Origin of the sequence: Mesorhizobium sp. M1066 (assembly GCF_040318635.1) — a bacterium.
Classification (GTDB): Bacteria; Pseudomonadota; Alphaproteobacteria; order Rhizobiales; family Rhizobiaceae; genus Mesorhizobium.
This window is the reverse complement of record NZ_JAMYMR010000025.1, coordinates 1-57,671: the sequence shown is the minus strand read 5'-3', so window position 1 is coordinate 57,671 and position 57,671 is coordinate 1. Positions and strand designations below refer to the sequence as shown.

The 57,671-nt window shown below is 62.5% G+C and carries 51 protein-coding genes and 1 pseudogene (1 of these 52 running past the window's edge); 22 read left to right on the top strand and 30 right to left on the bottom strand.

Annotation, left to right across the window (positions count from 1 at the left end; genetic code table 11):
• From asnB to NKH52_RS25015, 8 genes are all read right to left on the bottom strand, one after another.
• Positions 1–256, bottom strand: the beginning of a protein-coding gene (gene asnB / locus NKH52_RS25050) for an asparagine synthase (glutamine-hydrolyzing) (protein WP_352734709.1). 1,766 nt of this gene lie to the left of the window's left edge; 256 of the gene's 2,022 nt are visible here — the first part of the coding sequence; it begins with the start codon at positions 254–256; its stop codon lies off the left edge, out of view.
• Positions 257–259: 3 nt separating this feature from the next.
• Positions 260–1,243 (bottom strand): NAD(+) synthase, encoded by a 984-nt coding sequence (nadE, locus tag NKH52_RS25045; protein ID WP_352734772.1) that lies wholly within the window; start codon positions 1,241–1,243, stop codon positions 260–262.
• Positions 1,240–3,834 carry an AMP-binding protein gene (locus tag NKH52_RS25040; protein WP_502908107.1) on the bottom strand — a complete coding sequence of 865 codons (2,595 nt, stop codon included), beginning with the start codon at positions 3,832–3,834 and terminating at the stop codon, positions 1,240–1,242. The genes nadE and NKH52_RS25040 overlap by 4 nt, the downstream gene beginning before the upstream one ends.
• Positions 3,835–5,354: 1,520 nt before the next feature.
• Positions 5,355–5,948: a DJ-1/PfpI family protein gene (locus tag NKH52_RS25035; protein WP_013533129.1), complete on the bottom strand. Its 594-nt coding sequence runs from the start codon at positions 5,946–5,948 to the stop codon at positions 5,355–5,357.
• A 72-nt stretch (positions 5,949–6,020) separates the two neighbouring features.
• Positions 6,021–6,971: a substrate-binding domain-containing protein gene (locus NKH52_RS25030; protein WP_352734713.1), complete on the bottom strand. Its 951-nt coding sequence runs from the start codon at positions 6,969–6,971 to the stop codon at positions 6,021–6,023.
• A gap of 54 nt (positions 6,972–7,025) precedes the next feature.
• Positions 7,026–8,015, bottom strand: coding sequence for an ABC transporter permease (locus tag NKH52_RS25025; RefSeq protein ID WP_352734774.1), 990 nt, complete (start codon positions 8,013–8,015; stop codon positions 7,026–7,028).
• Entirely contained in the window at positions 8,012–9,604 is a 1,593-nt protein-coding gene (locus tag NKH52_RS25020) for a sugar ABC transporter ATP-binding protein (protein ID WP_352734715.1), read from the bottom strand. Before NKH52_RS25020 ends, NKH52_RS25025 begins: the two co-directional genes overlap by 4 nt.
• Positions 9,605–9,615: 11 nt before the next feature.
• A complete protein-coding gene (locus NKH52_RS25015; RefSeq protein ID WP_352734717.1) occupies positions 9,616–10,317 on the bottom strand; it encodes a GntR family transcriptional regulator in 702 nt (233 codons plus the stop codon).
• Positions 10,318–10,494: 177 nt separating this feature from the next.
• On the opposite strand from NKH52_RS25015, the gene NKH52_RS25010 reads away from it, so the two are divergent.
• From NKH52_RS25010 to NKH52_RS25000, 3 genes are read left to right on the top strand one after another with little or no spacing between them, the layout of a single operon-like run.
• Positions 10,495–11,721, top strand: coding sequence for an iron-containing alcohol dehydrogenase (locus NKH52_RS25010; RefSeq protein WP_352553534.1), 1,227 nt, complete (start codon positions 10,495–10,497; stop codon positions 11,719–11,721).
• A gap of 16 nt (positions 11,722–11,737) precedes the next feature.
• Complete coding sequence (locus NKH52_RS25005) at positions 11,738–13,219, top strand: NAD-dependent succinate-semialdehyde dehydrogenase (RefSeq protein ID WP_352734719.1); 1,482 nt, start codon at positions 11,738–11,740, stop codon at positions 13,217–13,219.
• Positions 13,220–13,229: 10 nt separating this feature from the next.
• Complete coding sequence (locus tag NKH52_RS25000; protein WP_352734776.1) at positions 13,230–14,054, top strand: alpha/beta hydrolase; 825 nt, start codon at positions 13,230–13,232, stop codon at positions 14,052–14,054.
• A gap of 405 nt (positions 14,055–14,459) precedes the next feature.
• Here NKH52_RS25000 and NKH52_RS24995 read toward each other — a convergent pair whose 3' ends face one another.
• Together NKH52_RS24995 and NKH52_RS24990 are read right to left on the bottom strand one after the other, a co-directional pair.
• Positions 14,460–15,956: an aldehyde dehydrogenase family protein gene (locus NKH52_RS24995; RefSeq protein WP_352734721.1), complete on the bottom strand. Its 1,497-nt coding sequence runs from the start codon at positions 15,954–15,956 to the stop codon at positions 14,460–14,462.
• A gap of 50 nt (positions 15,957–16,006) precedes the next feature.
• The gene (locus NKH52_RS24990; RefSeq protein ID WP_352610114.1) at positions 16,007–16,261 is read right to left on the bottom strand and encodes a hypothetical protein; all 255 of its coding nucleotides are present in this window, start codon (positions 16,259–16,261) and stop codon (positions 16,007–16,009) included.
• On the opposite strand from NKH52_RS24990, the gene NKH52_RS24985 reads away from it, so the two are divergent.
• Entirely contained in the window at positions 16,157–16,570 is a 414-nt protein-coding gene (locus NKH52_RS24985; protein WP_352610109.1) for a Rossmann-fold NAD(P)-binding domain-containing protein, read from the top strand. The genes NKH52_RS24990 and NKH52_RS24985 overlap by 105 nt on opposite strands.
• A gap of 10 nt (positions 16,571–16,580) precedes the next feature.
• Here the strand turns inward: NKH52_RS24985 and NKH52_RS24980 are convergent, their stop codons facing one another.
• Positions 16,581–17,486 (bottom strand): LysR family transcriptional regulator, encoded by a 906-nt coding sequence (locus tag NKH52_RS24980; RefSeq protein WP_127294331.1) that lies wholly within the window; start codon positions 17,484–17,486, stop codon positions 16,581–16,583.
• A 135-nt stretch (positions 17,487–17,621) separates the two neighbouring features.
• Between NKH52_RS24980 and NKH52_RS24975 the strand changes: the two genes are divergently transcribed.
• From NKH52_RS24975 to NKH52_RS24930, 10 genes are all read left to right on the top strand, one after another.
• Positions 17,622–18,344 (top strand): LamB/YcsF family protein, encoded by a 723-nt coding sequence (locus NKH52_RS24975; protein ID WP_352734723.1) that lies wholly within the window; start codon positions 17,622–17,624, stop codon positions 18,342–18,344.
• A gap of 66 nt (positions 18,345–18,410) precedes the next feature.
• Positions 18,411–18,644, top strand: coding sequence for an acetyl-CoA carboxylase (locus NKH52_RS24970; protein ID WP_013533152.1), 234 nt, complete (start codon positions 18,411–18,413; stop codon positions 18,642–18,644).
• Positions 18,644–20,008, top strand: a complete 1,365-nt coding sequence (locus NKH52_RS24965; protein ID WP_352734725.1) for an acetyl-CoA carboxylase biotin carboxylase subunit — start codon at positions 18,644–18,646, stop codon at positions 20,006–20,008. The genes NKH52_RS24970 and NKH52_RS24965 overlap by 1 nt, the downstream gene beginning before the upstream one ends.
• Positions 20,009–20,017: 9 nt before the next feature.
• Positions 20,018–20,893, top strand: coding sequence for a 5-oxoprolinase subunit B family protein (locus NKH52_RS24960; protein WP_126103558.1), 876 nt, complete (start codon positions 20,018–20,020; stop codon positions 20,891–20,893).
• Positions 20,883–21,854 (top strand): 5-oxoprolinase subunit C family protein, encoded by a 972-nt coding sequence (locus tag NKH52_RS24955; protein ID WP_127294326.1) that lies wholly within the window; start codon positions 20,883–20,885, stop codon positions 21,852–21,854. The genes NKH52_RS24960 and NKH52_RS24955 overlap by 11 nt, the downstream gene beginning before the upstream one ends.
• Before the next feature lie 249 nt (positions 21,855–22,103).
• Positions 22,104–22,856, top strand: a complete 753-nt coding sequence (locus tag NKH52_RS24950; protein WP_352734728.1) for an ABC transporter ATP-binding protein — start codon at positions 22,104–22,106, stop codon at positions 22,854–22,856.
• Positions 22,853–23,587 carry an ABC transporter ATP-binding protein gene (locus NKH52_RS24945; protein ID WP_352734730.1) on the top strand — a complete coding sequence of 245 codons (735 nt, stop codon included), beginning with the start codon at positions 22,853–22,855 and terminating at the stop codon, positions 23,585–23,587. The genes NKH52_RS24950 and NKH52_RS24945 overlap by 4 nt, the downstream gene beginning before the upstream one ends.
• 1 nt (position 23,588) lies before the next feature.
• A complete protein-coding gene (locus NKH52_RS24940) occupies positions 23,589–24,494 on the top strand; it encodes a branched-chain amino acid ABC transporter permease (protein ID WP_352734732.1) in 906 nt (301 codons plus the stop codon).
• A gap of 4 nt (positions 24,495–24,498) precedes the next feature.
• Entirely contained in the window at positions 24,499–25,578 is a 1,080-nt protein-coding gene (locus NKH52_RS24935; protein WP_352734734.1) for a branched-chain amino acid ABC transporter permease, read from the top strand.
• 43 nt (positions 25,579–25,621) lie between these two features.
• Positions 25,622–26,815 (top strand): ABC transporter substrate-binding protein, encoded by a 1,194-nt coding sequence (locus NKH52_RS24930; RefSeq protein WP_127255027.1) that lies wholly within the window; start codon positions 25,622–25,624, stop codon positions 26,813–26,815.
• Between the two features lie 115 nt (positions 26,816–26,930).
• Here the strand turns inward: NKH52_RS24930 and NKH52_RS24925 are convergent, their stop codons facing one another.
• The 17 genes from NKH52_RS24925 to NKH52_RS24845 form a co-directional block, all read right to left on the bottom strand.
• On the bottom strand, positions 26,931–27,350 hold the full coding sequence (locus NKH52_RS24925; protein ID WP_352734736.1) for a nuclear transport factor 2 family protein: 420 nt from the start codon (positions 27,348–27,350) through the stop codon (positions 26,931–26,933).
• 66 nt (positions 27,351–27,416) lie between these two features.
• Positions 27,417–28,799 (bottom strand): aspartate aminotransferase family protein, encoded by a 1,383-nt coding sequence (locus NKH52_RS24920; RefSeq protein ID WP_352734738.1) that lies wholly within the window; start codon positions 28,797–28,799, stop codon positions 27,417–27,419.
• Between the two features lie 96 nt (positions 28,800–28,895).
• Complete coding sequence (locus NKH52_RS24915) at positions 28,896–29,627, bottom strand: LamB/YcsF family protein (RefSeq protein ID WP_352734740.1); 732 nt, start codon at positions 29,625–29,627, stop codon at positions 28,896–28,898.
• A 12-nt stretch (positions 29,628–29,639) separates the two neighbouring features.
• Complete coding sequence (locus NKH52_RS24910; protein ID WP_352734742.1) at positions 29,640–31,988, bottom strand: xanthine dehydrogenase family protein molybdopterin-binding subunit; 2,349 nt, start codon at positions 31,986–31,988, stop codon at positions 29,640–29,642.
• Entirely contained in the window at positions 31,981–32,475 is a 495-nt protein-coding gene (locus tag NKH52_RS24905) for a (2Fe-2S)-binding protein (RefSeq protein WP_352734744.1), read from the bottom strand. Before NKH52_RS24905 ends, NKH52_RS24910 begins: the two co-directional genes overlap by 8 nt.
• Positions 32,472–33,323, bottom strand: a complete 852-nt coding sequence (locus tag NKH52_RS24900; RefSeq protein WP_352734746.1) for an FAD binding domain-containing protein — start codon at positions 33,321–33,323, stop codon at positions 32,472–32,474. Before NKH52_RS24900 ends, NKH52_RS24905 begins: the two co-directional genes overlap by 4 nt.
• A gap of 136 nt (positions 33,324–33,459) precedes the next feature.
• Entirely contained in the window at positions 33,460–35,427 is a 1,968-nt protein-coding gene (locus tag NKH52_RS24895) for a hydantoinase B/oxoprolinase family protein (protein ID WP_352734748.1), read from the bottom strand.
• A gap of 3 nt (positions 35,428–35,430) precedes the next feature.
• Complete coding sequence (locus tag NKH52_RS24890; RefSeq protein ID WP_352734750.1) at positions 35,431–37,458, bottom strand: hydantoinase/oxoprolinase family protein; 2,028 nt, start codon at positions 37,456–37,458, stop codon at positions 35,431–35,433.
• A gap of 103 nt (positions 37,459–37,561) precedes the next feature.
• Positions 37,562–38,542: an AraC-like ligand-binding domain-containing protein gene (locus tag NKH52_RS24885; RefSeq protein WP_023808993.1), complete on the bottom strand. Its 981-nt coding sequence runs from the start codon at positions 38,540–38,542 to the stop codon at positions 37,562–37,564.
• A 235-nt stretch (positions 38,543–38,777) separates the two neighbouring features.
• Positions 38,778–39,107: a hydroxymethylglutaryl-coenzyme A reductase family protein gene (locus NKH52_RS24880; RefSeq protein ID WP_352968019.1), complete on the bottom strand. Its 330-nt coding sequence runs from the start codon at positions 39,105–39,107 to the stop codon at positions 38,778–38,780.
• Positions 39,064–40,398, bottom strand: a complete 1,335-nt coding sequence (locus NKH52_RS24875; RefSeq protein WP_023808994.1) for a PQQ-dependent sugar dehydrogenase — start codon at positions 40,396–40,398, stop codon at positions 39,064–39,066. The genes NKH52_RS24880 and NKH52_RS24875 overlap by 44 nt, the downstream gene beginning before the upstream one ends.
• Positions 40,399–40,435: 37 nt before the next feature.
• The gene (locus NKH52_RS24870) at positions 40,436–41,476 is read right to left on the bottom strand and encodes a c-type cytochrome (protein ID WP_352734754.1); all 1,041 of its coding nucleotides are present in this window, start codon (positions 41,474–41,476) and stop codon (positions 40,436–40,438) included.
• A 41-nt stretch (positions 41,477–41,517) separates the two neighbouring features.
• Positions 41,518–42,138: a cytochrome c oxidase assembly protein gene (locus NKH52_RS24865; RefSeq protein ID WP_245486037.1), complete on the bottom strand. Its 621-nt coding sequence runs from the start codon at positions 42,136–42,138 to the stop codon at positions 41,518–41,520.
• On the bottom strand, positions 42,135–42,509 hold the full coding sequence (locus tag NKH52_RS24860; RefSeq protein ID WP_127294296.1) for a hypothetical protein: 375 nt from the start codon (positions 42,507–42,509) through the stop codon (positions 42,135–42,137). Before NKH52_RS24860 ends, NKH52_RS24865 begins: the two co-directional genes overlap by 4 nt.
• Before the next feature lie 7 nt (positions 42,510–42,516).
• Entirely contained in the window at positions 42,517–45,045 is a 2,529-nt protein-coding gene (ctaD, locus tag NKH52_RS24855) for a cytochrome c oxidase subunit I (RefSeq protein ID WP_352734756.1), read from the bottom strand.
• Complete coding sequence (gene coxB, locus NKH52_RS24850; RefSeq protein ID WP_352722992.1) at positions 45,042–46,019, bottom strand: cytochrome c oxidase subunit II; 978 nt, start codon at positions 46,017–46,019, stop codon at positions 45,042–45,044. The genes ctaD and coxB overlap by 4 nt, the downstream gene beginning before the upstream one ends.
• A gap of 282 nt (positions 46,020–46,301) precedes the next feature.
• Positions 46,302–47,270, bottom strand: a complete 969-nt coding sequence (locus tag NKH52_RS24845; protein ID WP_127411123.1) for a LysR family transcriptional regulator — start codon at positions 47,268–47,270, stop codon at positions 46,302–46,304.
• Between the two features lie 131 nt (positions 47,271–47,401).
• Here NKH52_RS24845 and NKH52_RS24840 point away from each other — a divergent pair, with 131 nt between their 5' ends.
• The 8 genes from NKH52_RS24840 (at position 47,402) to NKH52_RS24805 (ending at position 56,499) form a co-directional block, all read left to right on the top strand.
• A complete protein-coding gene (locus NKH52_RS24840; protein WP_352734758.1) occupies positions 47,402–48,835 on the top strand; it encodes an amidase in 1,434 nt (477 codons plus the stop codon).
• A gap of 54 nt (positions 48,836–48,889) precedes the next feature.
• Positions 48,890–50,188 (top strand): ABC transporter substrate-binding protein, encoded by a 1,299-nt coding sequence (locus NKH52_RS24835; RefSeq protein ID WP_352734760.1) that lies wholly within the window; start codon positions 48,890–48,892, stop codon positions 50,186–50,188.
• A gap of 70 nt (positions 50,189–50,258) precedes the next feature.
• Complete coding sequence (locus NKH52_RS24830; RefSeq protein WP_031212363.1) at positions 50,259–51,083, top strand: ABC transporter ATP-binding protein; 825 nt, start codon at positions 50,259–50,261, stop codon at positions 51,081–51,083.
• Complete coding sequence (locus tag NKH52_RS24825; RefSeq protein ID WP_352734762.1) at positions 51,080–51,808, top strand: ABC transporter ATP-binding protein; 729 nt, start codon at positions 51,080–51,082, stop codon at positions 51,806–51,808. The genes NKH52_RS24830 and NKH52_RS24825 overlap by 4 nt, the downstream gene beginning before the upstream one ends.
• A gap of 4 nt (positions 51,809–51,812) precedes the next feature.
• A complete protein-coding gene (locus tag NKH52_RS24820; RefSeq protein ID WP_352734764.1) occupies positions 51,813–52,700 on the top strand; it encodes a branched-chain amino acid ABC transporter permease in 888 nt (295 codons plus the stop codon).
• 26 nt (positions 52,701–52,726) lie between these two features.
• A complete protein-coding gene (locus tag NKH52_RS24815) occupies positions 52,727–53,794 on the top strand; it encodes a branched-chain amino acid ABC transporter permease (protein ID WP_352734765.1) in 1,068 nt (355 codons plus the stop codon).
• 10 nt (positions 53,795–53,804) lie between these two features.
• Positions 53,805–55,388, top strand: a complete 1,584-nt coding sequence (locus NKH52_RS24810) for a GMC family oxidoreductase (protein ID WP_352734767.1) — start codon at positions 53,805–53,807, stop codon at positions 55,386–55,388.
• A gap of 10 nt (positions 55,389–55,398) precedes the next feature.
• The gene (locus tag NKH52_RS24805; RefSeq protein WP_128302563.1) at positions 55,399–56,499 is read left to right on the top strand and encodes a histone deacetylase-like amidohydrolase; all 1,101 of its coding nucleotides are present in this window, start codon (positions 55,399–55,401) and stop codon (positions 56,497–56,499) included.
• Positions 56,500–56,935: 436 nt separating this feature from the next.
• On the opposite strand, the pseudogene NKH52_RS24800 reads toward NKH52_RS24805, so the two are convergent.
• Both NKH52_RS24800 and NKH52_RS24795 read right to left on the bottom strand, forming a co-directional pair.
• A pseudogene (locus tag NKH52_RS24800) lies at positions 56,936–57,052 on the bottom strand (S-formylglutathione hydrolase); the annotation flags it as partial.
• Between the two features lie 121 nt (positions 57,053–57,173).
• On the bottom strand, positions 57,174–57,671 hold a 498-nt coding region (locus tag NKH52_RS24795; RefSeq protein WP_352734769.1), incomplete at its 5' end, for a zinc-binding dehydrogenase.

Sequence of the window (57,671 nt, the reverse complement as noted above, 5' to 3'; positions counted from 1 at the left end):
GCAACTCGACGTAATTGAAGATCTCGCCGTTGAACACGATCCAGGTGGTATTGCCCGTGTCGGCGAGAGGCTGCTGTCCGGTCGAGAGATCGATGACCGACAGGCGGGTATGCGCCAGCCCCGCTCGCTTGTCGCGGTATAGGCCGCTTTCGTCCGGACCTCGATGGGAGAGCGCGGCCGCCATTCTCAGAAGCGCGGCTCGTGACGGAGGCTCCGCAGCCGCGTTCAGCGCCACAATTCCGGCGATGCCGCACATGGGTCAATCCCTGTCCATCGCAGCGGACAGCTGCGGCCGTGCGTGAAGGTAGCGTGCGGCGCGGCGTTTGCTGACGATATCCTTATAGACCTTCTCGACTTGTTCGGCCGTGAGGCTGGCGGCGGCGGCAACCACGCCGGCCGAAATTCCGTGATTCATGCCGTAGAGGCACAAATCCATCAGTTGATAGGGCAAGGCGAAGTAGAACTCCTCCTGGGTTTGCGCCATGGAAAACGTGTCCGTGGTCGGCGGCCTTGTTCGGACCTCCGTGTCAATCCCGAGATATTCCGCCAGCTGATAAACCTGGGTCTTGTAGAGATGGACGATAGGCATCACATCGGCGACGCCGTCGCCCTGCTTGACGAAGAAGCCCTGGTCGTATTCGAGCCGGTTTGGCGTGCCTGCCACTGCATAGTTGAGGCGGTCAGCGTGATAGTATTCAGTCATCTTGCGAACCCGCTGCTTGTAGTTGGTAGCAGCGACGATCTGCAGGTAAGCCGCCGGCGACAGACGCACGGTGTCGATCTTTCCGTCCGGATCCTCGACCGTAAGGCGCGTGATATTGAGGCCGCTGCTCTCCAGTACCGATGCCATGACCAGCTTGCATTTCCAGCCTTCGCCATATCCAGGGACGGCAGTTCGGATGGCCTCGATCTGTCGGGCGTAGGCGCCAATGCCTTCGAGCGCCGGCTCGATATCTTCAAGGATGGTCTCGATGCCAAGCTGCCCAGCGACGCTGCGGCCAAGCCTCAACGAGTCGCCTGACGAATCGCGCTCCGGCATGAACAGGCCCAGTACCTTGTCCTTTCCGAACGCCCGTGCGCACACCGTTGCGACGACCGAACTGTCGATGCCTCCGGAGAGCCCGACGACCACTCCGCGACGCCGTTGTGTGCCGAGAACCTGTTCGCGCAAAGTCTCGACGATGCGATCGATCTCCAGCCGGGCATCGAGCGCCAGCACATCGCTGCTGAATTCGCCTATCAGGTCGATGACACTGCCTCCTGTTTGCGTGACTCGATTGAAGAGTAGGTCTCGGTCACAGCGTTTTCGATGAGTGGGCGATTGACGGTCAGATGAGGCTCCACGACCATGTCGATGTGGGTGCCGGCGATCGGAATGACGTTCAGATGGACGAATGCCCGATCCCACCCGAGTGCAAGGGGCATTCCGGGCCGCGCGCAACGGAACAAGGTGCCGGTGATCGGCAGTATCGGCCTAGGTTCTGTCAGCCATTGGAAGAAGGCGCGCGCGCGCAGAACTTCCTGCAGTTCCAGTTTGGTTCTGAAGCTCGTCGGATTGAACTGACCCTCGGCATAGCGGTCGAGGAAGCCGGCAAGCCGGGATTCGCAGTGCATTTTGACCGCGACCTTGGCAAGCGCGCGGCACGCCACCCGACTAGCCGATATACGATTGGTTCGGATCCGGTGAAATGTCCGGGTAATGGTCTCCCAACGCTTGCTGCGCTCTCCAACCAGGCTGGTATCCAGAATGCCCGTGAACGCTACCGCTCGCCCTTGATCAAGCAGACGCGCGGCAACCTCAAAAGCGACCGCTCCTCCGAGCGAGTGGCCAAGCAGGCGAACACAGCCGGTCGGCTGCACGCGGTTGATATGATCAATTGCAGCTTCGACCATTGCGGCGACAGTGTTCTGACCTTGCAGGATCATGCCCAGGGCCGGATATCTGATGGGAGACACCCTGGCGACCTTGCTTATTGCTGATGCGAACGAAGCAAGGCTCGGACCATAGCCGACCGACCCGGGGAAAAGGAAAAGGAGCGGAGGCTCGTGTTTCCAGGCGGGCGCGTGCTCTCCGCCTCCTTGAGCGGAAATGACCGCTGCAACCATCTCATCGAAGCTCATTCCAACCGTGAAGGCTTCCAAACCGAGCTCTTGCCCGATCGCGCTTTCGATTTCCATCACGCAATGCAGCAGCTTCAGCGAATCTCCCCCCGCTTCATCCCAGCACCCCAGGGCGACCCGCGTTTTAAGGACCTTGGTCCAGGCACGCCGTACGATCTGATGAGCAGGAACTTCATTTCCCGCATGGGCGATTTGCGGTAGGGGCGTTGTTTCCCGCACCGAAAGGTCGATTGCAGCCAGCATTGCCATGTCGATCTTTCCGCTGGCCAGTCGCGGTATCTCGGCGCTTGCATGGAGCCGCAGCGGGCAAAGCGCCGGCGGCAATTTTGTCCTGGCAAGTTGGCGCAACTCGTCGCAAAAACTGGCTCCCGCCCCGCCGTGCGGGACGGCGAACGCAACCAGTTCATTCGCCGGGGTGACGATAACGAGGGCATCCTTCACCGACGGCGCGCCACGCAGAACCCGTTCGAGTTCGGCCGGCTCAACGCGCCGCCCATTGACCTTTATCTGGCGCCCTTTGCGACCGATGATCCGCAACAGGCCATCACTCCCAATTTGCACAAGATCGCCCGTTGCAAAGATACGAAGCGTCTGGTCGGCGGGATCTATTTCAAACGGAACAACTGCCCCGTTTTCCCAATATCCGAGTGCGACATACGGGCTTCTGATCAACAGTTCTCCGATCTTGCCGGGCTGAACCGCGTAACCCTCTTCATCGACAATTGCGAAGCTGATTCCCGGAAGCAGCCAACCGACGGGAGCTGAGGAATCGAATTCCGGCCAATCGTGCGGCAAGAACCACTGCGATCCAGTCGTTTCCGTCGATGAATAGCCGATCTGCACCAGGCAAGTTGGCGGGACAGCCTTGCGCACCAGGCGGATGTCGGCCGAGGACACCTTCTCGCCTCCAATTCGGGCAACCCTGAGTGAACCAAAGGCGTCCGCGGGCTCATCCGCCAGGAGAGCGCGAAGCAATGCCGGCACCAGATACGTGATCGTCACGCCTTCCGATTGCATGCGGCCGCGAACCGCGCGCAGGCCGACGGCTTCGACCTCCACAAGCTGCAACGTAGCACCCGTAAGAAGAGCAGCAAGGATTTCCCGGCAACCGGCGATGGTTGCCGGGCCGGTCAGGGGCAGGAAAACATCCTGCGCATTGATGTGGCAGGCGTCGACATATTGCTGCACTCGGCAAAGCAAGCTCCGCTGGCTGTTGACAATCCCCTTGGGGCGGCCCGTGCTGCCGGAGGTATAAAGCACGATTGCCGGTGCATCGACAGAAACGGTACGGTGTTCAGCTGGACGAAGCGTTGCCTGCAACGATTGCGCTATCTCGATCCGGGCAACGTGCTGGGGCAGATCAAGGCCGTGGATGCCTTTGTCGCCAATTATGGCGGAGAGCCTCGCGTCGGCGACGATTTCGTTGATGCGCGAGTCCGGATCTCGCACGTTAAGCGGTACTGACGGTCGACCGGATGCCATGCTGGCCAGCATCGCAACTGTGTACCAGACCGAGTTGGCCTGAAGTATTCCAACCGCATTTCCGTCGGGAACGACGGCTTCAATCCGGCTGGCCAAGGCCTCGACCGCCCGAAAAAGCTCGGAATAGGTCAGTCGGTTGGTGCCGTCGCTGGCGGCTAATTTTTCGGAATAATGCCCGGCGATTTCCCTCAGGTGATCAAAGACCGGAATGTCGACGAAGCCAGTTCCCATCCGTTGATGCAGACGTAGAACGGGCCCGCCCTCGTCAAGAGCATGATCGGGAACTTTTGACCATCGACAAGAGACCACCGCTTGGTAGTCAGTCTGCACCGTTCGAATCACCCTCGAAGATTCTAAATGCGCCAGAGACATAAGGGCCCCACGCTAGGATTGTTGCCGCTTATCGCCCCGCGGCATGATCTTTTCATCAATCATTCGGATGATGCGCCAGGCGGTCTTGATCGCTTGAATCGTTCGAAGTTGAGCATGCCAGCCTGCGCCCGCCCGGGCTGTGGGACTACCTTACCGAGATGTCGGGCTGTGCGCTGTTGTCCGCTTCGCCGGCGCCTGAAACGAAGCAATATGCGAATACTTCTCCTCCAAGCTCATCCGTGACACGAACCCAGTTGTTTTCCCATGTCCGCAGGGTTACCTGGCGTCCTGTCGATATAGTCGCCGCCGTGAACGGGCTGGACGCATTGACATTGCTCGCCGCAACTACGTCGTCCCCTTCCATTTGCTCTACCAGGTATGTTTGCATCACTGCTCCTGACTGCAGGGCATGGCCGGCTCAATTGCGTGTAGCTGGAGGCATGAACTCCCAACCGCAGGGAACGGATTTCGTTCCATGCAACAGGCAACACTACCGCCGGCAGTCAGCGTTCAGACTGCCCCTGGCAGGACCATGGCCTAGCCGCTGAATGACTTGGTCAGGACTGAGCTATGCTTTGGCGGAGGTAGACCCTCGCGCTGCGCCGCATACTTCTGGAACAGTGCAATCTTGTCGGGATAAGTAATCCGGATTTCGCTGTGACACCCCTCGCAGCGATATTTGGATGCAACCTGAAACCAGCGCCCGGGTTTCAGCAAAGCCAATCCGCAACGCGGGCATTTGAATGTCATTTCAAGAGGGCATAGATTCTGACACAGCGGCATTTCGCAGATTCCATAAGAGATATCTAATGTTAGGCAACGGCAGCCGGCCGGAATCGTTCCTAGACGCCGTTCTTTTCGTCAGGCCGATGACCAACCCGGACGCCAGGAGACCATTTCGTTATCCGCGATGCAGATTCACTGGCGCGGCCTGAACTCAAGCGCACCCCGATTTACTGGTGGCGTCGCGCCGTTGCAGCTGTTGACTTATGCCAGCAACTTGAAATCTGAACGAGCAAGCCCGGAGCGCCTCACTGCCTGGGCGCCGATCGAACGACCGTCAGAAAGGTTTTACGAGAACTTGTTCATCGCGTCCTCGTACCGAGCGTGATGGCCTCGGGGCGACGACGGGCCGCACGGTCGACGACACGACCTCTAATCAGGACGCTGAAACAACGCCGCGCGCCAGCATGTCGAACAGCACTGCCGCGATCAGTGAAACAAGAAGGACGAAAAGCGGCGTAACCAGGCGGCGATCCTTGAGCATCTCGCCTATATCGTTGTGCTCGGGAGCCGCGATCCAGACCGAATTTATGGATATGGAGGCGCTGTTGAAGCAACCGACGCATCCCTTGGCGAAATGCGTCGGTTCCAGAAGCTTATGCGTGGCGGATTTCCGTTCCCAGCACCTTCAGACATTCGCGGATGAACGCAGCAAGCGCCGTCCAACCTTTGGCCGAAACCATTGTCCCATCCACATAGGCCTCGGTCGGCGACAGGTCGATATAGGTGCCACCCGCCAGTGTCACCTCAGGCTCGCAGGCGCCGAGTGCTGCGACCTTCTTGCCACGCACCACGCCGTCGACAGCGATCAGGATCTGCACACCGTGGCAGATGGTAAAGATCGGCTTCTTGGCCTCGTGGAAATGGCGCACGATCGCCTGCACGCGCTTGTCGGTGCGGATGTATTCCGGGCCGCGGCCGCCCGCGCAGTAGACGGCATGATATTGATCGAGCTGCCTCTCGGCTTCCGAGAAAGTCTTGTTGATCAGCGCATAGTGGCCGAGCTTTTCGGTGTAGGTCTGGTCGCCCTCGAAGTCGTGCAGCGAGGTCTTGATCAGATCTCCGGCGTTCTTGTCTGGGCATACCACGTGGATGGTGTGACCGACGGCTTCCATCGCTTGCTGATAGACAAAGATTTCGTATTCTTCGGTGAACTCACCGGTCAGCATCAGTATCTTCTTGCCTGGCATGGCTCTTCCTCTCAGTGTTTGAGCTAGGCAGTGCGCGGACCGCGCCCTGCCTTTCGGTGAAATCGGATAGGGTTAGAATGGCGAGTCGGGGAAATAGTATTCCTTGGCGTTGGCCTGGGTGATCAACGGCGCGTCGAGCTTGACGGTGCCACGGACGGGTGCCTGGCCGATCAGGTTGGCGACGGTCATGTAGATCGCGGTCTTGATCATCGACGGCGGATATGGCGTCTCGACCGGCGTCATGGCGTCGCCGTCGATCACTTTCTTGACGATGTCCTTCATGCCGTTGCCACCGAGCGCCAGCTTGATATCGGTCCGGCCCGACTGCTTGACCGCCTCGAGCACGCCAAGCAGCATGTCGTCGTCATTGGCCCACACCGCATCGATATGCGGGTACTTGGCCAAATAGTCCTGCATCAGCTTGAAGGCTTCGTCGCTGTTCCAATGCGCGTACTGGACGTCGAGGACTTTCAGATCAGTGCCCTTGATCGTGTCCTGAAAACCCTTGATGCGCTCGTCGTCGATGACGGTCGGAATGCCGCGCAGCACAACGACGTCGCCCTTGCCGCCGAGCTTGTCGATCATGAACTTGGCTGTGTTGGTGCCAACCGCGATATTGTCGCCGGCGAGGTAAAGATCCTGGACGGAGGCGTCTGTCAGACCGCGATCGACGACGGTGATGAACGTGCCCATGTCCTTGATAGCCTTGACCGGCGGAGTCAGCTCTTCCGAGCTGTAAGGCAGGATCACCAAAGCGTCCAACTTGCGGCTGGCCGACAGGTCCTCAAGCGCGCTGACCTGCTCCGCCGCGGACGGCGACGTCTTCACGACCACTTCGACGTTCGGGAACGCGGCGTTGATTTCCTTGGCCGCCGCCTGTGCGTGATAGACGATGCCCGCCGTCCAACCGTGGTCGGCTGCCGGTATCGACACCGCGATGACCTTCTTGTCTTGCGCCATGGCCTGACCGGCCAGCAGCAGCGCGCCAAGTACCGCCGCCGCAATCCATTTTCTACTGAACATTGTCTTCTCCCTTGGACCTACAAGAACGTTGATCCGCGTGGTCCGGACGCGGCGCTATTTCGAATTCGAAAACCGCTGAATGAGCATGGCGATGATGATGATGACGCCCTGAACAGCGGCAACGAGGTATTCGGAGACGAAGTCCGACATCACCATGAGGTTGGCGATGAGCTCCAGGATGACGGCGCCGGCGACTGTTCCCCACACATGGCCCTTGCCGCCGCGCAGCGCGGTGCCGCCGATCACCACGGCTGTGATGACCTGCAGTTCCCAAAGCTGTCCGGTCGTCGGCGTTGCAGCGCCCAGGCGCGGCACGTAGCAGATCGCGGCAATGGCCACGCAGGCACCCTGGACGATATAGGCCACGGTCCGTGTCCTGATCACCGAGATGCCGGAATAACGGGCGACATCCTCATTGGCGCCGACCGCCGCGCATTTGCGGCCGTATTTCATCTTGTACAGGATGAAGGATGCGACCGCGGCGACGGCGACGGATATGAGGATAGGAACCGGGATGCCGGCAACCGTGCCGAAATAGACAGGCCGGTAGGCCTCGCGCAGCGATCGGTCGATCGGTATCGTGCCGCCGTCGGTCAGATAGGTTATCAGCGCCCGGAAAATCCCCATCGTGCCCAGCGTGGCGATAAACGGTTCGATCCTGCCGACCGTGACGATGAGGCCGTTGGCAAGCCCGCACAGCAGGCCGACCAGGATCGCCACCGCCATGCCGGCGGGAATAGCCCAGATACCGGCATGCGGCGCCGCCGTGTTCATGAACATGATGGTGATGCCGGTGATGAAGGCGGCCATCGAGCCGACGGAAAGATCGAGCCCGCCGGACGAGATCACAAATGTCGCGCCGACCGCGATAATGGCGATGAAGGCGCTGCGGGTGATGACGTTGGCGAGATTGGTGGCGGACAGGAAATCGGGGTTGATGAGGTAACCCACGACCAGGAGGACCGCCAGCGCAAGGAAGGGCCCGATGTCGGTCCAACTGACATTGAGATCCAGGGGGCGACGCCTGGGTGCGGATTCGGTCATGACAGCCATTCTGTGCCTCCCTTGGCTTTTGGCCCTGGCTTGGGGCCACTGGTCGCCAGTACCGCCACGTTGCTTTCGGTCATTTCGGCGCCGCTGACCTCGCCGGTGATGCGCCCTTCCCGCATCACCAGGATGCGGTCGCAGATGCCGATCAGTTCCTGCATCTCCGAAGAGATGACGATGCAGGCCTTGCCCTTGGCCACAAGCTCCTGGATGAAGGCATAGATCTGCGCCTTGTTGGCGATGTCGATGCCACGCGTGGGCTCGTCGATAATGACCACCGAAGGATCGGTCAGCAGCACCTTCGCCAGCAGCAGCTTCTGCTGATTGCCCCCGGAAAGCTGGCCCGCTTTGGCGCCGAGGCTCTTCAGCCTGATGTCATATGCCTCCACGGCCTGTTCCAAGGCCTCCGCTTCGCGGCGCCGACCCATCGAGAGGCCCCGATGGAACACACCGAGCGCCGACAGCGTCAGGTTAGGCGCCAGGCGCTCCTGCAGCAGCAGTCCCTTGCCCTTGCGATCCTCGGTCAGGTAACCGACGCCGGCGTCGATCGCCGCGCGCGGCGATTGGAAATGGATCGACTTGCCCTCAAGTTCGACCTTGGCGGCCGCCGGGCGCAGGCCGATAATGCCCTCGAAGAGTTCGGTTCGACCTGCGCCGACCATGCCGGCGAACCCGAGGATCTCGCCTTTGTGGACCGTGAACGACACGTCCTCCGCATAGCCGGGAACGGAGGCGTTCCTCACGCTCAGCATCGGTACATCCGAAGGCGCTGCGGTCCTTTCAGGATAGAGTGCGGCCAGTTCGCGACCGACCATCAACCGCGCCATATCCATCTGGCTCAGCGTCTTGCCGGGATAGGTGCCGACCATCTTGCCGTCGCGCAGAACGGTCACTTTGTCGGCGACCCGTTGCACCTCGTCCAACCGGTGGCTGATATACAGCACGGCGGTGCCGTGAGCCTTCAGTCGCAGGACGATCTCCAGAAGGCGCTCGACCTCGCCACCGGTCAGAACGGCGGTCGGCTCGTCGAAGATAACCAATTTATAGTCGTCAAGCAGAGCACGAGCGATCTGCACCATCTGCCGGTCTGCCAGCGAGACGTCTCGCACCAGTGCCCTTGGCGAGACCGCGCAGCTGATCTGCGCCAGTTTGTCGGCCGCCAGCCGGCGCATGGTGCGGTCATCCACGACAAGGCCACGCGAAAGCTCTCGCCCGAGAAACAAATTGTCGGTGACCGTGAGCCCCTCTGCGAGCAGGATCTCCTGATGGACCAAGGCGATACCGGCATCCTGTGCCTGGCTGGGCTTGGCAAATTTCACCGCGTGTCCGTTCATCGACAATGTGCCATGGCTTGGCTCGACATAGCCGGACAGCAGCCGCATCAACGTCGACTTGCCGGCACCGTTCTCGCCAATGATGGCGTGGACCTCACCGGGCAGGATGTCCAAAGTGACGTCCGACAACACCGTCACCGGGCCGTATTGCTTGGACAATTGCTGGGCGCGCAGCACCGGTTCGAGCGAACCATGCGCATTGCTGGACAACGTGCTCCCGCCCTCCCCGGCGATATTAGCGGCAATGGACATCCGTTCCGACCTCAATCGAATGCCGGGAGCAGGCGATCGCGCGAGTGCTCTATATGGATGCGCATCGCCTTTGCGGCGGCATCGGGATCGGCAGAGCCGAACGCGGCAAGAATCGCCTCATGTTCGTCAAGTGCCTCCTCGGTCACACGTGCATGAAACATAAGGCGGAAGATGTGGAAGTGCGTGTGCTGGTGGCCCAACGTCTCTCGGATGAGTTCGTTTTGAGAAAACTCCAAGATCTTGTCGTGGAAGATCGCATCCTGCCTGGCGAAGTTCGAATAGCGTACGCGATCATCCTTGCCTTCGCGGCGTGACATCACGCCGGCGGCTTCGAGCAACACATTGAACTTGGCCTCGTCCATCATAACGGCGGCCTTTGCGGCGCCATGCGGTTCGAGCAGCAGACGCATTTCGTACAATTCGTCGAAACGGCGCCGGGTGATCTGGGGCGCGGCACGATAGCCGATCAAATGCGTCTTGAGGACGAGGCCTTCGCCTTCGAGCCGGCCAAGGGCTTCGCGGATCGGCGTGTGCGAGACGTTGAATTCCTTGACCAGGCTGTCGACTGTAATACGTGAGCCTGGCGGGATTTTCAGCGCCATCAACTGCGCGAAGATGGCTTCATAGACATCTTCGACGAGACTGTTGGCGCGCTGGATGCGACCAGCTCCAATGGTGGCGTCGCTTGGGTCGGGTAAGTTTGCGGTCTGCATATTTTGCCTCTTGACAGTGAGGACTGCTAACACGATGGTTCCGTCGATGCAATCCTATATCCTATACGATTTCAAAGCGGATATGTTTTAGGGGCAAGAGACACGGTCTTAGACCGTCCGATCCCAAGCCCAGTTCAATGCCTCCGTTTACAGTCAGCCGCCGTCAAAGGACCGATCATGACCCTCTTCGCCGCCCTGCGGTTGCCGCGTGAAATCCTGTTCGGGAAAGGGCAGCGCCATGTGCTGCCGACGGTCGCCGCCCGGTTCGGCCAACGTGCGCTGGTCTGCACCGATGAGCGTTTCGCGGGCACAACGGTATTCGTCGACATCATCAAGTCCCTTCAATCAGCCTCGATCGAAGTCCTTGTGCATGACCGCGTTCTGCCCGACGTGCCACGCGACACGGTCGGCATCTGTGTCGAGGAAGCCAAGGGGTTCAGGCCGGACATGGTGATCGGCATCGGCGGCGGCAGCTGTCTCGATTTCGCCAAATGCGCCACGCTGCTTCTCAGCCATGGCGGCAAGCTCCAGGACTATTACGGGGAGTTCAAGGTGCCGGGTCCGACACTGCCGCTGATCGCCGTACCCACCACGGCCGGCACCGGCTCCGAGGTGACGCCGGTCGCGGTGATTTCCGACCCGGACCGGACGCTCAAGGTCGGCATATCGAGCCCTCACCTTATCGCTGCAGTCGCCCTGTGCGACCCCGAACTGACAATGACCTGCCCCCCTGGCCTGACCGCGATCGCCGGCGCTGACGCTTTGACCCATGCGATCGAGGCCTTCACCGCCATGCGGCGCGGTGAAGACCCCAATCTGCCGCAACAGCATGTCTTCATCGGCAAGACTGCCCTGACCGACCATTTCGCGTTGCTCGCGATAAAGCTGCTTGGCCGGAGTCTGGAGAAAGCCTGCAGCGACGGCACCGATGTCGACGCGCGTGCCGATGTCATGATGGGCGCTCTGGCAGCGGGCTGCGCATTCGGCACCGCCGGAACGGCGGCGGCGCATGCCGTGCAATATCCGGCAGGCGCCCTCACCCACACCGCCCATGGTTTGGGCGTGGCGACAATGATGCCTTACGTAATGACCTATAACAGCCGCGTCGCCGCTGACGAGATGGCAGAGATCGGCGCGGCACTTGGCTTGGAAACGAAGGCGAGAACCACCGCCCAGATGGCAGCCGCCACAATCGAGGAGATCAGGCGATTGTTCGCGGCGATCGGCATTACGCCAACACTGGCGGATCTAGGCCTCCCCGCCGACAAGCTTGACTGGACCGCCGAGCAAGCGCTCGGCATCGACCGCCTGATCAAGAACAATCCGCGTGCCTTCGATCTCGGCACGATGCGACGCCTCGTCCAGGCTGCCCATGACGGCGACATCGCCGCCTGTGTTATGTGAAGAACGGAACAAAGCGATGAATTTGAACGCTCAGCAGCTCGACCAGGATGGCTATGACGTGCGCGGTTTTTCGCACGGACTCTACATCGACGGCACTTGGCGACCGTCCTCCGACGGTCGGCTCATCGATGTCGTCGATCCCTCCTCCGGGGCGGTGATCGCGGCGGTTCCCGATGCGACAGTCGAGGACGCCACCGCCGCCGTCGAAGCCGCGGCCAAGGCGGCCAAAGGATGGCGGGAGACGGCGCCGCGCAAACGCTCGGAAATCCTTCGGCGCTGTTTTGAGCTCATGGTCGAACGCTCCGAAACGCTTGCCATGCTGATCTCGCTGGAGAACGGCAAGGCGCTGCGCGACGCGCGCGGCGAGGTAGCCTATGCAGCCGAGTTCTTCCGTTGGAATGCTGAGGAAGCGGTCCGCATCACCGGCGAGTTCGGCACCGCGCCCTCCGGCAGCAATCGCATCGTGGTCGATTATGAGCCGATCGGAATTTGCGTGCTGATCACACCATGGAATTTTCCGGCCGCGATGGCGACCCGCAAGATCGCGCCGGCGCTGGCGGCAGGCTGCACTGTCGTCCTGAAGCCGGCCAGTGAAACACCGCTGACGGCCTATGCGCTGGCAGCACTCTACAGCGAAGCCGGCGTGCCTGCCGGTGTCGTCAACGTGCTGACTACGACCAGTCCCGGGCCGCTGACTTCGGCCATGCTCGCCGATCCACGCGTCAGGAAGCTGTCCTTCACGGGGTCGACGGGTGTCGGCCGAACCTTGCTCAGCGAGGCTTCAAAGCATGTCATTTCCTGTTCGATGGAACTCGGCGGCAATGCCCCGTTTGTCGTCTTCGACGATGCCGATCTCGACGCCGCCCTCGACGGCGCGATGATCGCCAAGATGCGCAACGCCGGCGAGGCCTGCACCGCCGCCAATCGCCTCTATGTGCAATCGGGAATCCATGATGCTTTTGCCGACGGGCTCCGCAAGCGCATGGCGGCACTTAAGGTGGGAGCAGGCCCGAATGCAGACACAGAATGCGGGCCGATGATCACCAGAAAGGCTGTCGACAAGATCGACCGCCTGGTCAAGGACGCCGTGGGCCGGGGAGCCAAGGTGCTTTGCGGCGGGGCGATTTCGGAGGAAGAAGGATTCTTCTATCCGCCCACAGTGCTGTCCGATGTGCCGCCCGATGCGGAGATGGCGCACGAGGAGATTTTCGGCCCGGTGGCACCCATCACACGCTTCGACACCGAGGCCGAGGCGATCGCACATGCTAACAACACGGAATATGGCCTGGCCGCTTATATATACACACGCGATGTTGGACGGGGCATGCGGGTGGCGTCGGGGATCGAGGCCGGCATGATCGGTCTCAACCGGGGACTGATGTCGGATCCGGCCGCACCATTCGGAGGCGTCAAGCAGAGTGGCCTTGGCCGCGAAGGCGGCCAGCACCACGGCATCGCCGAGTTCATGGAGGCTAAATATATTGCCGTCACCTTCTGAACCGGCAGTCATGTCAAAAGACCCTTTCCGCACCCGCGACCATGTGGCCGATTTTGACGATATCGTGGCCGACATAGTGACTCGCAGCGCGGAAACCCGGGCGAACCTGCCGATGTCGGCTGATATCGCCTATGGCGAGGGCGAGGCCGAGAGGTTGGACCTGTTCTTTCCGCCCGGCGCGCGCAGGGATCTTCCCGTGCACATCTTCATCCATGGCGGCTACTGGCGCATGTTCTCCAGGAGCGACTATTCTTATGTAGCAAACACAGTCACCAAAGCTGGGGCGATCGCGGTCATCGTCGACTATGCGCTGATGCCCGAGTTCAGGATGGCGGCAATCGTCGGCCAGGTCCGGCGTGCCAAACAATGGGTGCTGGACCATATCGTCGACCATGGCGGCGACCCTGCCCGGCTAAGCGTAAGTGGTCATTCGGCGGGTGCGCACCTGGCCACATTCCTGTTTGAAAAGACGCCAATGCCATCACGCATACGTGCGGCGCTGCTGCTAGGCGGCCTTTACGACCTCAAGCCCCTTCAGACGTCCTTCCTCCAGCCGCTAATCGGAATCACCGATGAGGAGGCAGCTGTCTTCACCCCAATGACGCGGTGGCATGACCCGGAGACGGCAGCGACCATTCTCGTCGGAGATCAGGAAACGTCACCTTTTCACCAGCAGGCCGCCGACTTCAGAAAGCGCTTGCGCGCGCAGGGGCACCTTGTCTGCGACCTCCGCCTGAATGACCGAAACCACATGAACAGCGTGCGTGATCTGGGCATCAGCGGCACACAATCTGGCGATTGCCTGATGGCGATGATCGAGGGAAACGGCCTATAGGACGGAAGCTGGGGAAAGCAGAGCCGCTTGACTGCCGGGCCAGACACTCCCGTCACTCAAGAAAGTACCGTCACGGGATCGCGGCACGCTACCGGCATCGGGCTGAGCTTTGCGGCAGGTGAAATCCGGCAGAGGACACAACCGACGATTCCTCATCCTCTTTCTCCACACTGCATGCGAGTGGTGCCGATCGACCATCGCGACGCCCACCGCTCCGTCGGCATCATCACCGCGCGGGGCTATGTGCACCAGTCCTTCTCCGAACAGCTGATGAACCTCATCCGCACCAATTTGCGAACTGGCAAACTGAGCATCGCGCCTTCGGACAGGCACCTTGCACGAGCGCCGAGAATGGTGCGGGACGCCGTCATGGCAGCCCAGCCTCACCTGAATATCAGCGCACCCTCAATCGGTCTGGATCCAGATCGATTTGGTCTCCAGATATTCATGCAGATGTTCGATGCCGCCCTCGCGGCCGTAGCCGGACATCTTCATGCCGCCGAATGGCACCGCCGGGTCGATGGCGTGGTACATGTTGACCCACACCGAACCGGCCTTGATGCGGCGGGCGAGCTTGTGGGCGGTGCCCAGATGGGTGGTGAAAATGCCGGCTGCCAGGCCATAGGGCGTCGCATTGGCCCGTGCCACGGCTTCGTCGAGCGTGTCGAACGGCATCGCCGAAATCACCGGACCGAAGATTTCTTCACGCGCGATGGTCATCTTGTCCGACACCGCGCCGAAGACGGTCGGTGCGATGAAATTGCCGCCGTCGTAGGGCTCGCCGGTCAGTCGCGACCCGCCCGCTATCAGTTCCGCGCCTTCGTCGCGGCCGGCCTTGATATAGCCCACCACCTTGCCGGCCTGCCTGGCATTGATGAGCGGCCCGATTTCGGTTTCCGCCTCGATGCCGTGGCCGATGCGAAGCCTGCCGGCAAACTCGGCGACCCGGCGCACGAATTCGTCATGGATTTCGCGCGCCACGAACAGCCGCGATCCGGCGATGCAGATCTGGCCCGAATGCACGAACACCGCCATCGCAGCGACAGGAACCGCCTTGTCGATGTCGGCATCCCGGCAGACGATGATCGGCGATTTGCCGCCGAGTTCCAGGGAAACGCGCTTGAGGTTGGTCACGCCCGCCCGCGCGATGGCCTGGCCGGTCAGCGTCGAGCCGGTGAAGACGATCTTGTTGACGCCGGGATGTTCAGCGAGCCGCGCACCGGCCTCCGCCCCGGTGCCGGTGACGACGTTGACGACGCCGTCGGGAACGCCGGCTTCCTGCATCAGCCTGGCGATCAGCAGCGGCGTCAACGAGGCATCCTCCGAGGGCTTCAGCACGATCGTGCAGCCGGTGGCGAGCGCCGGCGCGATCTTCCAGATCGAAGCGGCGGTCGGAGCGTTCCAGGGGATGATCGCGCCGACAACGCCCACCGGCTCGCGCCTTGTGAAGCTGACGATCTCGCCGGGGATCGAATTGTCTATGGATTCGCCATGCAGCGCGGTCGCCATGCCCGCATAGAAGCGCAGCATGCCGATGACGCGCCGCCGGTTGGCGAGCGTGCGCGTGATCGGCAGTCCCATGTCGAGAGTGTCGGAAACGCTGAGCTCTTCCCAATGGGTCTCGAAGAGATCGGCGATGCGCAGAAGCACGCACTGCCGCTCATAGGGCGAGAATTTTGACCATGGCCCTTCGAAAGCCGTGCGCGCAGCGGCCACCGCCGCATCGACGTCGGCCGCCGAGCCACGCGGCACGGTGGCCAGCACTTCGCCAGTCGCTGGGTTGAACGCCCGCATCTCCTGGCCGGACTGTGCCGGAATCCACTTGCCGCCGACGAACATCGGCCGGAATTCGCCATGGTAGAGCGCCGTGGCCTTCGCCCGCGGGTCGAAATTCAGCGTCATCCCTTCCTCCTCACAATCCGTGGCGACTATGCCTCCCACGCCGGTCGACCTCAAACAAGGAAAGCTAAAAGGGCGTTCAGATAATCGGACTGTGCAATGTACCCGACTTCCCCGATGGTGGCGTCAATGGAGGAACAGATATGAGACTTGCTGGCAAGGTCGCCATCGTCGCTGGCGGCGGTTCGGGATTTGGCGAAGGCATCGTCAGGAAATTCGTCACCGAAGGTGCGCGGGCCGTGTTGATGGACCGGGATGAGGCCGCCGCGGCCCGCGTTGCTGCCGAAATCGGCGAAATGAGCGGCCAATCACTGGCGACCTCTCGACACTCGCAAGCTCGAAGCGGCGGCAGACCTGGCCCGCTCGGCCTTTGGCGGTCTCGACATACTGGTCAACAATGCCGGCGTGGCCCAGCCGCCCTGGCGCTCGAGACGATGGACGAAGAGATGTTCGACCGGATCGCCAACGGCGGCGTCTCGCCTCGCCCGAATTTGACTTGGTGCAATGCTTCAAGGGCTGGGCGATTGCCGCCACCCGGGCCATGGCCGTGGAACTCGCACCGTTCGGCATCCGCGTCGTCGCCACCATTCCAAGCCTGTGCCATAGCGCCTGCCTGACGGCAGGCGGTTAGCCGCCGCCGCCCATGGTCACGGACATGAAGGCCCGGAAGGCCGCCGCTGCCGGTTCGATTGATCTGTCACGCGACCAGGCCAGGCCGACATCCATAGTGGGGATGGGCTCGACAAGCCCGCGCACTTCGATGCGCTGCCCCTCCAAGGACCAGGGGCGGTAAACCATGTCGGACAGGACAGTGACCCCCATGCCGGCAGCCACGAGCGACCGCACGGCCTCGACCGAACTGGTGGTAAGGACGGCGCGGAGCGAAAGCCCCGCGGCATCCCAGTAACGGGCGGCCGTCGTACGTGCCTCGTCAACCGTCAGCATGACATAATCTTCCGCCGCCACATCGGTGAGGCTGATTTCCTGTCGCGCGAGCAGGTGATGATCAGCCGAAAGCCAGAGCCGGCGGTTCGACCGCATCAAGACCTCCTGCGCCAACTCCTTGGTGTGCTCCAGGTTCGACACCAGCATCACGGCCATGTCGATGTCCCCGCACATCAACCCGCTTTCGAGAGCGTCTCGGGGCAGTTCCAGCACCTCGACCTCGATCTCGGGATAGGTCTTTCGAAACCGGGCGTAGTGGCGCGACATGTAGTAGCCGACGACCGTGTAGGTCATGCCCAGCCGCAGCTTGCCCGCCAGGCCTTTCCTATCGCGCAACGGGCTTCGGACGGCGGCAGCGACGGCCCCGGTGATAACCCGCGCATGTTCAAGAAACCGCGCGCCCTCCATCGTCAATCTTACGCCAGCGTGGTTACGCTCCAAAAGCCGTACGCCCAGGTCAGCCTCAAGCGTCTTTATCGCCGCAGTGACCGCCGATTGCGAGATGTTGAGTTCCACCGCAGCATGACTGACCTGTCCGCTCTCGGCGGTCGCGATAAAATAATCAAGCTGTTTCAAGGTGATGGTCATGGTGCGCTCCGGCCCAGAACCATTATCTGTTTTTTTTATATGACAATCAATAAACTACTATTTCACAAACGCCTTCGCATGCGCAAAAAATGCTGCAACGCCGCAAAGACGGCAGCTTCGAGGGGTAACAATGCGATGGCGGTGACGCTAAACTGCGACATGGGCGAAAGCTTTGGCCTCTACAAGGTTGGCGATGATATAGGCATGATGCCCATCATCGACGTTGCCAATGTCGCCTGTGGTTTCCACGCTTCTGATCCGGATCACATGCACGCCGCCGTCCGCAGCGCCAAGGCGAGTGGCGTCAAGATCGGCGCCCATCCAGGCTTGCCCGACATTCAGGGTTTCGGCCGGCGCGAGATGCGGATGACCCGCGAAGAAGTCAGGAACACCATCATTTACCAGGTGGGAGCGCTTGCCGGCTTCCTCAAGGCCGAAGGTGTGGAACTCCACCACATCAAGCCGCATGGCAGCCTTTACTTCATGGCCATGCAGCAGGAGGCAATCGCCCATGGCGTGTGTGACGCCGCAGAGGTTTTCGGCGTACCCCTCTTCGGCATGACGGGCACCCTGCATGAGAAGATCTATCAAGAGCGCGGTATCCCATTCGTCGCCGAGTTCTATGCCGATCTCGACTACGATGCCTCCGGCAAGCTGATCTTGACACGCGTTCATGACGCCAAGGATCCCGCAGAGATGGCCGAGCGGTGCGTACGCGCCATCAGGGAGGGCGAGGGCACGGCAGAGGACGGCAGTTTCTTCCCCGTACGCTGCGAAACCATCTGCGTGCATTCCGATACGCCGAACGCCATCGAAATAGCCAGAGCCGTGCGCACCGCAATCGCCCCCTGGCACTGAACTCGACCGAACCCGCCCGCGCGGGCGGTTCCAAATTAGTCTGTCCGCAGTTTTCCGGAGCTTTTTATGGCCCAGATTCTTTCGCCTCTTCCCGGCACTTTTTATCGGAGCGCTTCGCCAGACCAGCCGCCCTACAAGGCGGATGGGGACGCGGTTTCCGCCGGAGACGTAATCGGTCTCATCGAAGTGATGAAGTCGTTCCACGAAGTGAGGGCCGAGACGGCCGGTACGAACATCCGCTTCATTGCCGACAATGAAGACCCCATCATGGCCGGCGCACCTATTGCGGATCTCGACTGATGCTGAAAAAGCTTCTGGTTGCCAACCGGGGCGAGATAGCGGTCAGGATCATCCGGGCCGCGCAAGATTTGGGGATCACCACCGTGGCGGTGTATTCGGCCGCAGACGCCGAGTCGCTCCACGTCCAGCTTGCGGACGAAGCGGTCAACATCGGCCCACCAGCGGCAAAGAAGTCCTATCTCAATGTCGAAGCAATTCTGAAGGCTGCCCGCGACACCGGTTGCGACAGCGTTCATCCAGGCTATGGATTCCTTGCCGAGAATGCCGCGTTTTCCGACGCGGTCACAGGCGCTGGATTGGTCTTCGTCGGCCCGTCGGGAGATGCGATCCGGATGATGGGAGACAAGGTCTCGGCGCGATCCGCCGCAGCCGCTGCAGGTGTCCCTGTGGTGCCTGGCTCGGCTGGCCGGGTCGAGGGCCTCAAGGCTGGCCACGAGGTGCTGACCGCAACCGGTTTTCCGGTGATGATCAAGGCGGCGGCAGGCGGCGGCGGGCGGGGCATCCGCATCGCCAACTCGCTCGCCGAGTTCGAGCAAGCCTTTCCTCAAGCCGAAGCAGAAGCCCTCGCCGCCTTTGGCGACGGTGGCCTCTACATGGAAAAGGTGATCGGCAAGGCCCGCCATATCGAGGTGCAGGTGCTGGCGGACGGAAGCGATGCCATCCACTGCTACGAGCGGGAGTGCTCACTGCAGCGGCGACGCCAGAAGGTTTGGGAGGAGGCGCCGTCGCGCGCACTTTCAGACAGGCTGCGCGAGGAGCTCTGCGCTTCGGCGGTCGCTTTGGCCAAGGCGGTCAAGTACTCTGGTGCCGGCACGGTAGAGTATCTTTATGACGATGAAGCAGATCGCTTTTACTTCATCGAGATGAACACCCGTATCCAGGTCGAGCACCCGGTCACCGAAGCGATCACCGGCATCGACCTCGTTGCGGAGATGCTTCGCATCGCCGGCGGCGAGAAGCTGCGGATCCGGCAAGGCGATGTCTCCGTCAAGGGGCATGCGATCGAAGTCCGGCTCAATGCCGAAGACCCGGCGAAGGAGTTCGCTCCATTCCCGGGGCAAGTGGCCGAGCTTCGCATTCCCGGCGGTCCGGGCGTACGCTTCGATTCGATGCTTTACCAAGGCTATCAGGTGCCGCCCTTTTATGACTCGCTGCTTGCCAAGCTGATCGTGCATGCAGAGACGCGCGAGGCGGCGATAGTGCGCCTGATCCGCGCGCTCAACGAGTTGAAGATCGGCGGGCTCAAGACCACCAAGCCGCTGTTTCTTGCGCTGGCCGCCGATCCGGCGGTGCGGGCGGGAGACGTGCATACCCGCTGGCTGGAAGGCTGGCTCATCGAAAACGCCGCAACATTGGCGGGTTAAGGAGGACCGATGTCGATACGATTCAACTTCGGCGGTGATGAACATATCTTCGGCGAGGTGTCCGAAGAAATGTCGCTCACCTCCTTCTTTACCGGCCTTTCGATGACGAACGCGGTGCGTACGGCAGGCATCCGAGGTGTCACCGAGATCTGCCCTGCCAACGCCAGCTTCCAGATTCGCTTCAACCCCGACATCGTCAAGCCGCAGGATTTGCTCAGCGAACTGAAGTCGATGGAAGAGGCGGCCTCGAAAGCGGACCCGGTGCTGAAGACCCGGATCATCGAACTGCCGGTTTATTTCCAGGATCCATGGACGCGTGAAACCTGCTTGCGCTTCCGCGAGCGCCATCAGGACCCGTCCTCCACCGATCTTGAATATTCGGCCCGCATCAACGGCTACGCCACGGTGGAAGAGTTTATCGCGGCCTATTCCGGCCAGCCCTGGTTCGTGTCCATGGTCGGCTTCGTCGCCGGACTGCCCTTCCTGTACCAGATGGTTGAACGCAAGAAACAGATTCAGGCGCCGAAATACTTGCGTCCACGCACCGACACTCCCAAGCTCACCATTGGCCATGGCGGCTGCTTCGCAGCGATCTATTCAGTACGCGGCGCTGGCGGCTACCAGATGTATGGCATAACCCCGGCCCCGATCTACGACCCGACCAGGAAGGTGCGCTACCTCTCCGATGACATGTGCCTGTTCAAGCCAGGCGACATCGTCAAGTTCAAGGCCATTGGCCGCGATGACTACGACGCCACGCTGGAGGAAATCGAAGCCAATCGGTGGCAGCCGACGGTTCGCGAGTGCACCTTCAGCCTGAAGGACTTCAACAGCGATATTTACGGCACCAACGCAAAGCTGATGGAGCTTATCAATGGCCGTTAAGGTAATCTCTCCCGGCCTCTCCACTTCCGTGCAGGACCTTGGCCGACCAGGCCACTATCATGTCGGCATTCCCGAAGGCGGCGGCATGGACCGCTTTGCCACACGCATCGCAAACCTGCTTGTCGGCAACGATCCGGGTGCCGCGGTGCTCGAAGCCACCTTCATGGGCCCCGAACTCGAATTCACCCAATCCGCGGTCGTCGCCGTCACGGGTGGAGAGCTCCCACCCAAACTCAATGGCGAGGAACGGCCTACCTGGGAAAGTTTTCCGGTGAAGGCCGGTGACCGGCTTTCCTTCGGCTTCCTCAAGGGCGGCGCGCGCGCTTATCTAGCCGTCTCCGGCGGCATCGACGTACCCGTGGTTCTCGGTTCGCGCTCGACTTACATTCTGGGCGCACTCGGCGGCCATCAGGGCCGCACGCTGAAGGCGGGTGATGAGCTTCCCCTCGGCGAAGGTTCCGGCAAAGCCGGTCTTTCACTGCCTGCAAATCTGCGCCGCGCGGGCAATAGTCCGGCGGAACTCAGAATGCTTCCCGGCATGTACTGGCATCGGATCACCGAGGCTGCCGGCAATCGGTTCTTTGAGGAAACCTGGAAGGTCGCGCCCGAAGCCGACCGCATCGGCTATCGCTTCCGGGGCGGGACGCCGCTGGAGTTCGTCGAGCGCGAGCAGCCTTTCGGTGCGGGCTCCGACCCCTCGAACATCGTCGATGCCTGCTATCCCTACGGATCCGTCCAGGTGCCGAGTGGCACGGAGCCGATCGTTCTTCACCGGGACGCGGTTTCGGGTGGCGGGTACATGATGCTGGGCGTGGTAATATCGGCCGACATGGACCTTATCGCCCAGCTCCAGCCGCACACTCCGGCGCGCTTCGTTCCGGTGACGCTGGAAGACGCGCTTGCCGCGCGAACCGAACAGCGCGCCGCGCTGGCGCGTGCTGAAGGGCATCTGGCCGGCTGACGTCAGCCGGAAAAATGCCGGCGGAGGAGCCGGTGGCGAGGAGATCGGCCGGCCAAAACCGACCGTGCGTGGCGGAAGACAAAATCCGGTGCGCGAAACGACAAGACGACGCCGGGCAACGGCGTGAATTTGGCATCCGAGCAGTCCGCTAGAGACCGCCGGAACCGACAGGGGAAGACATTTGCAACGTGACTGGCCGCAAGGCCGGATGCTTCGCGCCTTTCCGTCGGTAGAAAGAAGGAAAGGGTCATGAGTCATCTGAGCGCGGAGAACGTCTCGGTATCGTTTGCGGGGCTGAAGGCCCTGTCATCGGTAGACCTCCAAATTACGCCCGGCCGCATTAGTGGCCTCATCGGCCCGAATGGCGCTGGCAAGACCACGCTCGTCAACGTGCTGACCGGCTTCCAGGCACCGACGGAAGGCACCATCAAGCTCGACGGCGCAGCACTCACGGGTCTCAAGCCGCATCAGGTCCGGCGGCGCGGCATCGCCCGCACCTTCCAGGGTGGGCGGCTCTTCCGCGACCTGCCTGTGCTGGACAATTTGGAGGTAACCGGCGTTGGTCTGGGAATGAGCCGGCGCGCTGCCGTCGCCGAAGCGGAAGCGATGCTCGACTGGATAGGCATCGGTGGGCTGGGCACCCGCATTGCCGGAACGTTGCCATATACGGACGAGCGCCGCGTCGCCATTGGCCGCGCCCTGATGGGACGGCCCGCATACATCCTGCTCGACGAGCCCGCGGCTGGCATGAGTGCACTGGAGGCGCGGGAGCTTTCGGCCCTGATAAGACACATCGCCGCCGATCTCGGCTGTGGTGTCCTGCTCATCGAGCACAATGTCGGGCTGGTGCTCGGCCTCTGCCAGCATATCGTCGTGCTCGATTCCGGAGCGATCATCGAGGAAGGCCCGCCTGCCGCGATCCGCGACAGCGAAAAGGTGCGCCACGCCTATATGGGCACAGCCGCGAACACCGACCTGCCTGTGCTGGAGGCGATGGAATGAGCCTGCTCGCCCTTTCCGATATCACCATCCGCTACAGCCGTCTCACGGCGGTCCGCAATGTCTCCTTCTCGATGGACGAGGGAGAAATCCTGTTCATCACCGGCCCGAACGGAGCCGGGAAGTCTTCGCTGCTGCGCGCGATCGCCGGTGTTACGCCGGTGGCGGGCGGGCGGATCGACCTTGCAGGTCATGAGATCACCGGCCAGGCGCCGGAGAACATCGCCCGGCTCGGATTCTCCATGGTGCCGGAGGGGCGCGATGTCTTCGGCTCGCTGACGACCGAAGAGAACCTTCTGGTCGGAACCGGCATGCACGCCCGCGAACGCGGCTGGCGCGGCCGAGCGGCCGACGAACTCGAAGCCGTCTACGCAACCTTCCCGATGCTGAAAGAGAGGCGGCACGGGCAGGCGGGATTGCTGTCCGGCGGGCAGCAGCAAATGCTGGTCATCGGACGCGCGCTGATGACCAATCCGCGGCTTGTAGCCATCGACGAGCCTTCGCTGGGCCTCGCCCCCAACATCAACGACCAGGTCTACGAGCGGCTGATCGCGCTGCGTGCGCAGCGCCAGCTCACGCTCCTGATCGTTGAGCAGAGCTCGGCCCGGGCGATGATGGTGGGCGGGAGGATGATCCTGATGCGTGGCGGACAGATCGTGCTCGATGGCGATGCGCGGACGCTCGGCAATGGCGAGGCGATCCAGGCTGCCTATTTCGGCTACGAGGACCACTGAGATGCTCCAGATCCTGTTCGACGCACTCTCGCTTGGTTCGCTCTACGCGCTGGGCGCGCTCGGCATTGCCCTCATCTTCGGCGTGATGCGGCTGGTGAACTTCGCGCATGGCGACGTCATCGCCTTCTGCGTCTTCGCGCTGCTATGGCCGTCAACCGACGCCATGGCCATCGTCTTCGCCGGCCAATTGCCGTGGTACCTTCTGGTGCCCTTCGTGCTCCTCTGCGGGGCCGGGCTGTCGGTGCTGTGCGAAATCGTCGTCTTCAGGCGGTTCCGCCAGGCAAATCCGGCAACCATGATGATCGCCTCCTTCGCGCTCGGTTTCGTAATTCGCTACTTCCTGCTCATGCTGTTCTCCAGTCGGCCGAAATCGATTTCGCTGCTGCCCGAACTGTCCCAGCCGGTGGCGATCCTCGGTGCCCGGCTTCCCCTCCTCCAACTCATAACGATCGTGACTACGATATTCATCCTGATCGGCCTGACATTGTTCCTGCGTCAAACTCGCTTCGGCCTGGAGATGCGGGCGGCGGCCGAGAATTTCTCGATGGCCCGCATGCTGGGTGTGCGTGCGAACCGGGTCATCATGGGTGCGTTCGCCCTCTCCGGCGCGTTGGCCGCCGCCATTGCGCTGATCTTTGGCGCCCAGACAGGCACGCTGGACATCCAGATGGGCGCCTCGATCATGTTGATGGCTTTCATCGCTACCGTCATTGGCGGCCTCGGCAGCCTCGGGGGAGCCGTGCTCGCCGGCTTCCTGCTGGGTGCCGCCTCGGTGATCATGCAGGTCATGCTGCCCATCGACGCCCGGCCATTCCGCGATGCCTTTGTCTATGGAGCGGTCATCCTCGTTCTCCTCTTCCGCCCGCAAGGGCTTATTGCCGCGCGCGGCACCAAGGAAAGGGTCTGATTTAATGGCTGTCGCCGCCTCCCTAGCCAACTCTGCCGCGGTTGCCGAGCGAAAGCCCGCCCGCTTCGCGCTTGCCCGCCGCACAATCCTGACTCCGGTCCTGCTTTCTCTGCTGCTGCTGGCCATCGCGCTGATCACGGTGATGACCGGATCGCGGCCCTTCAACCAGACGGTGATCGACGTGTTCGTCCGTGTCATCCTCGTCGTGGGCCTATACATCTTTATCGGAAATTCGGGCGTCCTCAGCTTCGGGCATATCGGCTTCACCTGTCTTGGTGCCTACGCAGCCGCGTGGCTCACCATCAATCCGATGATGAAACGCGGTGCGCTGCCGGGACTGCCCGAATGGCTGCTGGCGACCCGTTTGCCGTACTGGCAATCGGCTGTGCTGGCGGCATTGTTCGCCGCCCTCGCCGCTCTCATTTTCGGGCGGGTTCTGATGCGATTATCGGGCATCGCAGCATCGATTGCGACCTTCGCGATGCTCGCCATGATCAACACAATTTATTCCAACTGGGAGAGCGTGACCGGAGCGACCTCATCGGTCGTCGGCATTCCGATCGTGCGCGTGATCTGGCCGTATCTCATCGGCGCCGTGGTCGCAATCTTCATCGCCTGGGCGCACGCGATCTCCCGGTCCGGCCTGGCCCTTCGTGCTGCCCGCGACGAGCCCACCGCTGCTGCGGCTTCCGGAGTCGATATTCCCAGGGAAAGACTGGTGGCATTCGTCGTATCAGGCGCGGTGATGGGGCTGGGCGGTGCGCTCATGGCTCATTCCATCGGCGTGGTCACACCCGACACCTTCTATCTCGGTCTCACCTTCATCACTCTTTCCATGCTCGTCGTCGGCGGCATGGGCAGCCTGTCGGGGGGTGTGGTGGGTGTCCTCCTGCTGTCCGCCCTCATCCAGGCGCTGCGCTGGCTGGAGGCAGGCGTATCGCTCGGCGAGTCCACTTTCGCCCTCCCGAAAGGGGTTCAGGAAATAGCCCTCGGCGTCATCATGATCGTGATCCTCGCGCTTCGTCCATCCGGACTCATGGGCAACCGCGAGCTCACCTTACCCCGCAGCAGTCGCAACAAGTGACCGGCGGCACAAGCCCGACCGGAAGCCAAAAAAGGAGACGTGCATGACATACAAAATGAGAATTGTCGCAACCGCTCTAGCCTCGATGTCCATCGCATACCCGGCCCTCGCCGATGACAAGACCATCGTCATCGGCTTCGCCACTGCGGAGTCGGGCTTCATGGAAGCCTATGACAAGCCTGCGCAGGAGGCGGCCTTGATCCGCATCGACGAAATCAATGCGGCTGGCGGTCTGCTTGGAAAGCAGATCAAGGTCGTCAAGGCCGACACCAAGTCCGACCGGGCCGAAGGCGCCAAGGCGGGTCTCTCCGTGCTCGACCAGGGTGCGGATCTCGTGGTCGTCTCCTGTGACTACGACTTCGGATCGCCGGCTGCGCTCGCGGCCGAGGACGCGGGCCGTATCTCTTTCTTCCTGTGCGCGGAATCGGTCAAGGCCGGCATCCAGGGTGTCGGCCCGCACAGCTTCTCCGCGTCGGTGCTGGCGGCCGTGCAGGGCGCAACCATGGCCGAGTGGGCATTCAAGGAAAAGGGCGCTAAGGACTTCTACCGTCTGCTCGATACCTGGACGGCCTACAACAAGGGCATCTGTGACGGCTTCGACTGGATGATGCCGAAGCTCGAAGCCCAGGGCGCGAAGCTTGTCGGTGAAGACACCTTCAAGAACGAAGACGCCTCCATCGCCGCGCAGATCACCCGCATCAAGTCTCTGCCGAAGGAGCCGGATGCGATCATGCTTTGCACGATGATGCCGGGCGCCGTCTCGGCCATCAAGCAGCTTCGCGCCGCGGGCATCAACTCCATGATCCTGAACGGCTCGGGCGTCGACGGCAGCTATTGGCTCTCGGCTGTGCCCGATCTGACGAACTTCTACGTCCCCGTTCAGGGGTCGATCTATGGCGACGATCCCAATCCGGAAGTGCTGAAGTTCAATGCCACCTACAAGCAGAAGACCGGCGCCGATCCCTCGAGCCAGTATGTCTTTCCGGGCTACGTCATGGTCGACGTCTGGGCCAAGGCGGTGGAGCGTGCAGGCACGACCGATGCCGACGCCGTCGTCGCGGAACTGGAAAAGATGAAGAATGAGCCGACGCTGTTCGGACCTCGTACGTTCACGCCGGAACTGCATCACCAGAACCAGACGCGGTACCTGATCGTCGAGACCAAGGCCGGCAAGCCGGGCGTTGTAGGCAACTGGACGATTTCCGAGCCGGTACCGATGGAAGCCTTGCTCAAGTAGGAGAAGATGGGCCGGGTAAGCCCGGCCTTTCGTCTTTTGAGGATCTTGCCTTTGGACAAAAAATGAGGGCGGCCCGCTTGGACCGCCCTCGTCGCCCGATGAATTCAGATTTTCGCTACCCTCGCGCTTTGCGGTAGGAATCCTTGAGCGCTATGAGCTCCCCCGAGAAAGCGAAGATATCGCAGCCGTCGACTTCGATTTGCTGCCCCGCTGCCGTGGTGCCAACGAAGCGCCATGATGAAAGCCCGGTGTCGTCCGTCACGACGTGCCGTCCCCTGGTCCACGCGGCTTTCGGGAAAGCATCGAACAGCGCTGCATAGGCGGCACGCACGGCGTCACGCCCCATATGCTTGCGCCCTTCGGCATCGGGTCCAGCCGAGCCGTGGAAAGCGCAATTCTCAGCCATGCAGTCCATCAGCGCGCCCACGTCGCGGGCGTTCCAGGCCGCGAGGAACCGGTCGAGTACGGCGAGCCGCCTGGCTGCGAGGTCGCCGGTCTCAACGACCTCGACCTCCAGAAAGGCGAGTGGCGGCAAAGCGCCATTCGGTGACCCGGAAGCGTTCGTCGTCGATATGGACGACCGGTTCGGCTTTCATGCGGGTCATTCAAGTCCCTCCTTGGCAACCGCACCGGTCAGGCGCTCAAGCGTCCGGCCCATGCGCGTCATGATTTCCTTCACATCGTCTTCGGTCGAGATCATCGGCGGGCAGAGCGCGAGCTGATCGCCGATGGCGCGGAAGATGAGGCCTTCCTCGTGACCGATCCCTGCTGCGATACTCCCTGCGCGCCCAAACTTGGCGAAGGGGCGTTTCGTCGCCTTGTCCGCCACCAGCTCAACGGCGCCGATAAGACCGGTGCCCCGCGCTTCGCCGACAAGCGGGTGATCGGCAAATGAGCGGATGCCGGCCTGGAACGACGTCTCAAGGCGGGCCGCGTTTCCGATCAGGTCCCGCTCCTCGAAGATGGCGAGGTTTTCGAGACCCACTGCCGTCGCGACCGGATGGCCCGACGCCGTGAAGCCGTGGCCGAAATTGCCGATCGTGGCGGTGTTGTCGGCGATCGCCTGATAGATCGCATCGGAGAAAACGACGGCGGCAAGCGGCATATAAGACGACGTGATTTGCTTGGAGACCGTCATGATATCAGGCGTGAAGCCGTATTTCTGAGCGCCGAAGGGCGTACCAAGTCGCCCGAAACCACAGATCACCTCGTCTGCTATCAGAATGATATCATTTGCCCGGCAGATTTTCTCCACGCCTTCCCAGTATCCGACCGGCGGAGGCAGAACGCCGCCGGCTGCCATAAGCGGCTCTCCTATGAAGGCTGCGATGCTGTCAGCCCCTTCTTCCGCGATCACCGCTTCCAGCTCGGCGAGCAGACGCGCCGTGAAGGCGGCTTCGTCTTCGCCTTCCATGCCGAAGCGATAGAGGTGCGGGCAGGTCAGGTGGCGAACGGGAATCGCCGGCAGATCGAAGTCGCGGTGGTTGACCGGCAGGCCTGTCAGGCTGCCGGAGGCGACGGTGATGCCATGATAGCCCTTGGTCCGTGCCAGGAATTTCTTCTTTCTTGGCCGGCCCAGCGCATTGTTCATGAACCACATCATCTTGACGATGGTGTCGTTGGCTTCCGAGCCCGACGACGTGAAGAAGACACGCGTCAGGTTTTCCGGCGTCATCTCCACGAGTTTCTCCGCGAGCCGGATGGATGGCTCATGCGCCTTGGAGGAGAAGGTGTGGTAGTAGGGCAGCTTCAGCATTTGCTGATAGGCAGCGTCGGCCAACCGCTTTTCCGAAAAGCCGACGCCCGCCGACCACAGCCCGGCGAGCCCTTCGATGTATTCCTTGCCGCGTTCGTCATACACACGGATGCCGTCGCCGCGGCTGATGATCAGCGGCCCGGTTTCTTCATGCTGACGCAGGTTGGTGTAGGGGTGCATGGTGGTGGCGATGTCGGCGGCGGCGAGAGAGTTGGAAAGCGCATCCATTGAAGTCCTCAGCGGCTTGGGGAAAATGGTTCGGGCAGTGAGTTCGACATAGTCCTCGATCCCGTGCGTGGAGCTTTCACGATTCGGGAGAATAAATCATGGGAGGCCGTTGGAATGGGTGTCGATGATCCGCCGCATCAGCGCGGCGACGTCGCGCGCATTCGGCGGATCGGAGTGGATGCAGACGGTGTCGAAGTCGACCGGGCGGATCGTGCCGTCTGTCGTGACGAGTTCGCGTCGGGTAAGCGCCCCCACCATGCGGTGCTCGGCAAGCGTCAGGTCGATGGCCGACTGGACGCGCGGGATGATCAGGCTCCCGCCGGGAGCGTAGGCAAGATCGGGAAAGAACTCGCCCACGAAGGCAACGCCGAGTTCGGCTGCCGCCGTCTCGTGAAAGGTTCCCGCCATGCCGAAGAGAGGGACGCCGAACGGCTTGACCGCCGCGGCAATTGCCCGGGCAGTGTCCACGTCGTGCGCGGCCATGCCGTAAATGATGCCATGCGGCTTGACATGGCTGAGCTCCCCGCCCTCGGCGGCCAGCATCCCTGTCAGCGCACCGATTTGGTAGAGGAAGGCGGCTGTCAGTTCCTCCGGCTGAAGTTTCATTTCGCGTCGGCCGAACCCCTCGCGATCGGGAAGGGAGGGATGCGCGCCGACCCGCTTGCCATACGAAAGCGCGAGCCGCACGGTCTTCAGCATCGTCCATGGATCGGAGGCGTGGAAGCCGCAGGCGATGTTGGCGCAATCGATATGAGGCATGATGCCGGCATCGTCGCCGAAGCGCCAGTTGCCGTAGCTTTCGCCCATGTCGCAGTTCAGGGTGACCATGGTTTGCTTGCCTCAGCCCAGAATGTTTGCTGCCCAGCCGGGGGCGATATGCGGGAATTCCGGCGGTAGTTCGCGCTCATGCAGCAGTCGAAGCACGCGCGGCGGCGTCAGTGGCAGTTGCCGCACCGGCTTGCCGATGGCGCGTGCCACAGCGCAGCCGATCGCCGCGCCCACGGCCAGGATCGGAACCTCGCCCGCGCCCTTGGTGCCTAGAGGCCCCATCGAAGGTGCGCCCTCGTAGAGATCGGCGGCGACCGGAATCACGTCCTGTGCCAGCGGCAGGCGATAAGTCTCGAAATCGTCCTGCGCGATGCGTCCGTCGGCGGTGAGCGTCACCTCCTCATGCAACGCATAGCCCAGCCCCTGCACCACGCCGCCCTGTATCTGGCCCAGGATGGCGCGCGGGTTGAGCGCGCGGCCGACATCTTGAACCACGCGATAGGCCAGCACCTCGACATGGCCGGTGTCCGGATCAACCGCCACCTCGGCCTCGTGAACGACGAAGACGGGAATGTCGAGCGCATCGATGAAATGCCCCATCGCGCAGCCGGACATTGCCGGAGTGTTCCTGGCGGCAAAGGCTCCGCTTCCTGTGATCGGGCCAGTGGTCGCCTGCGCATGGGCGACGACAGCGGGGATCGACATGCCGGAACCGGGACGTCCCGTGATCTCGACACGACCGTCCCGCAGCATCAGGTCTTCCGGTCGGGTCTGCAGCATCTCGCCGGCGGTCCGCAGCAGCTTCTCCCGCACTTCCGCGCAGGCAGCCACACTTGCCGCGCCGATGGACACGGTGGTTCGTCCGCCGCCAACGCCGACATCGAGACCGGCGGCATCGGTGTCGGCTTCGCGCACGATCACCTGGTCGGGAGCGAGGCCGAGTTGCCCGGCCACGATCTGCGGCAGGGATTGCACCATCGTGCCGGAACCAATCTCCACACCCGACGTGACCAGTGTTGCACTGCCGTCGGCGTTCAAATTCACCGTCGCCGCCGAAGGCCCGACGAAAACGAACCATGTGCCGACCGTGGTTGCAATACCATAGAGCCTGCCGTCGGCCTCGGCCTCTGACGTACCGGTACTGGCGCGCAGTGTCTCCATGCGATCGAGCATCGGACCCAGCACGTCGGCCTCGAAAACCTGGCCCGTGGCACCGAGATCGCCATCTCCCAGGACATTTTTCTTCCGGAACTCCATCGGGTCGAAGCCTAGCGCATCACAGATTTCGTCGGTGTGTCGCTCCAAAGCGAATGTGTTGTAGACGCCGTTGCAAGCCCGGAAAGCACCGTTGGGTGGTGTGTTGGTGTATACGGCGCGGCTGACGAGCCGCGTTGCGCCAACCCTGTAATTGCCGCCCAGCGTGTGCGCCGTCATCGTCGTCAGAAAAACCTGTTCGCCTCCATACGCGCCGCAGTCCATCAGCACGACCGCCTCGCGCCCGGCGATGTATCCTTCGGCGGTGACCGCGGACCGGATGCGGATTTCCGCATTCTCGCGGCAGAGACAGGTTGCCATCTCTTCCTGCCGGGTGTTTTCCAGGATCACCGTGCGCCCGGTCATCCGCGCCAGAAGTGCCGTGATCGGCTCGATGGAAGCATCGAATTTCAGGCCGAACCCGCCACCGACAGGGGGCACGGTGACCCGCACACGCCCGGGCGGAAGCTGCATGACCCTTCCGGTGACGTTGCGCACTGTCCAGGGCACCTGCGTCGAGGTCTGGATGTGCGCACGGCCGTCCTCCCAGGAGCCGATGGCAACGCGCGGTTCGAAGGGCACATGGTTCTGCCGGCCGACGGTGAAGCTGCTCTCGACAATGCGTATGTCGGGGCGGGCGAAGGCCGCATCGACGTCGCCGCGACTGGATTTTGCCTCCCATGCGATGTTGCCGGCACGCGCACCGCCCTCGGTGATCACCTCATAGCCGCGCCAGCCCTCGTGGACGAGACGTGCTGCGGGCTGGAGCGCTTCGGCCATGGTGGACACCGGGGCCAGTGGCTCGACCTCAAGCACGACGACTGCAAGCGCAGCCCGCGCCTGCTTCTCCGTTTCGGCGGCAATGACGGCGATTGGTTCGCCGTGATAGCGGATCGTGTCGATGGCCAGGAGCGGATGGTCGGCAATGCCGATGCCGTAGAGCCCTGGCGCATCGGCGCCGGTCGCCACCGCGCGCACACCAGGACAGCGAAGTGCTGCCGAAACGTCGAGCTTGCGGATCCGCCCAGCGGGAACGGTCGACCGCAGCAGCACCGCATGCAACATGTCGGGGCGAACTCGGTCGTTGGTGTATTTCGTGCGCCCGCGCAGCTTGTCCTGCGCATCGCGGCGGGGAAGATTCATCACCGAGGCGGACAGCTCAGACATGGATGCCTCCTACCACCTGGCCAGCCATCCGCGCTTGGTCGAGGCAGTCGGCCACGGCGTCGACGATCCGCTCATATCCCGTGCAGCGACAGATGTTGCCGACCATCGCCGCCTTGATTTCGGGACGGCTCGCATGCGGATTGTCACGCACGAACGCCGAAAGGCTCATGACCATTCCCGGAAAACACATGCCGCATTGCACGGCATCGGCCGCCTCGAAATTGGCCTGGAGCGGGTGCAGCGCCTGGTTTCCGGAACTCAATCCCTCGATGGTCGTCACCGCGCATCCCTGGACCAGGCCAATCGGCTTCAGGCAGGACGGCACCGCCTCATTGTCGACATGTACGGTGCACGCGCCGCAGAAGCCTTCGCGGCACACGGCTTTGGTCCCCGTCAGGAATCGTTCCCGCAGGATGTCGACGAGCGGCGTCATCGGATCGCCATCAAAGCGGCAGTCCTCGCCATTCAGCTGGAATATCACGGTCATGCCAGGCCCCCGGTCTTGAGAAGTGCGGCAACACCGCGCTTGACCAGCGGCGCAAGAACCTGGCGCCGGTACCAACCCTCCGCTTCCTTGCCGTCGCGGCCCTGAAAATCATTGTGCTCAAGCGCCAGCCCGGCGGCGCGTTCCGGATCGAACGCAGAGGCCGGGCCTGCCCTCATGGCCTGTTCGAGCGCCGTCCAGCGCCGCGCTACCGGCTCCACCGAGCCGACGGCGATGCGACATCGTTTGTCCTTGTCTACCGCAAGCGAGACGATGGCGACCGGATAGTCGCCGGCTTTCCGAAGCGGCAGGCGGATATGAGCACTTGCGACAAGGTCGCGGCGCAGATGAATTCTCGTCACAATCGCTTCGGCCAGCAGCGTATGCCTGTCTTTGAGGAAATCTGAAATACCGAGAAGTTTTGGGCCTTCGAACGTCTCCAGTTCCACCGCCGCCTCACAGGCGAGAAGCGCAGGGGCGAGATCGGCGGCGGCAAAGTCGAGGGTACAAAGGTTGCCGCCCACGGTGGCGACCCTTCGGATGCCGGGATTGGCCGCATTCTCCGCCGCGGCAACCAGACCTTCGAAGCCCACTGCCCCGTGCAACGCGCGGCCAAGGACTGCGTGGGTAACGGCTGCGCCGATCACGACATGGTCCGAGCCGATTTCGACCTTGGACAAGGCCGGTATTCGGTGGAGGGCGACCACAGCCTCGGGAAGCTCGACCCCGCGCCGTGGATCACGCATCATCCAGGTGCCGCCGGCAAGCACCGCCGCGCCTTGCCGGCGTGCGGCCATTGCCTCTTCAATCGTACTGGCTGCGGTGAACGATTGTTCCACGCTTGGTGCCATTGTCATACCCCTCGGAAGCAGCCAACTTTCGCGGCGCTGCAGGATTGTTGCTCCAGCTTTAGGCTCCTGTGAAATAGTAATTCTTTGAGTATCATATCGAAAAAACAGATAACTCTGGCGGCGCGCTCCTTGACGCTCAGGCCCAGTGAGCGACCGTGCGTTTCTCAAAGCTCTCACGGAACTGGGCGGTGGTTTCGGGGAGCAGTTCGCCAGTCTCCCAGTCGAGGATCACGGCATAGTGCCGAACCGCATCGAGCGTATCGATCTCGCCGGAGCGATATTTGCGTGCGACCTCCTCAGGATCCATGCGTGCCCAGCCCTTCCGTTTCGCCCGGATGTCGGCACGGCAGGCTTCGGTTGCCGTGCCGTCAATTTCGTACTGGCACAGGTCGCGGTCGATTTCGCGGATCACCACGCCGTAGTCAGTCTTGGCGCGCTCCAGAGAAACGTAGTCGTCGATCACGTCCTCCATCACCTTGCGGGGCTCGCGCTGCAGTGGATCGCCGAAACCGCCGCCGCCGGCCGTCGGACGAGCGAACTGGTCGCCTGTGTGGACGGAGTAATCGGAGAATACGGAGCCGAGCCAGATCTCGGTCTCTTCTCCGGCGCGCTTCATGGTCAAGCCGTGGGGCATCGACGGCAGGCCTCCTTCGACACCCCAAACGACAGCGCGCTCGCGGTCGCAAATATAGGACATGACGGCATTTTCAGCCTCAAGCAGCAACGAGGTCTTCTGCACGCCGACGCCGCCCCGCCATTTGCCGGGCCCGGCTGAATCCTGCTTGATCTGGAACTCGACCGTCCGAGTCGGATTCACCCGTTCGTTGCCTTCGTTCGGTTGCGACATCAACCCGGTTCCGAAGCAGGCGGTGGTGACATCGGCACCATCCTTGCCGTTGCGCCCGCCCCAACCGCCCGGCAGCCATTCGTAGAACATGAAGATCGGCTTTTCGGGTTTGCGCGCGTCCCGTCCCCCGGCCAGCAGATATTCGAGGTTGAAGGCGCAGGCGATAGCGCGTTCGGGCATGATCTTCGACCACATCTCGAAGATCGCGTTCATGATCTTTTCGAACGGCATCAGGAACCCGGTCACCGCCACCGGCCATTCCGCACTGACGATGCTGTTCTTTGGCGCAGTCACCTCGATCATCCGGTAAAATCCGCTGTTGAGCGGGAGGTCCGGAAAGAAGGTTTTCATGCCGGCGACCACGGCCGAGAAGGTCGCGCCCGGGGCGGAATTGTACATCGAGGCAATGGTCGAATGGCTTCCCGTAAAGTCGTAGTGGATCGTGTCGCCCTTGATCGTCATCTTGATGCGGATCGGGATCATGCCTTCGCCGGCACCGAGATCGCGGTCGATGTAGTCGACCGTCTCCCAAGTGCCGTCGGGCAGCTCCGCGAGACGCTTTCGCACGGCACGTTCGACGTAGTCCTGAACCTCCTCCATCCCGCGCATGACCTGGCCACGCCCGTACTTCTTGACCAGCCGCAGCAGTTCGCGCTCGGCGGCCTGCGTCGCCTGCGCCTGGGAATGGATGTCGCCAATGATCGACGCGGGATCGCGCGTGTTGGCCGCGATCATGTTGGCAACATCGGAGCAGAAGCGGCCGCGCTGGAAAAGGCGCAGCGGCGTGATCCGCAGGCCTTCGCGGAACATGTCGCGGGCGGTGACGTCGAAGGAGCCCGGCACCGAGCCGCCAAGATCCGACCAGTGGCCGTTCGACTGTGAGAAGCCGATCAGTTTGTCTTCATCGAAGATCGGCCGGACGAGCCGAACGTCGCTGAAATGCGTACCGCCGGCATAAGGATCGTTGATTGCGTAGACGTCGCCGGGTGCCATATCGCCTTCGAAGACCCGGATCACCTCCTTGCACGTGTTGTGCAGTGTGCCGACATGGACCGCGATGTCGTAGTTGCCCTGGGCAACGGAGTTGCCATCGGCGTCGTGCAGGGCGTTCGAAAAGTCTCGGTTGTAGATGACGAAGGAATAGCAGGTTCGAAGCATCTGTTCGGCCATCTGGTCGACGGTGGTGATGAAGGAGTTCTTCAGCACCTCGAACGTTACCGGATCGAGGCTGGGGCTCGTTTCAATCAGCTTTGTCATGTCTCAGCCTTTCGTCACGATGAGAATGTTCAGGAAGCCGTCGACGGTGGCGCTCATTCCCGGCGGAACCACGGTGGTAGAATCGAACTGTTCGACGATGGCGGGTCCCCCAAAGGCAGCGCCGGCGCTGAGTTGGTCGCGTTCATAGACAGCCGCATCATGAGATACGCCGTCGAACCAGACGCCGCGGCGGCCGACCGGCTGTGGCTTGTGCGGCAAGACTTCATGCCGCGGCATCTCGGCTTTCGGTACGATGCCGATCGCCTTGACCGCGATGCGGAAGATCGACACCGGCGCCTCTTCGCGGCGGTAGTTGAACTCGCGTTCGTGCTCGTTGTGGAATGCCTCTATCAGCGAGCAGATGCTCTCGATCCGCGCCGGGGCTGACACCGCGAGCGAGCGCCACTGGCCCTGGTACATCATCTCGACCGTACGCTGCAGTGCCATGTCTTCGCGCGCCACGCCCTCATGGGTCAGACGCTCAACCGCCTGTTCTTCCATCAGAACAAAGGCCGTCTGCATCTCGGCGGGCGAGACCGTCGAAGCATCGGCCATGAAGCTTTCGGAGAAATCATGCTGCACGTCGACGAGAAGGCAACCGAGCGCGGAGGTGACGCCAGGATTGGGCGGCACGATCACGGTTGGAATCGAAAGCTCCTTCGCCACGGCCGCTCCGTGCAAAGCGCCTGCACCGCCGAATGCGACGAGCGCAAAGTCTCGTGGGTCATAGCCCCGGCTGATGGAGAGAAGCCGGACGGCATTGCCCATATTGGCGTTGGCGACGGCGATGATCGCCTCAGCCGCCTGGTGGAGTTCCATGCCGAAGGGTTCCGCCACCGTCTCCTGAACCGCCTGGGCGGCCAGAGCGGGGTCGAGCGTGATCTTGCCGCCCGCAAGGCTGGTGCCGAGACGACCGAGCACGACATTGGCATCGGTGTTGGTGGCGGTGCGGTTGCCATTCTTGTAACAGGCCGGGCCCGGAAAGGCGCCGGCGGACTGCGGTCCGTTGCGCAAGCTGCCGCCCTCGTCCTGCCATGCCAACGAACCGCCGCCCGCGCCGATGGTCAGCACCTCGATGGAGGGGAAGCGGATCGGATATCCGAATTCGATGTACCAGTCTTTTGTGATGCGCGACTCCCCGTTCCATGCGAGCGAGACGTCGGTGCTGGTGCCGCCCATGTCGAAGCCGATCGAGTTCTGGAAGCCACAGAGATTTCCGATGAAGCGGCTTGCGATCGCACCGGCGGCGATGCCCGATCCTGCGAGCCGGGCTGAGAAATCCCTGACGCTTGCGGGTGTCATGACCCCGCCACCGCTGTGCAGCAACAGGAGATCTCGCTTGTATCCGGCCGCGGCAAGCTTTTCTCCGAGACGCGACACGTAGTCGACGACGACCGGGGCGCAGACGGCGTTGGCCATGGTGGTGGAAAAACGCTCGTGCTCGAAGATTTCCGGCATCACCTCCGAGGAGATCGAAACCGGCAGATCCGGCATGGCCTCCTTCAGAATCTCACGCATACGGCGCTCATTGGCGCCGTTGACATAGGAGTTCATGAAGCAGACGGCGATGGACTTGACCTGCCGTTTGACGAGAATTTCCGCGACGCGGTGAGCGGCCTCTTCGTCCAGTGCTTCCAGGATCGTGCCCTCGGCACTGACCCGTTCCCGGACTGTCAGCCGGTCGCGGCGCGGGATATAGGGCTTGGCGACATCCTTGTAGGTGTCCCAGAGGTCTTCCTTGTTGGCGCGGCGGATCTCGACAACATCACGGAAACCCTCGGTGCAGACCATTGCGGTGCGTGGCAGGCGGCGGGTGATCAGCGCATTGGTGGCGACCGTCGTACCATGAGAGAACAGCGTCACCTCCGAAAGATCGATGCGGCCCTGCTCCACGCCATTCATGATCGCCTGCATGGGATCGTCAGGCGTGGAGGCGGTCTTCTCGATGCGGATCGCGCCGCTATCTTCGTCCATGATGCAAATGTCGGTGAAAGTCCCTCCGACATCGACGGCAACTCTTATTCTGCTCATGACAGTTCCTTCGCGGGATATTTGCGGGCAAGGCCCGGCTTTCGCCGCCCTTGCCGGGGCGACGTCGCAATAGATTATGGAATTGGCCCGGATTTCGCCGGGTCTAGTGCCGCTCTCTTGAGGTCGAAGCGCGGCCTGCTCGGTTCGCTGCTTCGCGACGGGTGTCAGTCGGTGCGCAACCGAACCGCGTCCGGTAGTGCTTGCAGAATTGAGACTGGTCGGCAAAGCCCCAGCGGTAAGCAATCTCGGCAACGCTGCTGATGTTGGTCACCGACATCAGTTCCTCGGAGCAAAGTTCAAGCCGGGCGTCGCGGATGAAGCCGTTGATCGACTGGTTGCTGTCCTGAAAAAGAACCTGCAGATAACGCAGGGAAATCCCGCAGGCATCGGCCACCGCCTGCGGGCCGAGGCCGGAATTCTTCAGATTGTCGCGAATATACTGCTCGGCACGATGCAAATGGCCGGCCCGGATCGACGAGATGCTGCTGTCCAGCACGCGATCGTCGCTCACGATCGACAGGCACAGCATTTCCAGGATGTGCCTGCCCATCATCTCACGAGCGACTTCAGTGATCTCATCGACATGGCCGATCGTGGTTCGCACCGTGTCAAGGAAGAGCGCGGCGACGCCTTGGGTTGCGTCGAAACTGAGCGCACTGAGCCGTTCGGCAGACCCGATCCGCGCCCGAACGCTCGACGACGGCACCTTCAGGACCCACAGCGCGTTTGGCTTACCGTGCCAGAATTCGTAAGGCGCATCTCCCCTCTCAACGAGGAAGCCCCCCGGACCGCAATTGACGGTCCTCGACCCTTGCGAGAAATTCACCTCCGACATCTCCGGGATGGTGATGAGCAGGCTGGCGTCACGTTCGTTGAGGAAGTGGCGGCGATGGCGGCGATAGCTTACGGCATCGCAGCGCATTTTAGACACGCTGACGAGCCCAAGCGAGAAGGTTTCCAGCGTGCCTGAAAATTCACGACGGTTCCGATACTCGGTGTCGAGCGGAAAATAGGCTTCGGTAACAGCGGCTTGCCAGGCATCACCGCCTGTGGGACCGCCGATCGTATCGACGACGTATTTCATTCCCCGACCTTTCTGGTTGGCCCCGGTTAGCCCGGTGTTTTTCTGAAGATTACAGGAATCCGCCGGCGCGTATTGGTCAAAAACGAATAAACTTATGTGGCCGTTTGGCCCAAGGGCCGGAGCTCGCGACGGTTTCAATTATCATCACGGTCCTGGTGTGCAGTTGATCAAACCAGCCTTGGGCACGCAAACCGCAAGCCAACTTGGAGCCAATGCATTCTTTTCGCACACTCATTCAGGATAAGTTGGCCAGCGCCGGGATCGCCGCCATGTTCTGTGCCAGGCCGACAGTCACCGCCGCCTCGGCCAGTTCCTGCGCACCCTTCACCCCGAGGATCTTGAGCGCGATGTGGGCCAGCGGACGCGTCTGGTGGGCGCCGCCAACCAGACCGAGCGCCATCGGCATCTCGATCGTCCCCCGAGAAACCCTGTTTCGCCAAAAATGGTGACGATCCGCTCGGCTCCTCGGTCGTTTTGGCCCATGAGCCCAACCCTTCCACGCGCCGAAGCAACGCGCCGGCCTAGTCGGCCGCCGGGATAACCCGCCAAATCTTGTTGCCCACATCATCCGCGATCAGCAATGCGCCAGTTCGGTCGATGGCGACGCCAACCGGACGGCCGAATGCCTTGTCATCGTTGCTCAGAAATCCGGTGAGCACGTCCTGTGGCGGCCCAGACGGCTTGCCGTCGGCAAACGGCACGAAGATCACCTTGTAGCCGCTTCGCGGCATGCGATTCCATGAACCATGCTGGCCGACAAAGGCGCCATTCTTCATGTGCGGGCCGAACAGGTCGGCGGTGTTGAAGGTGAGCCCAAGCGACCCGGTGTGCGCCCCGAGTGCGTAGTCGGGCACGATCGCCTTGCCGACGAGGTCCGGACGCGGTGGCTGCGCCCTGACATCGATGTGTTGGCCGAAATAGCTGTGGGGCCAGCCGTAGAAGGCGCCATCCCTGACCGATGTCATGTAGTCGGGAACGAGGTCGCTGCCGATCTCGTCCCGCTCGTTGACGACCGCCCAGAGTTCCCCGCTTTCAGGGTTCCAGGAGAGGCCGTTCGGGTTGCGCAGACCCGACGCAAAGAGCCGCGTCTGCCGCGTCGCGAGGTCGATTTCGTGCACGGCGGCGCGGCCTTCTTCCTCCTCCATGCCGTTTTCGCCGACATTGGAGTTGGAGCCCACGGTGGCATAGAGCTTCATTCCGTCCGGACTGGCAATGACGTCCTTGGTCCAATGGTGATTGCGGCCGGCCGGAAGGTCGACGATCTTCTCGGACGGAGCAGTGATCTCGGTGGTGCCGTCGCGATAGGGGAAAGCGACGACCGCGTCGGCATTGGCGACATAGAGCTTGCCGTCGAGCAGCGTCATGCCGAAGGGCGAGAAGAGGCTGCTGAGGAGGGCTGTCCTGGTCTCAGCCACGCCATCGCCGTTCTCGTCGCGTAACAGCGAGATACGGTTGGCGCTCCGCACCTCGGCGCCAGCCCGGCTCTGGAACAGGTTCATGAACCAGCCACGTATGGAAAAACCTTCGTCAGGTTTTGGCGGCGCGTTGCTTTCGGCGACCAGCACGTCGCCATTGGGCAGCACGTGCAGCCAGCGCGGATGGTCGAGGCCGCCAGCGAATTCGTTGACGGCGAAGCCTTGGGCGGCGACCGGCATCTTGCCTTGGGGCCAAGGGGTCGCCTCGGCAACATGGACCGTGGGTATCCAGGTCGGATTGGGTTCGGCGAGCGTCGGGTTTGGACCGTAGGTCTGCTCGATCGGAACGGTGGCCTGTTCGCGCGAGAAGAAGAACAAGCTCGCCCCCGCGATTACGACGAAGGCGACAATGACGAGTAAAACGCCGAGAATTTTTCGCATCAAATATTCCCGAGATTGGGACAGTGACGTAACGCCATCAGGGCGTTCCGGTTGCGGCGGCACGCGACATTTGCGCGAAATAGGCGGCCAGTGCGGCAATATCTTCGTCCGAGAGGTTTTTAGCAGCGTTGCGCATCAGATGGGCGAAGCGCGTGCCGCCGCGCTTTTCCTCGCGGAAAAGCTCGAGCTGGGTCGCAATGTATTTGGCGGGCTGTCCGGACAGTTCCGGATAGATGGGGTTGCGGTCCGGACGACCGTGGCAACCCAGGCATGCCGGAACGTCGCGCTCCGGAATGCCGCGTCGCGCGATCTCATCGGCACGCGCGATCCGGGCACGGTCCGGTTGCGTTGACGTTGCAGGCGCAGGCAGCGCGGAAAAATGCCGCGCGATATCGGCGAGGAGTGCAGGGTCGACAGCGGTGACAGAAATTCCCATGACACCGCTCTGGCGGTGGCCGGCAGCGTAGGCTCTCAAACTTTCAAGAAGATAGGTTTCGCGCTGAGAGGCCAAGATGGGCGTTGCGGGGCTCCGGCCGAGCCCATCCGTGCCGTGGCAGCGGGTACAGTCGGCGAGTGCGCGTTCGAGGCCTCGTGTTTGGCCAGTCGGCGGTTCGCTACTGCCATAAGCAAGGTCGCGCCACCGCGCCTGGTCCATCATCGGCAGTTCGCGCAGGAAGGCAACCATCGCCCAGACTTCATCGTCGCGCTGCTGCGTCGGCCAGGCCGGCATGCCGGTGAAGCGCACGCCGTGCTGGACGATGCGGAAGAGTTCGGCGTCCGTCCATTCGCCGACCTTACCGACAAGGTCCGGCGGCTGCGGCAGCATCGCAAGGACGGCGGGCGAGCGCCGTTCGCCGGGCGCGCCGTGGCAGATGGCGCAGCCGCGGGCGAAATGGCCGGCAGCCGGCTGAATAGCGTAGCGCGGCAGCTCGTCCGGCACCTTGACCGTGAGTGCGTATGTCCGTACGGCCGAGCGCATGGCGAAGTGGAGGAACCACTCGGTCACCTTCCAGTGGCCGGTCGAGGCGCCAACGTTAAAGAAGCCGATCCAGGTCGCGAAAAGCACGGCGGCCGGCAAAATCGCCAGGCCTATCGCCAAGTGTTTCCAGTTGACGTGCATCAGCCGGCCAGCCTCTCGGTTTTGCCGCCTAGGAGCCTGGCAAGCAGGAAGACGCCTCCAGCGAGGTAAGCGGCAGCGCCGATCATCAACATGATGATGCCGCCGAGCGCCTGGTCCTGTCCCGCCCCGAGCACGAGGCCGAAGCACGTCACATCGCCGAGGCCATAGAGCGGTCGCGAGGCAAGCGAGAGCAGCGCGCCAAGCAACGTCATGTGGATGGAGGTCAGGAGCAACGCGAAGGCGCCGGCAGCGTCCCTAGCCGGCGCATCGGAATTGCGCGGCGCCACGCACGTCAGCCACAGGAACAGCCCGGCGCCAAGGAAGGACACCTGCTCGATCATGGTGGCAATGGTCGATGTCTCGGCCCACTGGCGCGCAGCCGGCGCATGCCAGCCCCAGACGACAATCAGTTCGACGAGAGAGGCGATAAGGGGAGCGGCGGTGGCCACGGAGCGTATCGTCCTGGCAATACCGATTGCGATCAGCGGCGCCGCGATCGCGACGACGCCCATGTGGGCAAGCATGTGGGCCGCGAACGAGCCACGCCACGCATCGAGCAGCGGTCCCGCCCAGACCAGCGCGAGGGTGACGAAGCCCAGCAACAGGCTTGCCGTCCTCATGAGGAGCATCCGTCGATGAAGAGCAGCGGCAGCGCCACGTAGAGCACGGCGACGAAGCTCAGGCCGCAAAGCAGTAGCGTGGCAAACCCCTGGAAGAGGTTGCGGTCCGTCGCTGTGGGATCGTCGTGCGGCGGGTCGTTCGTGCCGAAGCCCCACTGCCTCCAGGCGAGCCACCCGGACAAGACGATCATCGCGAGTGCCGCCAGCGTCATAGCCACTATGCCAGCCTGGACGACAGCGAAACCGAGGTCACCGCGCTTTGCACACCAGATTGCGGCCAGTGCGTAACAGGCGAGGAAATGTCCGGCCCAGATCACGGGCGCGGTGAAGAGCGTCCAGAGCGTTTCGACCTCTTTGGGAATGATGCGCATCACCGTCTCACATCGCTTCAGGGAAAAGGCCGATGACGGCGAAGGTGATGACAGCGGTGATCGCCATAAAATGCCAGTAGAGCGCGACGTTGTGCAGTTCCATGTCGTGCTCCCGCGTCAGGCGACCGGCGAGGCTGCGCGCAAGGCAATAGAGCTGCATGACGGATCCGACCGCGGCATGAGCAAGCGCCCAGATGACGAGAATCCAGACGATCGCCGGATAGACATGCGCTGTCGGCTGCATGTCATGCTGCCAGGGTCCGGCAAAACCGGCTGCAGAGGCAGCAAGCGTCAGCAGAAACGCGGCAACAAGCGCAACGCGTGCGCCGTCGATCCACCCGCTTGCGTTCAGTCGGCGCGCACCAAGCATCGCGACCCATGCGGCGACGAAGAGAGACAGCGCGATCATCGGCCACCGCATACCGGGACCCGGCTGCCCCAGAGTGAAGTCGGGATGGATGGTCCAGTAGAAGAAATAGCCGAAGATGAGGCTGGCGAAGGCAGTTCCGTCGCCAACCATCGTAATGAACATCGCCCACCAGCCAACAGAATCCGGGCCGGAGGCATAGAGCGGCAAGCGCAGTCCAAGGCCGACATCCTTGGTCTTCTTTTCCGGGGTTTCGCCGGTGCCGGTCCAGAGCCACCACAAAATGGCTGAGAGCGTGCCGATGCCCGACAATAGGGCAAGGATCCAGAGTTCGAAGGTGAGCGCGACGAAGACGCCGCCGAGCAATGCGGCCGAGATTATTGTGATCGTGGTTGATGTCGCCACGCGCTGGCACTGCAGCGGATGGGCGTCGAGCACCGAGGTGATGAGCGTCTCGCGGCGATTCTCCTTGGCACTGCGAAGATAATAGGCGCCCTCATTGACCTTTTGCATCAGATCCGCCTGGTCCCAAAGCGGATACCGGCTCTCGATGATCGGAATGGATCGAACGCCCCAGTTCTCCTCGGGCTCGTTCAGCCATTCGAGCGTGCCCGCCTTCCACGGATTCTGCTCGCTGCGGGGTTCGCGATGCTTCGGCCGTACAACATCGAAGACAACCACCAGCACCCCTGCCGCGAAAACATAGGCGCCGATCGTGGAGATGAGATTCAGCCAATCCCACCCGATCCCCTCGGGGTAGGTGAAGACGCGGCGCGGCATCCCGCGCAGGCCGCTGAGATGCATCGGAAAGAAGGCGACGTTGAAGCCGGCAAACATCAGCCAGAAGGCGGTGCGCCCGAGACGGGGCGAGAGCATCCGCGCATTGATCAGCGGGTAATAATAGTAAACGCCGGCGACCAACGGGAACAGCATTCCACCGATCAGCACGTAATGCAGATGTGCGACGATAAAATAGGTATCGTGCGCCTGCCAGTCGAACGGCACGAGCGCGACCATCACGCCGGTCAGCCCGCCGATGACGAAGATAGCGAGCCCGCCAGCGCCGAACAGCATCGGCACCGAGAAGATGACACGTCCGGCCAGCATGGTGGCGATGAAGACGAAGATCTGCACGCCGGTTGGAATCGCGACCGCTTCCGAGGCGGCCGAGAAGAATGCCAGCGAAATCTGCGGCAGGCCGGTCGCGAACATGTGGTGGACCCAGAGGCCGAACGATAGGAAGCCGGTGCCGACAGCGGCAAGCACGATCCAGGAATAGCCGACGATCGGACGTTGCGAAAAGGTTGGCACGATCATCGCCATCAGCGCGATGGCGGGCAAGAAGATGATGTAGACCTCGGGGTGCCCGAAGATCCAGAACAGGTGCTGCCACAGCAGTGGGTCGCCGCCCCGCGTCGGGTCGAAGAACGGCCAGTCGAACATGCGCTGCATCTCAAATAGGATGTCGCCGGCGATCAGCGGCGGAAAAGCGAATAGGATCATGCCCGCGACGATCAGCAGGTACCAGGCGAACAGTGGCATTAGGTTGATGCGCATGCCCGGCGCGCGGCACTTCATGATGCCGACGATCAGTTCGACCGCCGCAGCAATGGAGGCGACTTCGATAAAGGAGAGGCCCAGCAGCCAGATGTCGGCACCAATGCCGGAATATGCCTTGTCAGTGGCAAGAGGCGGATACATGAACCAGCCTGAAGAGGGAGCGGCGTCGAAGAAGATCGAACCGCAAACGAAGACACCGCCGATCAGAAAGCTCCAGAAGCCGAAGGCGCCAAGACGGGGAAATGGCAGTTCACGCGCACCGAGCATTGGCGGCAGCAGAAAGATCGCGACGGCCTCGAAGATGGGCACGGCAAACAGGAACATCATCACGGTGCCGTGCAGCGTGAAGGCCTGGTTATAGAAGTCGGCAGAGAGGAAATTGTTTCCCGGAACCGCGAGTTGCGTGCGCACAAGAAGCGCCAGAACGCCGCCAAACAGCATGAAGGCAAAGGCCGCACCCCCGTACCAGAGGCCAACCTGCGTATTGTTGACCGAAGTCCAGTAACGCCAGCCGATCGGCGTCTTCCAGACGAGGCGCAGCTGTTCTTCCTCGATCTTCTCTGCGGAGGGCAAGGCGTTTCGCGTGATGCGGGCTTTGAGGGTTGTCATTCGAGTCCCTTCAGCCAGGAGGCGATTTCGGCGATGTCCTGTTGGGGCAACATGTTGAAGTCGGGCATCTTCGAACCCGGCTTGATCAAATGCGGATGGGCGATGAAGCTACGAACGGCCTCATCGTCGGTGGGCAAAACGCCGGCACCAATCGTTCCCCGCGAACCCATATGCGAGAGATCCGGGCCGACACCACCCTCAGCTTGTGTGCCCGCAACGCGGTGGCACGCGCCGCAGCCGTTGCGAAGGAATATGTCGCGTCCGGGCAAGGATGCGCCGGGCGAAGGGTTCGCCCGCACAGCCAGCCATTCCCGGAAGGCAGCGGGCTGCATGGCGACGGCCGTGAAGGTCATCAGCGCGTGCGAGGTCCCGCAATATTCCGCGCAAGGGCCGCGGTAGGTGCCAGGTTTGGTAGCCAGCAACGAGAGCCGATTCACGCGACCCGGGATCATGTCCATCTTGCCACCGAGCGCGGGAATCCAGAAGGAATGGATGACGTCGGTGCTTTTCAGCAAGAACTCGACGCGCTCGCCAACCGGCAGCCTGATCTCGTTGGCGGAAAGAATAGGAACGCCGCCGTCAGCCGGGTGGTAGGCGACCCGCCACCAGAATTGCTCACCGGTCACTTCGATCCTGAGACCATTGGCTTCGCCGGCTCGTGCGAAAGGTCTCAGTCCAGGCATCAACCAAAGCGCATAGCCTAGCAAGAGAAAGAGGAGTAGCGAAGGAATGGCTGCCCCGCCCCAGAAAATCAGCCGGCTTGCAATACGCTCGTCTATGGGAGTGCGCTCATGACGCGTCGCGTGGACCAGAAGACCGATGACCGTCAGCCAGATAAAACCGCCAGCAATGGCCATGGGCCAGAAAAGGTCAGCGATCTGGCGCGCTTCCTCTCCGGCCGGATCAAGCGCCGACTGGGCTCCCGAGCAGCTGGAACAGGTTCCCAAGCATAACCACAGCGCGAGCCAGCGCACCGCAGCGAGTTCCGTAATCCGGGCGCTTGTGCTTGGAACTGTTGACGAATCTATCCCTCCAATCGATGCCCTTGCTCACAAACGCGCCCGCAACCGAGTGGTTGCGCCAAAACTTCAGTTTAGCGGCAATGGCCAGTGCTCATGCAATCTATGCGCGTCATTTGTGCGCCGGTAGGCTTCGCCGAGCCGGCCGTCGATCTCGAACATCTCGATCAGGAACCCGCGCCTCCGGCGCGGTTGCAACGCCAGTCCTGTAAATGTCCGCAACGCCAAGGGGGCGGCTCAGCCATCCTCCCTGGCGACCAGTAGAAAAGGTTCGCGCTCCGGCGTCGTCACCGAAAAGCCCGAAGGGCCCACCGCGCTGAAAAAGCGATGGAACATGTCGATGAAGACACGCACGAAGAGTGGCTTTGCCGAACCGTACATGTCGGCGACGATCAGCGTCGGTGGCGGCAGTTCATCGAGGATTGGTCTTCGAACGATCTCCTCGCCATCGGCGGTGGCGCGGCCGATCGGCCGCATGTTGAGGACGGCCATGCCGAAGCCGGATGCGACGGCCGAGCGCACCGTTTCGTAAGAGCGCGTGCGAAAGCGCACCTCCGGCCGTTTCGCCAGCACGTCGAACAGGGTCAGGAGATAGGTCGCCGTGTGCGGCAGGTCGAGCAGCACCAGCGGCCGTGCCGCCAGTTCCGCCAGCCAGATGCCGTCGCGCGCGGCAAGGGGATCGTCTGCATTGAGCACGGCATGCGCCGGTACCTTGCAGATGCGGGTGACGCTGTCGATACCGATTGGACCGATATCGTAGAGAATGGCCAGATCGATCTGGCCGGCGACAAGCCGTTCCTGCAACTGGACCTGGTCGGCCTCGACAAGGTCGATCTCGACATCGCCGACGCTGTCGAGGTAGCTGCGCAGCATCTCCGGCATGAACAGCGCGCCGAACGGCTCGAAGCAGCCGATGCGCAGGACCTTCGGCACGCGCCCGTTGAGGTCTCCGATCGACCGGTTGAACTCCGTTTCCGCCGCCAGCATGATGCGGGCGGCGGCGACGAAGCGTTGGCCGGCCGGCGTGATGGAGACGCCGCGCGCCGGCCGCCTGTCGAAAATGCGCGCCCCCATCCCGGCCTCGGCCAGAGTGATCGCCGCGAGGATCGAGGATTGCGAGATGTAGAGCGATCTGGAGGCCGCCAGCACGCTGCCAAGGCGGGCGACTTCGCAGACATAGCGCAACTGCCGAATGGTCAGATTCATGGCTCTTTGTTACATTAAATAGCGAATATTCCCCACAACAATACATTTTATGGTGATGAAAAAACCCGCCAGATTGCCCGGGCTGACAAGGCTGCCGCAAGAGCGGCCATGAAGTGAGGGGTTCGAACTGCATGCCGAATGGGCTGTCTCCCATTGCCGACGCCGATGATCTGTGTCGCCTGGCTGCTGCGGAGCTTAGCGCCGCCTACCGCGCTGGATCGCTGTCGCCCGTCGAGGTGACGCTGGCGGCGCTGGATCGCGCCGAAGCGATCAATCCGCTTTTCAACGCTTTCACCATGATCGACCGTAAGGGTGCGATCGAGGCCGCAGGTGCTTCCGAGAACCGCTGGCGGGCAGGCGAGCCGCTGTCGGCGGCCGACGGCATACCGACGACGCTGAAGGACATCGTCTGGGTCGAGGGCTGGAGCGTGCGTTACGGCAGCAGGACGACGACTTCCGCCGCCTATGACAAGGATGCCCCCGCCGTTGCCCTGCTGCGCAGAGCCGGCGCCGTCTTCATCGGACAGACGACGACGCCCGAATTCGGCTGGAAGGCGATTACCGACAGCGGCCTCTGCGGCATCACGCGCAATCCCTGGAATGCGCAAAAGACCCCCGGCGGTTCCTCCGGCGGAGCGGCGGTGGCCGCCGCCACCGGCGCCGGCGTCTTCCATCTCGGTACCGATGGCGGGGGCTCGATCCGCATTCCGGCCTCGTTCACCGGCATCGCCGGATTGAAGCCGACCTTCGGCCGCGTGCCCGCCTATCCGTCCAGCGCGTTCGGAACCGTCGCCCATATCGGACCGATGGCGCGGACAGCACTCGATCTTTCCGTCATGGCCGGCGCCATGTCCGGCCGCGATATCAGCGACTGGCAGCAAGGCGTGGGAACGCTGGCGCCGCTTGGCCGGATCGAAGAAGTTTTGCGGGGCGCCCGGATCGGCTACTGGTCGAAGCCGCCTTCAGGAGCGCTGGATTCCGGGATCGCCGCCGTCGTCTCCCACGCCTTGACGTGTTTCGACGCCTTCGGCGCGACGGTCGAGCCGATTGATCTTCCCGGTGGCGATCTCCTCGATCTGTTCCAGCATCACTGGTTCACCGGCGCCGCGGCGCGGCTGGCGCTGGTTCCGCCGAGCGAACGGGCGGGCATCGATCCGGGCTTCCTGGAGATCGCGCAGGCTGGGGCGGCGTTCGACGTCCATACGCTCGTCGCCGCACAGTTGGAGCGCGCCGAATTCGGCGCCGCCATGGACCGGCTGCTAGACGACTATGATTTCATCGTTTCGCCGGGGACATCGATTCCAGCCTTCGACGTTGGCCTTGAAGTGCCTCTGGGCAGCGGCCTCTCGCGATGGATCGAATGGGCGGCGTTCAGCTACCCGATCAATCTCAGCCAGCAACCGGCCTGCGTCATCCCCTGCGGCATGACCGAGGCGGGCCTGCCCGTCGGCTTCCAGATCATCGGCGCGCGCGGCGACGATGCCCGCGTGCTTTCGGCGGCAGCCGATCTGGAAGCCGCTTTCGTGCCCATGACCCACGCGTTTCGCCAGAAAGATCTGGTGTGAAAGATTTCGCATGAAGAAAAGACTCTAACCAGCGCCAAAAAGGGGAACTTTGCCATGATGAACAGACGTGCAATGCTGCAGGGCGTGGTCGGCACGGGTGCGGCCGGCGCCGCGCTTCTTGCCGATATGAACACTGCGGCGATCGCCCAGGACACCAAGCCCATTCCGGTCGGCTCGGCCCTGCCGATGTCCGGCATCGCCGCCGCCGACGGCATCGAGTTCAAGAACGGTCTCGAACTTGCCGCCGAGGAGATCAATGCGGCGGGCGGCATTCTCGGCCGGCCTGTCGAGATCCACATCGAAGACACCAAGGAAATGGGCGCCGACCTCGTCAGCCAGTCGATGCAGCGCCTGATCGACCGCTTCGAGGCGCCGGTCATCATCAATGGCTACAATCTCGGCACCAACATGATCGAGATGGACGTCGCCGCCGACAACGACGTCATCATGATGCACTACAACACGCTGATTTCGCACAATGAGAAATTCAAGACCGACCCTGCCCGCTATTACAGCTCCTTCCAGGGCGATCCGCCGGAGTTCTGGTATGGACCGGGCTGCCTGAACTTCCTCAAGACGCTTGCCGCGGACGGCAAATGGAAGGCGCCCAACAAGAAGATCGCCATCATCCCGTCTGCCAACGAATATTCGATCGTCATCGCCAACGCGATCCGCGACAAGGCCGCCGAATACGGCTTCGAGGTTAGTCTGTTCGAGACCGTTCCGTTCCCGACCAACCAATGGGGACCGACGCTGGCGAAACTCCGCCAGGACCCGCCGGCGGCGATCCTGGTCACGCACTTCCTGCCGCAGGACCTGGCGCAGTTCATGGTCCAGTTCCTCGCCGAGCCGATCAACAGCCTGATCTACATGCAGTACGGACCATCGCTGCCGGCTTTCCGCGAGATCGGCGGCGAGGCGGTGAACGGCGTCGTCTATTCGACGGTGATCGGCTGCCTGCCGGACGATTTCTCCAAGCTGTTCCGCGAGAGCTACCGGGCCAAATTCGGTCCGAACTCGGCCTACATCACGGGATCGCAGACCTATGACGGCCTGTGGATGTGGGCGCTTGCCGCGGCAATCGCCGGTGGTCCAGGCGAACCGATGGACAAGGCGCAGACCACCAAAGTGGCCAATGCGATGAAGCGCCTGGTCTATCGCGGGGTCAACGGCACCTACCGGGCCGATCCGGCCGGCCAATCGGCCTTCTGCTATCCGACGCAGGTGGCCGATCCGTCGCTTGGCATGCCGCACCAGTTCCTGCAGCATCAGGATTACAAAATCGATCCGAAGCTGATCGCGCCGGCGCTCTATGCCACGGACAGCTTCATCCTGCCGCCATGGATCAAGTGACCGGACGCGGAAATGAAACCAACGACACCGGCCGGGCCCTTTGCCCGACCGGCTCCATTGGGTGAGAAATATGACTGAGGCCGCCGGTCCGATGCTGGTTTGTGACAGTGTGGTCAAACGGTTCGGCTCGCTGGCCGCCGTCGACGGCGTGTCGATGGTGGTCAATGCGGGCGAGATCGTTGGCATTGGTGGGCCGAACGGCGCCGGCAAGACGACCTTCTTCGACGTGGTGACCGGGATCACGCCGGCCAGTGGCGGCCGGGTGCATTTCGGCGACACCGACATTTCGGCGCTTCCGGCCGACCGCATCTGCCAACTCGGCATTGCCCGCACCTTCCAGCTCAATGCCGCCTTCGACAGCTTGACCGTTCGCGAAAACATCGAGATCGCCGCCTATTTCGGCCGGCAGCGGCGAAGGCTGGCCGGCTTCCGCCTCGGCGAGGATGTCCGGCAGGCAACGATCGAAGCGCTGGACTTCGTCGGGCTCGCGGCCAAGGCCGACGAGACCGTGGCGCGGCTGCCGGTGCTCGACCGCAAGCTGCTGATGATTGCCGGCGCCATCGCCACCCGGCCGAAAATGCTCTTCCTCGACGAGCCGGTGGGCGGGCTCAACGTCGCCGAGATCGACCAGATCATGGCGATGGTGCTGAAACTGCGCGACCAGGGACTGACCATCGTCCTGATCGAGCACGTCATGCGCTTTCTCCTGGCGCTCTCCAGCCGCGTGATCATCATGCACCATGGCAAGGTGATATTCGAAGGCCGGCCGGACAAGGTCGCCGAGGACCAGACCGTAGTCGAAACCTATCTCGGCCAGGGCACGCAGAAACGGCTGAAGAAATTCTTCGATGAGCAAGCTGCCATGACGAATCCGGCGGTGGGGGGAACGCCATGACGGGCGCAGCCGCAAAACCACCTGTCCTGCAACTCGACGGCATCGTCTGCGGCTATGACGGACTCGACGTGCTCAAGGGCATTTCGCTGACCGTTCATGCCGGTGAATTCATCACCGTCGTCGGCCCGAACGGCCATGGCAAGTCGACATTGCTCAAGACCATTTCCGGCCTGGTGCCGCTGCGCGGCGGTCAGATCAGCATCGACGGCCGGCGCCTGTCCGGCAAGCCGCATGAGACGGCGATGCTGGGCGTCGCCCACGTGCCTCAGGGCGATATGCTGTTCGCGCAGATGAGCGTGCTCGAAAACCTTTTGATGGGCGGCTATCTCGCGCCGGACAAGGCCGAGGTCGCGCGTCGGCTGGACGAGGTCTGCGCGCTTCTGCCGAAGCTTGCCGACCGTCGCAACCAGATCGCCTCGAGCCTATCGGGCGGCGAACGGCGCATGGTCGGCATAGGCCGCGGCCTGATGATGGGCGGGCGCATCCTGTTGATCGACGAGCCGTCGCTTGGCCTCGCGCCACTGATCATCGATCAGGTCTACGACGTCATTTCGCAACTGAGCAAGGCTGGGCGCACGATCCTGCTGGTGGAGGAGAACCCGGCCCGGGTCGAGGACCTCGCCGACCGCCTGCATCTGCTCGACGACGGCGCCATCGTCTGGTCAGGCAAGCCCGCCGAACTGATGGCGCGCGACGAACTCCTTGCAACCTACCTCGGAGGCTGACGCCATGACCGACGTTCTCATGGCCATTCTCGTCGCCGGCTTCACCTCGGGCGCGCTCTATGCGCTGGCGACGGTCGGACTGTCGCTGGTCTGGGGTTCGATGGGCATGCTCAACATGGCCCATGCGGCGATGCTGACGCTTGGCGGCTACGTCGCCTTCACGGTGATCACCTCGCTCGGCCTGCCGGTCGCGATCGGTTTCGCCGGTGCCATCGTCGCGGGTGCTTTGGCCGGCGCCATCCTCTATTTCGCGATCGTTCGCAATCTCCTGCAGAACGACAAATCGACATTCGAAGCCAACGTCATGATCGCCACGGTCGGCATCGGCATCGCCCTCGAGAATGCCATCCTCCTTACCTATGGCGGGCAGCCGCTGAAGCAGCCGGTTTCGATCGCCGGTGCCTTACGCCTGGGGCCGCTGACGCTGCCCTGGCAGAACCTTCTGATCATCGCGGTGGTGGTCGTGATGATGGTGGTCGTCTCGGCGGCGCTCGGCCGCACGCGGATGGGCCGTGCGATCCGGGCGACGGCGCAGAACCGCGACGCGGCGCAGCTCATGGGCGTCGCCGTCAACCGCGTCTACCTGCAAGTGCTGATGCTGTCGGGCGCGCTCGCCGGCATCTGCGGTGTCATGGTCTCGTCGATGACGCAATTGTCGCCGCCACTCGGCAACGACCCGATGCTGAAGGCCTTCATCATGTGCGTGGTCGCCGGTCTCGGCAATCTGCCGGGCGCCATCGCAGCAGCACTTGGGCTGGCGTTGCTCGAATCCTTGGTTCAGTACGCCTTCGGCGCCAGGTGGGGCTTTCCATCGCTGCTGTTCGTCGTCATTGCCGTGCTGATCTGGCGGCCGTCCGGCCTTTTCGGCCACGCCGAAATCCGGCGCATGTGAGGGGCATCATGACAGAGACACGCCCCATGTCCCGTTCCTCCATGTCTCGCTCGGCCAGGACTGATCTTGCCATCAGCCTGATGCTGATCGCGGCGGCGATCGCGCTGCCGTTCCTGGTCGACAGCCGCTACATCCTTGGCCAGATCGTGCTGGCGCTGTTCTATGCGACGATCGCCTCGCAGTGGAACCTCCTGTTCGGCTTCTCGGGCATCTTCTCGCTAGCGCAAATGGCGATCTTTGCGTTCGGCGGCTATGCGACGGCGATGCTCTGCTTCTATTTCGGCTGGAACGTCTGGGCAGCACTTGTGCCGGGCGCGCTGGGCGCCGTGCTGTTCTCGCTGGTCGTCGGCCTCGCCTGCCTTCGCCTGACCGGCGTCTATGTGGCGCTGCTGACGCTGGCGATCGCCCAGACGATGTATCTGCTGATCGTCACCGACACCGAATGTTTCGTCATGGTCGGCTCCGTCTGCCGCCAGTTCACCGGCGGCGCCGTCGGCTTTGCCCGCTTCGGCGACCTCGGCACCAGGGCCTTGCTCCGGGCGCAGTGGCTGGTCGGCAATTACGCCATCATCGCGGTGCTGTTCGCGCTCACCATGGTCTTCACCTACGCGATCGTCAAAAGCCCTATCGGCCTTGCCTTCCGGGCGCTGAAGGACAATCCGGGCTATGCGGTGGCCCGCGGCGTCAACCGCTTCCAGGCGCAGCTTCTGGTGTTCGGCATCTCCGCCTTCTTCACCGGGCTGGCCGGCGGTTTCTATGCCGCGCATTTCCAGGCGATCGGCCCCGGTGTGCTGTCGATGTCGCAACTTATGTTCATCATCGCCATCGTCGTGGTCGGCGGCGTCGGCACGTTCTGGGGACCGCTGGTCGGGACGGTGGTGCTGGTGCTGGCTGACGAATTGATGCGAGAGAGCGGCGAGTTCCGCACGCTCGGGCTCGGCCTGATCATCGCCCTGTCGGTGGTGTTGATGCCCAAGGGGCTGGTCGGCCGTTTTGGTGATCTCGTCGACTGGCTCGGGCGCCGTCGCGCCAGCCCCGACAGCAAGCCGGCAGCAAGCAGCATTGTGCAAAGCCCGACCCCGGCCGGAAAGTGAGAGACTGACGATGTTCGAAACGATCATAGTGGGCGCCGGCTCGGCCGGCTGCGTGCTGGCAAACCGGCTCAGCGCCGATCCTGCCCGCAAGGTGCTGCTGCTGGAGGCCGGGCGCGAGGCGCCGCTCGCCTCGGACGTGCCGTCGGACTGGCCGACCATGTTCAACACGCAAGTCGACTGGGGCTACCACACCGAGCCGCAGGCCGGCTGCCGCGGCAGGCGGGTGTTCTGGCCGCGCGGCAAGATGATCGGCGGCTCCGGCGCGCTGAACGCCATGATCTATATTCGCGGCCTGCCGTCCGACTATGATGGCTGGGCGGCGATGGGCTGCCCCGGCTGGGCGTGGGCTGACGTGCTGCCGGTGTTCAAGGCCAGTGAAAGCAATGCCGAACTCGGCAACGACCCGCTGCACGGCGCCGACGGGCCGCTGCATATCGGCAATGTCGGACATGTCGATCCCAACGAGCTTGCCTGGATCGAGGCCTGCAAGGCCGCAGGCTACAAGCAGAACCGCGATTTCAACGGCGTCGAGCAGGAAGGCGTCGGCCTGTTCCAGTTCACCATCAAGAATGGCGAACGCTGGGGCACCGGCAAGGCCTATCTGCGCCCGGCGCGGGAACGACCCAACCTGACCGTGAAAACCGGTGTGCTGGCGACGGGCCTGATCGTCGAGAAGGGCCGGGTCAAGGGCATCCGCTATCTCGTCAATGGCGAACCTGAGACCGCTTTCGCCGACAGCGAGGTGGTGCTGTCCTCGGGCTCGATCGGCAGTTGCCAGCTGATGCTGCTTTCGGGCATCGGGCCGGCCGACGAACTCGCCCAGGTCGGCGTTGCTCCCGTGCACGACCTCCCGGGCGTGGGCAAGGATCTGCAGGACCACATCAACATTCCGATCACCTTCTATACCAAGGACAAGATCGGCGTCGGCGCCTGGACCGACGAGACGCTGCAGCGCGACTTCGCGGAATGGCAGACATCGCGCAGCGGTCCGCGTTCCTCACCCTGGGTGGCGGCGGGCGGCTTCGTCAAGAGCCGGCCCGATATCGAGCCGGACCTGCAGCTTTACGGCGCCATCAGCCCGCATCGCGACTATGTTCGGTTCCTTTCGTCCAGACCCGGCATCACGCTGCACACCACGCTGCAGCGGCCAGACAGCCGCGGCGAGATTCGCCTGCGCTCGGCCAATCCAATCGAATATCCGGCGATCGACCCGCGTTACTTCATCAGCGACGAGGATGGCTCGGACATCGCCACGCTGGTCGAAGGCATCCGCATCAGCCGGCGCATCGCGGCGCAGTCGCCGCTTGCCGAAATGCTCGTCGGCGAAATCACGCCGAGCGCCGAATGCGAGAACGACGCCGAGATCGCCGACTATATACGCGGCCACTGCACGACGCTCTATCACCCGACCAGCACCTGCCGCATGGGTTTAGATGCGATGGCCGTCGTCGATCCGACGTCGATGAAGGTTCATGGGCTGGACGGGCTTTGCATCGCCGACGCCTCGGTCTTTCCGAAAATGGTGTCGGGCAACACCAACGCGCCGACGATCATGATCGCCGAACGCGCCGCGTCAATGATCCTGGCGGGCTAGGAAACAAAACATGACGACAGGCTGGAATTTCCACGAACTCTATCTCTGGCACGAGACCGGCAATGCCGCGCAGTTCTTTCAGCCGAGCCTGACCATCGAGCCAGGCGAGCATGCGGAGAATGCCGACACGAAACGCAGATTCCGCAATCTGATGGAGGTTTCGGGCCTGACCGAGAAACTATCCAAGATCGCCTCCGTCGCGGTGAGCGAGGATGACCTCGCCCTGTTTCACGACCGCGACTACATCAGCCGTATCAAGCTGCTCAGTGATGGGCGCGGCGGCGATGCGAGCTATCTCACCCCCTTCGGCCATGGCAGCTACGAAATCGCCTGTCTGGCCGCCGGCGGCACGGCAGCGGTGATGGATGCGGTGTTGAGCGGCGATGTCGACAATGGCTATGCGCTGGTACGCCCGCCCGGCCATCATGCCGAGCGCGGGCAAGGCATGGGCTTCTGCCTGTTCGGCAACGTTCCGGTCGCTATCCTGAAGAACCGGGCCAAACATGGCTTCGAGCGGGTCGCCAGCGTCGACTGGGATGTTCATCACGGCAACGGCACCCAGTCCGCCTTCTATTCGGACCCGTCGGTACTGACCATCTCGATCCATCAGGACGGGCTTTATCCGGATGACAGCGGTCTTCACAAGGAACGCGGCGAGGGCAAGGGCGAAGGCTACAACATCAATGTACCGCTGCCGGCCGGCTGCGGCCACGGCGCTTACATGTCCGTCTTCGAACGCGTCGTGCTACCGGCGCTCAATCGCTACAAGCCTGATCTCATCGTCGTGCCGTCGGGCTTCGACGCCTCGGCGGCCGATCCGCTGGGGCGCATGATGCTGCATAGCGGCAGCTACCGCGACATGACGCGGATGTTGATGCAGGCGGCGGACGACCTCTGCGGCGGGCGCCTGATGATGTCGCATGAGGGCGGCTATTCGGCCTCCTACGTTCCCTATTGCGGCCTAGCGGTGATGGAGCAACTGTCCGGCATCAGGACGCATATCGACGACCCGTTCCTGCCGGTCTTCGAAAGCTATGCCGGCCAACCCTTGCAGCCACATCAGGCGGCCGCTGTTTCCAGGGCGGAGGAACTTTTGGGCGGCATCGCCTAGAATTCTGATTGCGGTCAGCCAATGAGGCGATCTCAAGACGCCCAATCTCACAAATGCGGGCTTGCGCTGACGGTAGGACGTGCGGCTAATGCATGTTGCCCAAAAGTGGCCCCGGTTTGGGACAACGACATGCATGAAAACAAAGACTTAAAGCGCGTCGCATGAATCCGTTTCAACGCGACGCACTTTAAAGTACCGTTCGCACCGAAACGTCACCGGGAAAGCCATTTTCTGTATATGTTTCAAATGGTTGATCTACAAAAAAGCACCGTCAGGCCGAGAAACGGGTGACTGTCCTTTCTCGGACGTTGATTCACGTACGAAAAGTACCGCCAGATTGATCTGCTGCCCTTCACATGCAACGAAGCCCGTGTTTGCACGGGACCAGAAAAATCAGTGACTTAGACAGTCGGAGACTTCAGTTGATGATGAACCGGCAAGGTGTCTCATGGGCCTGCGGCGGCACGAAAACGGCAAAATTCATGTCGCAGGCGCAGGCTTCCGACGTGTGGGAATAGACGCCCTGCACGCCGCCATGCGATCTGTGACGCAGGTCTGATCGACCGGCGGCGCGGGCATTCCGGAATGCCTGCGCCACCGGTCTTACGCCGATGCTGGGGAAGCCGGTATTTTGGGAACACAGAGCTTTCAGCGCGGCGTATGGCTCAAATCGATCAGTAGACCACCACGCTGCGAATGCTTTCACCGGCATGCATGAGATCGAAACCCTTGTTGATGTCCTCGAGCTTCAGCGTGTGGGTGATCATCGGGTCGATCTGGATCTTGCCGTCCATGTACCAGTCGACGATCTTGGGCACATCGGTGCGGCCGCGCGCGCCGCCGAAGGCGGTTCCCATCCAAGTGCGGCCGGTGACCAGTTGGAACGGCCTTGTCGAAATCTCCTGGCCGGCGCCGGCGACGCCGATGACGACCGACTTGCCCCAGCCGCGATGCGAGGCTTCCAGCGCCTGCCGCATCACCTTGGTGCTGCCGGTGCAGTCGAATGTGTAGTCGGCGCCGCCGATCTGGTCGGCGCCACGCTTGGTCATGTTGGCGAGGTGAGGCACGACATCGCCGTCGATTTCCGTCGGATTGACGAAATGCGTCATGCCGAACCGCTCGCCCCACTCCTTCTTGTCGTTGTTCAAATCGACGCCGATGATCATGTCGGC

What these genes read in the sequence shown, in the direction of transcription:
- NKH52_RS24905 (WP_352734744.1), bottom strand. Translation starts at nt 32,475, where the DNA reads ATGACCGTGATATTCCAGCTGAATGGCGAGGACTGCCGCTTTGATGGC.
- NKH52_RS24835 (WP_352734760.1), top strand. Translation starts at nt 48,890, where the DNA reads ATGATGAACAGACGTGCAATGCTGCAGGGCGTGGTCGGCACGGGTGCG.
- NKH52_RS24875 (WP_023808994.1), bottom strand. Translation starts at nt 40,398, where the DNA reads ATGCGAAAAATTCTCGGCGTTTTACTCGTCATTGTCGCCTTCGTCGTA.
- NKH52_RS25005 (WP_352734719.1), top strand. Translation starts at nt 11,738, where the DNA reads ATGAATTTGAACGCTCAGCAGCTCGACCAGGATGGCTATGACGTGCGC.
- NKH52_RS25020 (WP_352734715.1), bottom strand. Translation starts at nt 9,604, where the DNA reads ATGTCCATTGCCGCTAATATCGCCGGGGAGGGCGGGAGCACGTTGTCC.
- NKH52_RS24840 (WP_352734758.1), top strand. Translation starts at nt 47,402, where the DNA reads ATGCCGAATGGGCTGTCTCCCATTGCCGACGCCGATGATCTGTGTCGC.
- NKH52_RS24820 (WP_352734764.1), top strand. Translation starts at nt 51,813, where the DNA reads ATGACCGACGTTCTCATGGCCATTCTCGTCGCCGGCTTCACCTCGGGC.
- NKH52_RS24915 (WP_352734740.1), bottom strand. Translation starts at nt 29,627, where the DNA reads ATGGTCACCCTGAACTGCGACATGGGCGAAAGCTACGGCAACTGGCGC.
- NKH52_RS24960 (WP_126103558.1), top strand. Translation starts at nt 20,018, where the DNA reads ATGTCGATACGATTCAACTTCGGCGGTGATGAACATATCTTCGGCGAG.
- NKH52_RS25035 (WP_013533129.1), bottom strand. Translation starts at nt 5,948, where the DNA reads ATGCCAGGCAAGAAGATACTGATGCTGACCGGTGAGTTCACCGAAGAA.
- NKH52_RS24885 (WP_023808993.1), bottom strand. Translation starts at nt 38,542, where the DNA reads ATGAAATACGTCGTCGATACGATCGGCGGTCCCACAGGCGGTGATGCC.
- NKH52_RS24890 (WP_352734750.1), bottom strand. Translation starts at nt 37,458, where the DNA reads ATGAGCAGAATAAGAGTTGCCGTCGATGTCGGAGGGACTTTCACCGAC.
- NKH52_RS25025 (WP_352734774.1), bottom strand. Translation starts at nt 8,015, where the DNA reads ATGACCGAATCCGCACCCAGGCGTCGCCCCCTGGATCTCAATGTCAGT.
- NKH52_RS24930 (WP_127255027.1), top strand. Translation starts at nt 25,622, where the DNA reads ATGACATACAAAATGAGAATTGTCGCAACCGCTCTAGCCTCGATGTCC.
- NKH52_RS24940 (WP_352734732.1), top strand. Translation starts at nt 23,589, where the DNA reads ATGCTCCAGATCCTGTTCGACGCACTCTCGCTTGGTTCGCTCTACGCG.
- NKH52_RS25000 (WP_352734776.1), top strand. Translation starts at nt 13,230, where the DNA reads ATGTCAAAAGACCCTTTCCGCACCCGCGACCATGTGGCCGATTTTGAC.
- NKH52_RS24825 (WP_352734762.1), top strand. Translation starts at nt 51,080, where the DNA reads ATGACGGGCGCAGCCGCAAAACCACCTGTCCTGCAACTCGACGGCATC.
- NKH52_RS24935 (WP_352734734.1), top strand. Translation starts at nt 24,499, where the DNA reads ATGGCTGTCGCCGCCTCCCTAGCCAACTCTGCCGCGGTTGCCGAGCGA.
- NKH52_RS24950 (WP_352734728.1), top strand. Translation starts at nt 22,104, where the DNA reads ATGAGTCATCTGAGCGCGGAGAACGTCTCGGTATCGTTTGCGGGGCTG.
- NKH52_RS24975 (WP_352734723.1), top strand. Translation starts at nt 17,622, where the DNA reads ATGGCGGTGACGCTAAACTGCGACATGGGCGAAAGCTTTGGCCTCTAC.
- NKH52_RS24815 (WP_352734765.1), top strand. Translation starts at nt 52,727, where the DNA reads ATGTCCCGTTCCTCCATGTCTCGCTCGGCCAGGACTGATCTTGCCATC.
- NKH52_RS24955 (WP_127294326.1), top strand. Translation starts at nt 20,883, where the DNA reads ATGGCCGTTAAGGTAATCTCTCCCGGCCTCTCCACTTCCGTGCAGGAC.
- NKH52_RS24845 (WP_127411123.1), bottom strand. Translation starts at nt 47,270, where the DNA reads ATGAATCTGACCATTCGGCAGTTGCGCTATGTCTGCGAAGTCGCCCGC.
- NKH52_RS24980 (WP_127294331.1), bottom strand. Translation starts at nt 17,486, where the DNA reads ATGACCATCACCTTGAAACAGCTTGATTATTTTATCGCGACCGCCGAG.
- NKH52_RS24805 (WP_128302563.1), top strand. Translation starts at nt 55,399, where the DNA reads ATGACGACAGGCTGGAATTTCCACGAACTCTATCTCTGGCACGAGACC.
- NKH52_RS25010 (WP_352553534.1), top strand. Translation starts at nt 10,495, where the DNA reads ATGACCCTCTTCGCCGCCCTGCGGTTGCCGCGTGAAATCCTGTTCGGG.
- NKH52_RS25040 (WP_502908107.1), bottom strand. Translation starts at nt 3,834, where the DNA reads ATGGGAACTGGCTTCGTCGACATTCCGGTCTTTGATCACCTGAGGGAA.
- NKH52_RS24965 (WP_352734725.1), top strand. Translation starts at nt 18,644, where the DNA reads ATGCTGAAAAAGCTTCTGGTTGCCAACCGGGGCGAGATAGCGGTCAGG.
- NKH52_RS24920 (WP_352734738.1), bottom strand. Translation starts at nt 28,799, where the DNA reads ATGGATGCGCTTTCCAACTCTCTCGCCGCCGCCGACATCGCCACCACC.
- NKH52_RS24860 (WP_127294296.1), bottom strand. Translation starts at nt 42,509, where the DNA reads ATGCGCATCATTCCCAAAGAGGTCGAAACGCTCTGGACGCTCTTCACC.
- NKH52_RS24945 (WP_352734730.1), top strand. Translation starts at nt 22,853, where the DNA reads ATGAGCCTGCTCGCCCTTTCCGATATCACCATCCGCTACAGCCGTCTC.
- NKH52_RS24910 (WP_352734742.1), bottom strand. Translation starts at nt 31,988, where the DNA reads ATGTCTGAGCTGTCCGCCTCGGTGATGAATCTTCCCCGCCGCGATGCG.
- NKH52_RS24865 (WP_245486037.1), bottom strand. Translation starts at nt 42,138, where the DNA reads ATGAGGACGGCAAGCCTGTTGCTGGGCTTCGTCACCCTCGCGCTGGTC.
- NKH52_RS24995 (WP_352734721.1), bottom strand. Translation starts at nt 15,956, where the DNA reads ATGACGCTGAATTTCGACCCGCGGGCGAAGGCCACGGCGCTCTACCAT.
- NKH52_RS24895 (WP_352734748.1), bottom strand. Translation starts at nt 35,427, where the DNA reads ATGACAAAGCTGATTGAAACGAGCCCCAGCCTCGATCCGGTAACGTTC.
- NKH52_RS24810 (WP_352734767.1), top strand. Translation starts at nt 53,805, where the DNA reads ATGTTCGAAACGATCATAGTGGGCGCCGGCTCGGCCGGCTGCGTGCTG.
- NKH52_RS25015 (WP_352734717.1), bottom strand. Translation starts at nt 10,317, where the DNA reads ATGCAGACCGCAAACTTACCCGACCCAAGCGACGCCACCATTGGAGCT.
- ctaD (WP_352734756.1), bottom strand. Translation starts at nt 45,045, where the DNA reads ATGACAACCCTCAAAGCCCGCATCACGCGAAACGCCTTGCCCTCCGCA.
- NKH52_RS24900 (WP_352734746.1), bottom strand. Translation starts at nt 33,323, where the DNA reads ATGGCACCAAGCGTGGAACAATCGTTCACCGCAGCCAGTACGATTGAA.
- NKH52_RS24830 (WP_031212363.1), top strand. Translation starts at nt 50,259, where the DNA reads ATGACTGAGGCCGCCGGTCCGATGCTGGTTTGTGACAGTGTGGTCAAA.
- NKH52_RS24970 (WP_013533152.1), top strand. Translation starts at nt 18,411, where the DNA reads ATGGCCCAGATTCTTTCGCCTCTTCCCGGCACTTTTTATCGGAGCGCT.
- NKH52_RS25030 (WP_352734713.1), bottom strand. Translation starts at nt 6,971, where the DNA reads ATGTTCAGTAGAAAATGGATTGCGGCGGCGGTACTTGGCGCGCTGCTG.
- NKH52_RS24880 (WP_352968019.1), bottom strand. Translation starts at nt 39,107, where the DNA reads ATGTGGGCAACAAGATTTGGCGGGTTATCCCGGCGGCCGACTAGGCCG.